This is a genomic window from Hydrogenothermus marinus, from assembly GCF_003688665.1.
GTDB lineage: Bacteria > Aquificota > Aquificia > Aquificales > Hydrogenothermaceae > Hydrogenothermus > Hydrogenothermus marinus.
The window spans coordinates 403,010-460,680 of the sequence record NZ_REFO01000010.1 but is presented as its reverse complement, the minus strand read 5'-3'; the positions used below and the strand labels follow the sequence as shown (position 1 = coordinate 460,680).

The 57,671-nt window shown below is 28.4% G+C and carries 61 protein-coding genes and 5 tRNA genes (2 of these 66 running past the window's edge); 36 read left to right on the top strand and 30 right to left on the bottom strand.

The annotated features are described in order from the left end of the window. The 6 genes in view from CLV39_RS02785 to CLV39_RS02760 are tightly spaced (at most 21 nt apart) and all read left to right on the top strand, a layout consistent with a single transcriptional unit that may run on beyond the window. Positions 1-836, top strand: partial view of a tetratricopeptide repeat protein gene (locus tag CLV39_RS02785; RefSeq protein WP_121922695.1) — the 3' portion only. Its footprint begins 841 nt before the window's first position; only the last 836 of its 1,677 coding nucleotides appear in the window; its start codon lies off the left edge, out of view; it ends in the stop codon at positions 834-836. After that, the gene (locus CLV39_RS02780) at positions 830-1,405 is read left to right on the top strand and encodes a hypothetical protein (RefSeq protein ID WP_121922694.1); all 576 of its coding nucleotides are present in this window, start codon (positions 830-832) and stop codon (positions 1,403-1,405) included. Before CLV39_RS02785 ends, CLV39_RS02780 begins: the two co-directional genes overlap by 7 nt. Before the next feature lie 21 nt (positions 1,406-1,426). Next, positions 1,427-1,792, top strand: a complete 366-nt coding sequence (locus tag CLV39_RS02775; RefSeq protein WP_170145587.1) for a HEPN domain-containing protein — start codon at positions 1,427-1,429, stop codon at positions 1,790-1,792. Next, on the top strand, positions 1,785-2,036 hold the full coding sequence (locus CLV39_RS02770; RefSeq protein WP_121922692.1) for a hypothetical protein: 252 nt from the start codon (positions 1,785-1,787) through the stop codon (positions 2,034-2,036). Before CLV39_RS02775 ends, CLV39_RS02770 begins: the two co-directional genes overlap by 8 nt. Positions 2,037-2,044: 8 nt before the next feature. Continuing rightward, on the top strand, positions 2,045-2,674 hold the full coding sequence (locus tag CLV39_RS02765) for a phosphoribosylanthranilate isomerase (RefSeq protein ID WP_121922691.1): 630 nt from the start codon (positions 2,045-2,047) through the stop codon (positions 2,672-2,674). Next, entirely contained in the window at positions 2,667-3,239 is a 573-nt protein-coding gene (locus CLV39_RS02760; protein ID WP_121922690.1) for a CDP-alcohol phosphatidyltransferase family protein, read from the top strand. The genes CLV39_RS02765 and CLV39_RS02760 overlap by 8 nt, the downstream gene beginning before the upstream one ends. Here CLV39_RS02760 and CLV39_RS02755 read toward each other — a convergent pair. The 4 genes from CLV39_RS02755 to ligA are packed head-to-tail and all read right to left on the bottom strand — an operon-like array spanning position 3,232 to position 9,571. Further along, complete coding sequence (locus CLV39_RS02755; RefSeq protein WP_170145586.1) at positions 3,232-5,304, bottom strand: EAL domain-containing protein; 2,073 nt, start codon at positions 5,302-5,304, stop codon at positions 3,232-3,234. The two genes, CLV39_RS02760 and CLV39_RS02755, sit on opposite strands and share 8 nt — an antisense overlap. A gap of 9 nt (positions 5,305-5,313) precedes the next feature. After that, on the bottom strand, positions 5,314-6,243 hold the full coding sequence (locus tag CLV39_RS02750; RefSeq protein WP_121922688.1) for a cytochrome-c peroxidase: 930 nt from the start codon (positions 6,241-6,243) through the stop codon (positions 5,314-5,316). 16 nt (positions 6,244-6,259) lie between these two features. After that, entirely contained in the window at positions 6,260-7,453 is a 1,194-nt protein-coding gene (locus tag CLV39_RS02745; protein WP_121922687.1) for a Glu/Leu/Phe/Val family dehydrogenase, read from the bottom strand. After that, positions 7,454-9,571: an NAD-dependent DNA ligase LigA gene (gene ligA, locus CLV39_RS02740; RefSeq protein ID WP_121922686.1), complete on the bottom strand. Its 2,118-nt coding sequence runs from the start codon at positions 9,569-9,571 to the stop codon at positions 7,454-7,456. Positions 9,572-9,636: 65 nt separating this feature from the next. On the opposite strand from ligA, the gene CLV39_RS02735 reads away from it, so the two are divergent. Beyond that, positions 9,637-10,047 (top strand): NUDIX domain-containing protein, encoded by a 411-nt coding sequence (locus CLV39_RS02735; protein ID WP_121922685.1) that lies wholly within the window; start codon positions 9,637-9,639, stop codon positions 10,045-10,047. 3 nt (positions 10,048-10,050) lie between these two features. On the opposite strand, the gene CLV39_RS02730 is transcribed toward CLV39_RS02735, so the two are convergent. The 13 genes from CLV39_RS02730 to modA form a co-directional block, all read right to left on the bottom strand. After that, the gene (locus CLV39_RS02730; RefSeq protein WP_121922684.1) at positions 10,051-10,443 is read right to left on the bottom strand and encodes a hypothetical protein; all 393 of its coding nucleotides are present in this window, start codon (positions 10,441-10,443) and stop codon (positions 10,051-10,053) included. Between the two features lie 59 nt (positions 10,444-10,502). Then, entirely contained in the window at positions 10,503-11,912 is a 1,410-nt protein-coding gene (locus tag CLV39_RS02725) for a CsgG/HfaB family protein (RefSeq protein WP_121922683.1), read from the bottom strand. Positions 11,913-11,926: 14 nt separating this feature from the next. Beyond that, on the bottom strand, positions 11,927-12,505 hold the full coding sequence (locus CLV39_RS02720; protein ID WP_121922682.1) for a superoxide dismutase: 579 nt from the start codon (positions 12,503-12,505) through the stop codon (positions 11,927-11,929). 130 nt (positions 12,506-12,635) lie between these two features. Then, complete coding sequence (gene recO / locus CLV39_RS02715; RefSeq protein ID WP_121922681.1) at positions 12,636-13,331, bottom strand: DNA repair protein RecO; 696 nt, start codon at positions 13,329-13,331, stop codon at positions 12,636-12,638. Further along, positions 13,332-15,110 carry a bifunctional 3'-5' exonuclease/DNA polymerase gene (locus CLV39_RS02710; RefSeq protein ID WP_121922680.1) on the bottom strand — a complete coding sequence of 593 codons (1,779 nt, stop codon included), beginning with the start codon at positions 15,108-15,110 and terminating at the stop codon, positions 13,332-13,334. Continuing rightward, positions 15,107-15,691, bottom strand: coding sequence for a nicotinamidase (locus CLV39_RS02705; RefSeq protein ID WP_121922679.1), 585 nt, complete (start codon positions 15,689-15,691; stop codon positions 15,107-15,109). The genes CLV39_RS02710 and CLV39_RS02705 overlap by 4 nt, the downstream gene beginning before the upstream one ends. Positions 15,692-15,703: 12 nt before the next feature. Then, positions 15,704-16,054 (bottom strand): RNA polymerase-binding protein DksA, encoded by a 351-nt coding sequence (dksA, locus tag CLV39_RS02700; protein ID WP_121922678.1) that lies wholly within the window; start codon positions 16,052-16,054, stop codon positions 15,704-15,706. 66 nt (positions 16,055-16,120) lie between these two features. Further along, a complete protein-coding gene (locus CLV39_RS02695; RefSeq protein ID WP_407927230.1) occupies positions 16,121-17,929 on the bottom strand; it encodes a menaquinone biosynthesis decarboxylase in 1,809 nt (602 codons plus the stop codon). Further along, the gene (locus tag CLV39_RS02690; protein ID WP_211325033.1) at positions 17,925-20,150 is read right to left on the bottom strand and encodes a penicillin-binding protein 1A; all 2,226 of its coding nucleotides are present in this window, start codon (positions 20,148-20,150) and stop codon (positions 17,925-17,927) included. Before CLV39_RS02690 ends, CLV39_RS02695 begins: the two co-directional genes overlap by 5 nt. Positions 20,151-20,253: 103 nt before the next feature. Further along, positions 20,254-21,126, bottom strand: coding sequence for an ABC transporter ATP-binding protein (locus CLV39_RS02685; RefSeq protein WP_121922675.1), 873 nt, complete (start codon positions 21,124-21,126; stop codon positions 20,254-20,256). Continuing rightward, positions 21,123-21,791: a molybdate ABC transporter permease subunit gene (modB, locus tag CLV39_RS02680; protein WP_121922674.1), complete on the bottom strand. Its 669-nt coding sequence runs from the start codon at positions 21,789-21,791 to the stop codon at positions 21,123-21,125. The genes CLV39_RS02685 and modB overlap by 4 nt, the downstream gene beginning before the upstream one ends. After that, complete coding sequence (locus CLV39_RS02675; protein WP_121922673.1) at positions 21,791-22,183, bottom strand: TOBE domain-containing protein; 393 nt, start codon at positions 22,181-22,183, stop codon at positions 21,791-21,793. The genes modB and CLV39_RS02675 overlap by 1 nt, the downstream gene beginning before the upstream one ends. Beyond that, positions 22,176-22,904, bottom strand: a complete 729-nt coding sequence (gene modA, locus CLV39_RS02670; protein WP_121922672.1) for a molybdate ABC transporter substrate-binding protein — start codon at positions 22,902-22,904, stop codon at positions 22,176-22,178. The genes CLV39_RS02675 and modA overlap by 8 nt, the downstream gene beginning before the upstream one ends. Before the next feature lie 123 nt (positions 22,905-23,027). Here modA and rfaE1 point away from each other — a divergent pair, with 123 nt between their 5' ends. Beyond that, positions 23,028-23,981: a D-glycero-beta-D-manno-heptose-7-phosphate kinase gene (gene rfaE1 / locus CLV39_RS02665; protein WP_121922671.1), complete on the top strand. Its 954-nt coding sequence runs from the start codon at positions 23,028-23,030 to the stop codon at positions 23,979-23,981. Positions 23,982-24,128: 147 nt separating this feature from the next. Beyond that, entirely contained in the window at positions 24,129-24,368 is a 240-nt protein-coding gene (locus CLV39_RS02660) for an AbrB/MazE/SpoVT family DNA-binding domain-containing protein (RefSeq protein ID WP_121922670.1), read from the top strand. Between the two features lie 178 nt (positions 24,369-24,546). Here CLV39_RS02660 and CLV39_RS02655 read toward each other — a convergent pair whose 3' ends face one another. The 3 genes from CLV39_RS02655 to CLV39_RS02645 are packed head-to-tail and all read right to left on the bottom strand — an operon-like array spanning position 24,547 to position 26,531. Further along, the gene (locus CLV39_RS02655) at positions 24,547-25,317 is read right to left on the bottom strand and encodes an enoyl-ACP reductase FabI (protein WP_121922669.1); all 771 of its coding nucleotides are present in this window, start codon (positions 25,315-25,317) and stop codon (positions 24,547-24,549) included. A 13-nt stretch (positions 25,318-25,330) separates the two neighbouring features. Then, on the bottom strand, positions 25,331-25,870 hold the full coding sequence (locus CLV39_RS02650) for a 1,2-dihydroxy-3-keto-5-methylthiopentene dioxygenase (RefSeq protein WP_121922668.1): 540 nt from the start codon (positions 25,868-25,870) through the stop codon (positions 25,331-25,333). Between the two features lie 13 nt (positions 25,871-25,883). After that, positions 25,884-26,531 (bottom strand): methylthioribulose 1-phosphate dehydratase, encoded by a 648-nt coding sequence (locus CLV39_RS02645; protein WP_121922667.1) that lies wholly within the window; start codon positions 26,529-26,531, stop codon positions 25,884-25,886. 127 nt (positions 26,532-26,658) lie between these two features. On the opposite strand from CLV39_RS02645, the gene CLV39_RS02640 reads away from it, so the two are divergent. From CLV39_RS02640 to CLV39_RS08545, 7 genes are all read left to right on the top strand, one after another. After that, positions 26,659-27,108, top strand: coding sequence for an ATP synthase F0 subunit B (locus CLV39_RS02640; RefSeq protein WP_245960286.1), 450 nt, complete (start codon positions 26,659-26,661; stop codon positions 27,106-27,108). Further along, positions 27,105-27,638 (top strand): F0F1 ATP synthase subunit B family protein, encoded by a 534-nt coding sequence (locus tag CLV39_RS02635; protein WP_121922666.1) that lies wholly within the window; start codon positions 27,105-27,107, stop codon positions 27,636-27,638. Before CLV39_RS02640 ends, CLV39_RS02635 begins: the two co-directional genes overlap by 4 nt. Next, positions 27,639-28,184, top strand: a complete 546-nt coding sequence (atpH, locus tag CLV39_RS02630; RefSeq protein ID WP_121922665.1) for an ATP synthase F1 subunit delta — start codon at positions 27,639-27,641, stop codon at positions 28,182-28,184. A 20-nt stretch (positions 28,185-28,204) separates the two neighbouring features. Further along, complete coding sequence (atpA, locus tag CLV39_RS02625) at positions 28,205-29,716, top strand: F0F1 ATP synthase subunit alpha (RefSeq protein ID WP_121922664.1); 1,512 nt, start codon at positions 28,205-28,207, stop codon at positions 29,714-29,716. A gap of 12 nt (positions 29,717-29,728) precedes the next feature. Then, positions 29,729-30,604, top strand: a complete 876-nt coding sequence (locus CLV39_RS02620) for a F0F1 ATP synthase subunit gamma (RefSeq protein ID WP_121922663.1) — start codon at positions 29,729-29,731, stop codon at positions 30,602-30,604. A gap of 23 nt (positions 30,605-30,627) precedes the next feature. After that, a complete protein-coding gene (atpD, locus tag CLV39_RS02615; RefSeq protein WP_121922662.1) occupies positions 30,628-32,064 on the top strand; it encodes a F0F1 ATP synthase subunit beta in 1,437 nt (478 codons plus the stop codon). Positions 32,065-32,152: 88 nt separating this feature from the next. Beyond that, on the top strand, positions 32,153-32,365 hold the full coding sequence (locus CLV39_RS08545) for a hypothetical protein (RefSeq protein WP_147435392.1): 213 nt from the start codon (positions 32,153-32,155) through the stop codon (positions 32,363-32,365). 119 nt (positions 32,366-32,484) lie between these two features. On the opposite strand, the gene CLV39_RS02605 is transcribed toward CLV39_RS08545, so the two are convergent. Next, a tRNA-Gly gene (locus CLV39_RS02605) sits at positions 32,485-32,560 on the bottom strand. A gap of 125 nt (positions 32,561-32,685) precedes the next feature. Between CLV39_RS02605 and CLV39_RS08835 the strand changes: the two genes are divergently transcribed. From CLV39_RS08835 to thrB, 10 genes are all read left to right on the top strand, one after another. Beyond that, positions 32,686-33,003 (top strand): IS1/IS1595 family N-terminal zinc-binding domain-containing protein, encoded by a 318-nt coding sequence (locus CLV39_RS08835; RefSeq protein WP_121922660.1) that lies wholly within the window; start codon positions 32,686-32,688, stop codon positions 33,001-33,003. A gap of 5 nt (positions 33,004-33,008) precedes the next feature. Beyond that, on the top strand, positions 33,009-33,368 hold the full coding sequence (locus CLV39_RS02595; RefSeq protein WP_121922659.1) for an IS1 family transposase: 360 nt from the start codon (positions 33,009-33,011) through the stop codon (positions 33,366-33,368). A 78-nt stretch (positions 33,369-33,446) separates the two neighbouring features. After that, positions 33,447-33,519, top strand: a tRNA-Thr gene (locus CLV39_RS02590). 5 nt (positions 33,520-33,524) lie between these two features. Then, positions 33,525-33,612 (top strand) — tRNA-Tyr (locus tag CLV39_RS02585). A 3-nt stretch (positions 33,613-33,615) separates the two neighbouring features. Next, positions 33,616-33,691 (top strand) — tRNA-Gly (locus tag CLV39_RS02580). A gap of 175 nt (positions 33,692-33,866) precedes the next feature. Further along, positions 33,867-34,499: a dTMP kinase gene (tmk, locus tag CLV39_RS02575; RefSeq protein WP_121922658.1), complete on the top strand. Its 633-nt coding sequence runs from the start codon at positions 33,867-33,869 to the stop codon at positions 34,497-34,499. 44 nt (positions 34,500-34,543) lie between these two features. After that, positions 34,544-35,116: an elongation factor P gene (efp, locus tag CLV39_RS02570; RefSeq protein WP_121922657.1), complete on the top strand. Its 573-nt coding sequence runs from the start codon at positions 34,544-34,546 to the stop codon at positions 35,114-35,116. Between the two features lie 19 nt (positions 35,117-35,135). Then, positions 35,136-35,591 (top strand): acetyl-CoA carboxylase biotin carboxyl carrier protein, encoded by a 456-nt coding sequence (accB, locus tag CLV39_RS02565; protein ID WP_121922656.1) that lies wholly within the window; start codon positions 35,136-35,138, stop codon positions 35,589-35,591. 12 nt (positions 35,592-35,603) lie between these two features. Then, the gene (gene rfaD, locus CLV39_RS02560; RefSeq protein WP_121922655.1) at positions 35,604-36,554 is read left to right on the top strand and encodes an ADP-glyceromanno-heptose 6-epimerase; all 951 of its coding nucleotides are present in this window, start codon (positions 35,604-35,606) and stop codon (positions 36,552-36,554) included. Then, positions 36,555-37,445, top strand: coding sequence for a homoserine kinase (thrB, locus tag CLV39_RS02555; protein WP_121922654.1), 891 nt, complete (start codon positions 36,555-36,557; stop codon positions 37,443-37,445). Here the strand turns inward: thrB and panC are convergent. Genes panC through CLV39_RS02535 form a run of 4 tightly spaced genes read right to left on the bottom strand, consistent with a single transcriptional unit; the run spans position 37,442 to position 41,419 of the window. After that, positions 37,442-38,275 (bottom strand): pantoate--beta-alanine ligase, encoded by an 834-nt coding sequence (panC, locus tag CLV39_RS02550; RefSeq protein ID WP_121922653.1) that lies wholly within the window; start codon positions 38,273-38,275, stop codon positions 37,442-37,444. The genes thrB and panC overlap by 4 nt on opposite strands. A gap of 8 nt (positions 38,276-38,283) precedes the next feature. Continuing rightward, on the bottom strand, positions 38,284-39,627 hold the full coding sequence (locus tag CLV39_RS02545; protein ID WP_121922652.1) for a glucose-6-phosphate isomerase: 1,344 nt from the start codon (positions 39,625-39,627) through the stop codon (positions 38,284-38,286). 3 nt (positions 39,628-39,630) lie between these two features. Next, positions 39,631-40,305 (bottom strand): endonuclease V, encoded by a 675-nt coding sequence (locus tag CLV39_RS02540; protein WP_121922651.1) that lies wholly within the window; start codon positions 40,303-40,305, stop codon positions 39,631-39,633. After that, entirely contained in the window at positions 40,295-41,419 is a 1,125-nt protein-coding gene (locus tag CLV39_RS02535) for a pyridoxal phosphate-dependent aminotransferase (RefSeq protein WP_121922650.1), read from the bottom strand. Before CLV39_RS02535 ends, CLV39_RS02540 begins: the two co-directional genes overlap by 11 nt. Positions 41,420-41,509: 90 nt before the next feature. Between CLV39_RS02535 and dxs the strand changes: the two genes are divergently transcribed. Beyond that, positions 41,510-43,414 (top strand): 1-deoxy-D-xylulose-5-phosphate synthase, encoded by a 1,905-nt coding sequence (gene dxs, locus CLV39_RS02530; RefSeq protein ID WP_121922649.1) that lies wholly within the window; start codon positions 41,510-41,512, stop codon positions 43,412-43,414. Here the strand turns inward: dxs and CLV39_RS02525 are convergent. Further along, a tRNA-Cys gene (locus tag CLV39_RS02525) sits at positions 43,415-43,486 on the bottom strand. Positions 43,487-43,540: 54 nt separating this feature from the next. On the opposite strand from CLV39_RS02525, the gene radA reads away from it, so the two are divergent. After that, positions 43,541-44,893, top strand: coding sequence for a DNA repair protein RadA (gene radA, locus CLV39_RS02520; RefSeq protein ID WP_121922648.1), 1,353 nt, complete (start codon positions 43,541-43,543; stop codon positions 44,891-44,893). Between the two features lie 4 nt (positions 44,894-44,897). Next, positions 44,898-45,533, top strand: coding sequence for a uracil-DNA glycosylase (locus CLV39_RS02515; protein ID WP_121922647.1), 636 nt, complete (start codon positions 44,898-44,900; stop codon positions 45,531-45,533). Here the strand turns inward: CLV39_RS02515 and CLV39_RS02510 are convergent. From CLV39_RS02510 to metG, 4 genes are read right to left on the bottom strand one after another with little or no spacing between them, the layout of a single operon-like run. Continuing rightward, complete coding sequence (locus tag CLV39_RS02510) at positions 45,530-46,669, bottom strand: tetratricopeptide repeat protein (RefSeq protein ID WP_121922646.1); 1,140 nt, start codon at positions 46,667-46,669, stop codon at positions 45,530-45,532. The two genes, CLV39_RS02515 and CLV39_RS02510, sit on opposite strands and share 4 nt — an antisense overlap. Then, complete coding sequence (locus tag CLV39_RS02505; protein WP_121922645.1) at positions 46,666-47,952, bottom strand: complex I 51 kDa subunit family protein; 1,287 nt, start codon at positions 47,950-47,952, stop codon at positions 46,666-46,668. Before CLV39_RS02505 ends, CLV39_RS02510 begins: the two co-directional genes overlap by 4 nt. Continuing rightward, the gene (locus CLV39_RS02500; RefSeq protein WP_121922644.1) at positions 47,953-48,438 is read right to left on the bottom strand and encodes an NADH-quinone oxidoreductase subunit NuoE family protein; all 486 of its coding nucleotides are present in this window, start codon (positions 48,436-48,438) and stop codon (positions 47,953-47,955) included. It abuts the gene before it with no gap. Positions 48,439-48,451: 13 nt separating this feature from the next. Next, positions 48,452-50,353, bottom strand: coding sequence for a methionine--tRNA ligase (gene metG, locus CLV39_RS02495; RefSeq protein ID WP_121922643.1), 1,902 nt, complete (start codon positions 50,351-50,353; stop codon positions 48,452-48,454). Positions 50,354-50,525: 172 nt separating this feature from the next. On the opposite strand from metG, the gene nuoH reads away from it, so the two are divergent. The 7 genes in view from nuoH to CLV39_RS02460 are tightly spaced (at most 16 nt apart) and all read left to right on the top strand, a layout consistent with a single transcriptional unit that may run on beyond the window. Further along, complete coding sequence (nuoH, locus tag CLV39_RS02490; RefSeq protein WP_121922642.1) at positions 50,526-51,533, top strand: NADH-quinone oxidoreductase subunit NuoH; 1,008 nt, start codon at positions 50,526-50,528, stop codon at positions 51,531-51,533. Positions 51,534-51,535: 2 nt separating this feature from the next. Further along, on the top strand, positions 51,536-52,138 hold the full coding sequence (locus CLV39_RS02485; RefSeq protein WP_121922641.1) for a NuoI/complex I 23 kDa subunit family protein: 603 nt from the start codon (positions 51,536-51,538) through the stop codon (positions 52,136-52,138). Then, positions 52,129-52,650 carry an NADH-quinone oxidoreductase subunit J family protein gene (locus CLV39_RS02480; protein WP_121922640.1) on the top strand — a complete coding sequence of 174 codons (522 nt, stop codon included), beginning with the start codon at positions 52,129-52,131 and terminating at the stop codon, positions 52,648-52,650. The genes CLV39_RS02485 and CLV39_RS02480 overlap by 10 nt, the downstream gene beginning before the upstream one ends. A 1-nt stretch (position 52,651) precedes the next feature. After that, complete coding sequence (gene nuoK, locus CLV39_RS02475; protein ID WP_121922639.1) at positions 52,652-52,957, top strand: NADH-quinone oxidoreductase subunit NuoK; 306 nt, start codon at positions 52,652-52,654, stop codon at positions 52,955-52,957. 12 nt (positions 52,958-52,969) lie between these two features. Next, a complete protein-coding gene (gene nuoL, locus CLV39_RS02470; RefSeq protein WP_121922638.1) occupies positions 52,970-54,931 on the top strand; it encodes an NADH-quinone oxidoreductase subunit L in 1,962 nt (653 codons plus the stop codon). A 16-nt stretch (positions 54,932-54,947) separates the two neighbouring features. After that, positions 54,948-56,456, top strand: a complete 1,509-nt coding sequence (locus tag CLV39_RS02465) for a complex I subunit 4 family protein (RefSeq protein WP_121922637.1) — start codon at positions 54,948-54,950, stop codon at positions 56,454-56,456. A 3-nt stretch (positions 56,457-56,459) separates the two neighbouring features. Continuing rightward, on the top strand, positions 56,460-57,671 hold the 5' portion of the coding sequence (locus CLV39_RS02460; RefSeq protein ID WP_121922636.1) for an NADH-quinone oxidoreductase subunit N. It continues 282 nt past the right edge of the window; only the first 1,212 of its 1,494 coding nucleotides appear in the window; the start codon lies at positions 56,460-56,462; the stop codon falls past the right edge of the window.

The following is a 57,671-nucleotide window of genomic DNA, read 5'->3' as shown; positions in this document are numbered from 1 at the left end:
TTAATCAGATAATCCAAAAAATAGAAAATATTGCAAAAAAATATCCAGATGATTTAAATATCCAATTTATACTTGGAATGGCTTATGAATCTTTAAAAGAGTATAAAAAAGCAGAAGAGATTTATAAAAAAATACTAAAAAAAGAACCTAAAAATGAAGAGGTTCTAAATAGACTTGTCTCTTTATATGTTCAAAATAAAGAATACGACAAAGCTATAGATATTTTAAATGAAGCATATTCTTATAATCCAGATAATTACCATATTTTGGTTTTAATGGCAGAAGTAGAAGATGAAAGAGGAAATACAAAAGAAGCTATAAAGCTTATAAAAGAAGCATTAGAGATAAATTCGCAAGATCCAAAATTATATTTTTATCTTGCAATATATTATGACAAATTAAATAAATGGAAAGATGCAGAAAAAGCATTAAAAAAAGCTTTAGATATAAGACCAAACTATTCTGATGCTTTAAATTACTTAGGATATTCATACATAGTAAGAAATATAGATATAGACAAAGGTATTGAACTTGTGAAAAAAGCTTTAAAATTTGCACCTGAGAATCCTGCATACCTTGATAGTTTAGCTTGGGGATATTATAAAAAAGGAAAATATCAGGAAGCTTTAAAATATATGTTAAAAGCTTATCAGCAGATAAAAGATGATCCAGTTGTTTTATATCATTATGGGGCTATTCTTGAAGCTATAGGAGAAAAGAAAAAAGCAAAAGAGATGTATGAAAAGGCTTTAAATCTGTTGTCGAAAATGAAAGAGGAGCCAGAAAAAGGTATAACTATGGAAATTAAAAAAAGGCTTAAGAGTTTAAAATGGTAAGAATATTAGCTATTTTTTTAGTTTTTATATTTTCCTGTAGTGTAAAAAAAGAAAGCTGTAAACTGCAAATTGAAAATTTAAAACAAGAGCAACAAAAACTACCAAAAAGCTTTAAAACAAAAGGGTTAGTTTACTTAAAAGGTTTACCTGCTATTTTTAAAGGATATTTTAATAAAAATGAAAAAATCTCTATTTTCACTCCTTTTGGGCAAAAATTAGCTTCTTTTGAAAAAAATGAAGATCTGGTATGTATAGAATTTAATGGTTTAAAACAATGCGGGAAAAACTTATTATCTATTTTAGATATAGACATACCTATAAATCTAAAAAATATTATTCTTGGGAAAGTAGATATTGAAAATGCAGATAAAGTTTATTGTAGTGAAGAAGGAGTTATTGTGGAAAAAGATAATATCAAATATATTTTTGAGAAGAATAGATTGAAAAAAGTTATTTACCAAAATTATAAACTTATATATTCATATTATGAAGATAAAAAAGTAATAAATGTATATGATGGTGATAGGAAAATAAGCTCTATATCCATAAAAAGTATAGATAAAATTTAGATGCTGTTTATTGGAGCCAAATTGGACTGGAAGAATAAATGGTTAAATAAAGCTAAAGAGCATTATAAAGCAGGCTTAAAACTATACAATGAAGGCTTTTACAGAGATAGTTTATCAAGGCTTTATTACAGTGCTTATTCTTTAATGGTAGCAGAATGTGGTAAAGCCCCAACTGGAAGATGGACTCATAAGGGAATATTGAAACCATTTTTTAAAAGTATTTATCTAAAAGAAAAGACTTTAAGTAAAACAAATTCTGAGAGGCTAAAAGAATTTTACGAAAGAAGAAGAATTGCTGACTATGAATTAGATACTATAGAAAAAGAAGAAGTTAAGACATATATTGAACTTATAGAAAATATTTTTGAGGTAGTAAAAAATGATTAAACAAAAGATTCTTGTTGATCTTATCCAAGAAATACAAAATAATTTAAATAAGGCTAATTTACCTTGTAATGTAAAAGTAGATATTGGAAAAGCTATAGAAGGAGCAGATATAGGGTTAAAGGTTTATGTAGATTGTAAAAGAAATTGGAAATTACATGATCATATTAATAGTATTATTCAGGAAGTTTTAGAAAAGGAAGATTTAATAGCATTCATAGATTGGCATTATAAAAATAATGAATGAAATTTAAAATGTTTATAAAAGTTTGTGGAATAACAGATAAAAAGCAAGCAAAACAGATAGAAGATTATGGAGCTACACATATAGGAGTTATCCATTTTGAGAAAAGTCCAAGACATATAAATATTAATAAGATTAAAGATATAAAAGAAAATTTACAAAAATCTAAGCTTGTAGCAGTTGTAGTTAACCCTACGGAAGATTTAGTAAAAAAACTTTTAGATATTACTGATATTATCCAGTTTCATGGAGATGAAAGTTTAGAATTTATAAAAAAGTTTCCAAAAGAAAGAGTAATTAAAGCATTTAGAATAAAAGATGAAAATTCAATAGAAAAAATTAAACCCTTTGTTAATGAAAATTACTTAATCTTAATAGATGCATATTCAGAAAAAGAGTATGGAGGAACTGGGAAACAGATAAATCAAAAACTTGTATTAAAAGTAAAAAATCTTACAGATAGGTTTATTTTATCAGGTGGACTTGATGAAAAGAATGTTTATGAATTAATAAAGAAATATAAACCTTTTGGAGTTGATGCTTCTTCAAAACTTGAACTAAAACCTGGAATAAAAGATTTAAATAAGGTAAAAAATTATATAATAAATGCTAAAAAAGCCTTTGGAGAGATAAGTGAGTGAGTTTATAAAACAGATGAAACCACATTTTGAAAAAGCTACAGAGCCTATAATACTTTTTTTTGATAAATTAAATCTATCCCCAAATGTTTTAACTATTTCAGGACTGATTTTTACTGCTATAGGAAGTTATTTTATGCTTCAAAAGCAGTTTATTTTGGCAGGATTTATTATTGGAATTGGCGCTTTATTTGATGCTTTAGATGGACATTTAGCAAGGACTTCTGGAAAAACATCAAAATTTGGAGCCTTTTTTGATTCAGTAATAGATAGAATCTCTGATGCACTTCCTTTAATTGCTATAGCTATAATTTTTAAAGAAGATACTATTTTTTTAGCTATTACTATTTTTACAATTATATTTTCTTTTTTAGTTAGTTATACAAGAGCAAGAGCAGAAGGACTTGGAATTGAGTGTAAAGTTGGAATTTTTGAAAGACCTGAAAGATTAATAATTTTAATAATCTCTTTAATTTTAAATCAGGTTGAGATAGGAATTTTAATATTATTAATAGGTTCTTTTATTACTTTCTTGCAAAGATTCTTTTATGTTTATAAATTCAAGTAATATCAGGTTTAGGCTTACCAAGATAAAAACCTTGCCCTTCATCTATTCCAAGTTCTTTTACTATTTTTAATACTTCTTCAGAATGAATAAACTCTGCTACAGTTTTTATATTTGCCTTTTTTGCAAAATCAACTATTGTAGAAACAACTAAATAGCTGATTCTATCTTTATCAATATTTTTTATTAAACTTCCATCTATTTTAATTGTATCTATATTCATTTTTAGTATTCTATCAAAGTTTGAATAACCACTACCAAAATCATCTATTACTACTGAGCATCCTAATTTCTTTACTTCATCTATAAAGTTTTTATATAATTCATAATCACTAATATCTTCAGTTTCTAAAATCTCAAATGTTAAATATTTTGCTAATTCTTTGTTTTCCATTAACATTTCCATTACTGCATTTCTACAAATATCACTTTCAACATCATAATAAGATAAATTAATGCTAATATTATTTTTAGTTTCCTTTATTTTCTCTAATACTTGTTTTAATATTATTTTCGTTATTTCTGCATTAAGTTTTGCTGCTTCTGCTATAGGTAAAAATTTTCCAGGATAAATAATTGAACCATCTTCTTTTATAATTCTCGCTAAGGCTTCATACTTTACTATTTCCCCAGTTTTTAAATCAAAAATAGGTTGATAAAATGCAACTAATCTGTTTTCTTTTATAGCTAATTTTAATTCCCTTAACTGTTTTATATTTTTTTCAATCTCTTTTGTTTTATCAATTTCAGGAGAAAATATATAAAATCTTTTTGTTTTGTCTTCTTTAGCTTTTTTTAAAGCCATTTCTGCAGTTTCTAATAACTTTTCTTTATAACTGCTAACACCCATTGATGCAAAAATATCAATATCTATGCCATCTATTGATAATCTTATATTGTTTGTCCCTTTTAAAATTCTTTCTGATATATATATAATATCTTGCGATTTTCTTTCGAATAGTATTCCAAAATTATCTGAGTCAAATCTATAACATATACAGTTATTTCTTAAAACCTTTGAAGCTACAGACCTTATTATTTGCGAATATTTTATTAAAACTTTATTACCAAAACTATTTCCGTAAAATTCGTTTATATCCTTAAATCTATCTATATTTATTAAAATAAAAACAGGTTCTTTAAATTTATTTTTATCTTGTAGAAATTTAAATCTATTTCCAAGTTTTGTTAAAGTATCTGTTATTAACGCAATTTGTAGTTCTTTCTTTTTCTTTTCAGTATAGAATAAAAAATATATAATCACTAAAATACTGAAGATATACAATAAAGTAAATAGCCTATCGTAGAACTTTATACTATTAAGCTCAGTTTTTGTGCTTTTTTGAAATTTAAGAATTACATTTTTAAGTTTATTTTCAAGAGTGTTATCTGAGAGTTTTTCAACTAATTTTACAGTTTTGGGAAAGTAGTTTATAAAAATTTCTAAATGTTTTTCAAAAGTAGTAAGAAGTTCTTTCTCTTTACCTTTTCTTTTCTTTTCTATTTCTTTTAATTTCCTTAGGTATTTTTTTAAATCTGGAATAAAACTATAATCTTTAGCATTTTTTGATATAAAAACTTCTGTTTCAATCTTATTTAAAAAGATTATTAAATTTATATCTTTTTTAGAATCAAAAACAGAAAAAGAACGAAGAACAAGTGTTGGAATATATGTTGCACTATTTTTTATAGTTGCATTGTATGTTAAAAATCTATATAAATTTTCCTTATAAATATTGAATGATTTTGCAAAACTTAAAAACTCTTTATAGGCTTCTTTATGAATCTTAGAATTAAAATGTTTATCATTTTTTAATTTTTGGATAAGATTTTCTATATTTTTTATTTCTTTTACAAAATTATCGTTATCTATATATAAATAATAATTAGCCTTGAAAATCTCATTTTTCAGTTTAATTAAATCTTTATTAAGCTCTAAAAAACTAAAATATAGTGTATTGTTCTTCTGGATATGAAGATTATAAAAATATTCTTTATATAAAATTAAACCTAAACCTATTAAAGCAAAAATTATAACAAGTAATATCTCTATATTTATCCTTTTCAAAAACACTCCTTATTTTCTTAAAATCTCAGGTTTTTCTCCTGTTAATGTTTTTAAAAATGCTACTAAGGCTTTTATTTCTTCTTCGGTCAATGTAAAACCAAGATTATGATATGCCATTTTTATTAGTGCTTCTTCCAAAGTTTTAGCACTTCCATCATGAAAATAAGGTGCTGTTAAAGCTATATTTCTTAAAGATGGAACTTTAAATACCATTTTATCTTCTTCTTTATATGTAATGGCATATCTATCCGGTGTTTTTTCTTTTCTAACATAAGGATATATAACACCCATTTTTTGAAAGCTGTTTCCACCAATATTTATACCATTATGGCAGGTAATGCATCCTAAGGTTTTAAAAAGTTTATATCCTTTTAATTCCAAAGGAGATAGTTTTACTTCTCCTCTTAAATATCTATCAAATTTTGAGTTTGGTGTAATTAATGCTTTTTCAAATTCTACAATTGCATCTAAAGCATCTTCATATGTTGGTTTTCTTCCATATACTTTTTTAAACATTTTTCTATAAAATTCATTACTTCTTAAATATTTCTCAATCTTTTCTTTATTCATATTCATTTCAATTGGATTGTGAATAGGTCCATTAGCTTGCTCTTTTAAATCTTTTGCTCTTCCATTCCAAAACTGTCTGAAATTAAAATAGCTATTAAAAACTGTTGGTGCATTTGCATACCCTTTTCTTCCTTTTACTCCAGTAGAAACAGGTCTTGGATCTGCTCCTCCATGATTTGGGTCATGACAGCTTGCACATGATATAGTTTTATCAGAAGAAAGATTTTTATCAAAAAATAGCATTTTACCAAGCTCTGCTTTTTCTTTATTGTAATCAATCTTTTGGGGGATAGGTTTTATAGGCTCTTTTGCATAGATAAAATGAAATGCTGTTAAGACAATTATTAAAGCCTTTATAAAACTTTTCATTTTAATTACCTCTATGTTAGTAAATTTCATAAAATCTATCTAAGAATTTATTTAAAGCTAATTTATAAGCTGCTTTTCTAAAATCTAAATTTTCTTTCATAGAAATCAAGCTTACTTTATTAAATATTTCATCTATTTTTGATTTTAATTTAGTATCTAAATATTCTTCTGAAAATTCCTGATAAGTTTTCCCTTTAATCCATTCAAAATAACTTATAAAAACCCCACCACCATTAACTATTATATCTGGAAGTATTTTAATACCTTTGTTAAGTAATATATCTTCTACATCTACGGATATAGGAAAATTGGCTCCTTCTACAAGAATTTTAGCTTTAATATTATTTACATTTTCCTTATTTATTACATTTTCAAAGGATGCTATTATCAAAACATCAAAATCTTCTTCTAAAAACTCACTTGAAGAAACTTTCTTATTAGCTGGATAATAAATAACAGAACCTTTTTCTTTTTTTATATTAATTAGTTTTTCTATATCTAAATTGTCAGATATTATTCCACCTTTAGAATCGGAAATTCCTGATATTTTATATCCAAGTTCATTAAGCTTATATGCTGTAAACTTACCTACTTTTCCAAAGCCATGTATTCCAATTTTTGGATTTTTTATATTATTTATTTTTAAGAATTTATCTAAAAAATAGGCTACTGAATATCCTGTTGATTTTTTTCTATATGATAAACCTCCAAGATATTCTGATTTTCCTGTTGTAATTGCAAATGATATTTCATTATTTATATTTTTGTATTCTTCAAAAATTAAAGCCATAGTTTTACTATCTGTTCCTACATCTGGAGCTAATACATCTTTATTTTCTCCTATGTAATTCTTAAGATTTAAAATATAATCTCTTATTACCTGTCTTAAGTCTTCTTTGGAAACTTTTTTTGGATTTAATGCTATACCACCTTTTGCTCCACCAAATGGTAAATCATAGATTCTATTTTTTACACTCATTAAAAAGGATAAAGTTTTCATTTCTTCAATACTTACTTTCTCATTAAGCCTAAATCCTCCTTTATAAATGCCAAAATCATTGTTATGTTGAATCCGATATCCATTAAAAATTTTAAGTTTTCCATTTAGTCTTTTTTTAATAGAAAAGGAAATTATACGATTGTAGCTAAATATATAATCTATAAATTCTTTTGGGTAGTTAAAATTATTTTCTATATACTCTTTTATCATTTATTTTTCTATTCCAACTAATTTTAGAAACTCATCTTCAGTTAACATTTTAATTCCAAGTTTTTTAGCTTTTTCATATTTTGAACCAGGATTTTCTCCTACTACAAGATATGTTGTTTTTCTACTTACACTATTTGATACTTTTCCTCCAAGTGATTCTACTAACTCTTTTGCTTCTTCTCTTGTAAAATGTTTTAAAGTTCCTGTAAATACAATAGTAATTCCTTTTAGTTTATCTGATTTCTTTTCTTCTTTTTTACAAGTATTTACTCCTAACTGCTTAAGTTCATATATTGTTTTTATATTCTCTTCATTATGGAAAAATGAATAAATACTATGTGCTACTACATAACCTATATCTGGTAATTTCTCTAAATCTTCTACTTTCCAGTCTTTCAGATCTTCTACACATTTGATATTTTCTGCTAATGTTTTTGCTGTAGATTGTCCCACATATCTAATACTTAATCCATATATTAATCTATGGATAGGTCTTTGTTTTGATTCTTCTATTGCTTTTTTTAGATTTTCTACTGATTTTTCTCCAAATCCTTGTAAGTTCTTGATTTTATCATAAGGTAGTCTATATATATCTGGAATTTTCTTTAGAATACCAAGTTTATAAAATTTTTTTACCGTTGCTTCTCCAAGCCCTCTAATATCCATTGCTTCCTTAGATGCAAAATGGGCTATTCTTGCTACAACTTGAGCTGGACAGTTTATATTTATACATCTATAAACTGCTTCTCCTGGTGGTTTTATAAGTGGCAAGCCACAAGATGGACAATTTTTGGGAAATTCTATTGGTTTTTCATTTCCTGTTCTTGCTTCTTTTATTACTTTTACTACATAAGGTATTACTTCTCCTGCTCTTTCAATTAAAACTAAATCTCCTATTCTTATATCTTTCATTTTTATAAAATCTTCATTTATTAGAGAAACAGAAGAAACTATTACTCCTCCTATTTCTACTGGTTCAAGTTTTGCAACTGGTGTAATAGCTCCAGTTCTTCCAACTTGGAAAACTACTTTTATTATTCTTGTAGTTGCTTGGTCTGCTTTAAATTTATATGCTATTGCCCATCTTGGATGATGTGAAGTAAATCCTAATTTATCATATAAAGATATATCATTAACTTTTATTACCATTCCATCTATCTCATAAGGATAATCTTTTCTTTTTTGCTCCCATTCATTACAGTATTTAATTACATCTTCAATGTTATTAAAAACTTTTATTTCTTCTTCTGGAATAGGTGTTCTAAATCCAAGGCTATATAATATTTTTATAGCTTCATAATGGGTTTTTATTTTTGTTCCAAGTAAGTTATTTCCATTTTCATCTTCTGTATAAGTTATCTGATATACAAAAGCTTCTAAATTTCTTTTTGCTACTTCTTGAGGATTTTTTAGTCTTAAAGAGCCTGCTGCGGCATTTCTTGGATTTGCAAGAAGTGGTAATCCTTCTTGTAGCCTTTCTTCATTCATTTTTTTGAATAAGGATTTTCTAATTAAAACTTCTCCTCTAATTTCTATTATTTTAATTCCATATTTCTTGAAATCTGCTGATAAAGGTATTGTTTTTATTGTTCTTAAATTTTGTGTAATATCATCTCCAACTACTCCATCTCCTCTTGTAGAACCTCTAACAAAAAAGTTATCTCTATATACTAATGCTATTCCTGCTCCATCAAATTTAGGTTCTACTGCATATTCTACTTCTTTTAAACCTGTAAGCTCTTTTACTCTTCTATCAAAATCCCTTAAATCTGCTGCATTATAAGAGTTATCTAAAGAAAGCATAGGAGTTAAATGTTTTACTTTTGGAAAACCTTCTATAAGTTCTGAAGGTATTCTTTGGGTTGGAGAATCAGGTGTTATTATTTGTGGAAATTTTTTTTCTAATTCTTTTAGTTTATGAAATAATTGATCATATTCATAATCAGAAATAACAGGATTTGAAAGTACATAATACCTCCAATCGTGGTATCTTATAACATCTCTTAATTTTACTGCTACTTCTTCTGCTTCTTTTATATCTTTAATTTTTGATATATCAAGTTTTAGCAGTTGTCTAGTAAGTTCTATTAATTTAGCTTCTTCTTGTTTAGAATACATTGTTTACTCCCTTTTTTTATTTGTTATTATTAAATATACTAAAAATTTAAAGAAAAGGTAATAAAATGGCAATAAAAACTCCTTATGTAGCTGTTGATGGTATAGTTCAATTATTTGATGAAAAAGATAATTTTCAAGGTATTGTTCTTATTGAAAGAAAAAATCCACCTTTAGGACTTGCTATTCCGGGAGGATTTGTTGATATTGGAGAAACTGTTGAAGATGCAGTAAAAAGAGAAATGAAAGAAGAAATAAGCCTTGATGTTGAGATAGTAAGAATTTTAGGTGTGTATTCTGATCCAAAAAGAGATCCAAGATTTCATACTGTTTCTGTAGTTTTTATATGTAAAGCTTATGGAATGCCGAAAGCAAGTTCTGATGCTAAAGAAGTAAAAATCTTTAAATTAGAAGAAATTCCTTTTGATAAATTAGTTTTTGATCATGAAAAAATATTAAAGGATTTTATTAATAGATAATACTTACCAAGGATGAATAAGTTCATCTATTGTTAGAACTCTTAAATGAACTTTCTTATTTTTTTGCATTGGAGATTTTAATTTTTCAAAAATTATAGATTTCACATTCCTTATGAATATACTCTCATTGCCTTGTAAACCATCAATATAAATAATTCTTATTCCATTTATTTTTCCATAATTGTCAATAAATATATCTATGCTTTTAATCTTATCAATTTGAAATTTCCCCATATTTGCAATAATAATTTTTCCATTCATACCAAAAGGAATATCTATATTTTTACTTGTTATTATTATCTTGGTTGTACTGACATAAGATTCCTTAATAATTTGAGCATTTGAAAAGGTTATAAATAAAAGAGTAGTTATTAAATAAAAAAAATACTTATTCATTTTCAAAGTCTCCTATATTAAATAAATGAAGGGACTGTTTAAACAGCCCCTTGATATTTTTAATAAGAAGTAACTCTTATATTAGTTATAAGAAAATAGTTTCCTTCATTAATGTTTCCTCTTTGAACTATTACAAAACCATCATTGTTCTGACTCATTCTTATAGGATCAATCTCTTCTGTAGCAAGTCTATTTCCATCAACAAATAGGCGAAGAAAATTTTCTTTTTTTTGTATAGCAACATGATGAATTGTTTTACGAGAAAGCCTTTTAGTTAATTCTTTTCCCAAAAGATGAACACCTATTGTAGATACATAATCATTAGTAAAACTAATCTCTCCACCTCTACCATCGCTTCCTAGTGAGATAGAAAGTAATCCACTTGGTTTTTCTGTTACATAAATATCAAATTCTATAGCGAAGTCTTCTCCAAGATTTACTTTTTTAACAGCTTTTGAACTACCTACTATATTTACTAACCATTTTCTTCCACCAAATTCTACACACTCAAAATCACCCTCTACTACTTTTAAAGTTGTAGGTTTTTCAGTGCAGTTAGAAAAGTCTTCTGAAAATAAAACTTTACTACCTGGTTCAAATTCAACTTGTGCTCTTTTTATTCCTCCTGCTAATACTGGAGTAGTAGGTTTATTAGTTGGTTTAGTTGCAACTCCAGAATTTACTGGTGGTTGTGTAGAATTTATTTCTTTACCTTCTGGTGTATATCTATAATATTCCTCAGGAGTTCTTTTTGCTATAAAATCTACAGATTTATCTATAAGAACTCTTACAGCTTTTTCCATAGGTGTATTTTTGTATACAGAAAGGCCACCACCTAATATTAATCCACCTGTAAATCCAGCCCCTAATCCACCAACATTAAAGGAAGATGCTTTACCTTCTACAGTAGTTGCAGCAACTATTCTTCTTGTTCTAACATCAACAAGTCTTAAATCCATAGCTATATAAGCCTCTTTTTTCCCAAATTTAACTCCACCTATAAGAGGAACTCCTAAAGGGATACCTATTCCCCCAGCACCTATACCACCAGCATTAGGTTCAAATGCCGTTATTGAACCTAAAACTATAATATCTGCTGCTTCCCATCCACCTGGTTGGATAGCACTTTCTTGTCTAATATAGCCACTTTGAGAAAGATTTATTTCTTTCTCCAATTCCTGAAGTTCTTCACTTCCTCCAAGAACTATAAATCTGTTTGAATTTGCTAAAGCGCTAATAAGCATATCTCTAAGACCACTTCCAATTTGACCATTACATTTAGCAGCTTTACATTTTATTGAAGCAACAGCTATTCTTGCCTTTGGACCCTTGTAAGCTGCTGTTTTTGTTATACTTTGCTCTGTTCCTTTTACTGAGCTTACTGAAGTACCAGCACAAGATACTAAGAAAATACCTACGAAAAAAAGAATTGAAGGAACGATAAACAAATTAATGTTTCTTATAAACATCTTATCCCTCCTTTTTAAATCAGTCTATTTTCTACAACTTCCCAGTTTATATTTTTAAAGAAGGCTTCTATATAGTCAGCTCTATTTAATCCATAATCTGTCAAGAATGCATGCTCAAAAACATCCATTACAAGTATAGGTTTACATCCTGCAGGATGTGCTACATCATGCTCATTTATCCAGAAATTAATGAGATCACCACTAATATTATCCTGATATAAAATAACCCAGCTAATGCCTCTCATTTTACCTATAGCTTTAAACTCATTTTCCCAGTTTTCATAATTTCCAAAGTTTTCTTCAAAAAGCTTTGCTAATTTCCCTTCTTTATTTAGATTTCCATCACCTCCAAGATTTTCAAAATAGTATTCATGAAGTCTCATTCCATTAAATTCCCAGCCAAGTCTTCTTTTTACTTCTGCAAATTCAGGTGTTCCAAGTTTGCCTTCTTCTCTCATACTTTTTAGAATCTCAAGAAGTTTATTTGTATTAGCCACATAACCATTATACAAAGTAAAGTGTTGTTCTAAAAGCTCCTTACTAAAACCATCCATACCTATTAAATTTGTAAAATCTTTTGCTTTATAATCCATGACTATTCCTCCTAATGAAAGTCATTATCTAAGATAAATTTAAGTATAAAATTATATTTTGTCTATATAATTTTTATTGCTGGATATTATAGTTTTTTGTAATAAAAAATTTGTATATATATCCTAAAGTTTATAAGCTTGTTTCGCTTTCTAAATATTTAGTAAGTTTATTGATTAGAGATTCTGGATTTTTTATATTAATTTTGTCTATTTCTTTTAGATCTTTTTTTAAAAGTTTGTTTATATCTAAAATCTGATTATAAGTTAAATCTGTTTTTTTATCTTTACTGCATTTTTTACATATACTTCCTCTTTTTTTGAAAGAAAATTTTGCAAAATTTGAGCTATTAATATCTATTTCGCATTTTATACATTTTGAAATCATTGGAAAAATTCCATAAAGATAGATATATTTAATTACAAATGATAGTTTATAGTTTTCTAAGTTATTAGTTTTTGATAGAAAATAAAGGGTTTTTTTTAAAAAAGTGAACATATTTTTATCAGGAAATAATGTATATTTATCAAATGTTTCTAAAATCCAGATAGCAGTTTTTAGTTTGTCTAAATCTTTTGTATAGTTATATGCAAGATTATAACTTTTATCTATCTCTTTTATATAAAGCTTTTCTTTATATCTAATCAAAACTCCTTTAAACCAGTTAAATGGCTGTAAGACTGGTAAAAAGGGATGCTTTATAATTTGAGCTCCTTTTACATAAATATTTTCTTTTCCAAGGGTTTTTGTATATACAGTAATAGATAAATCTTTATCTCCGACCTCTGATTTCCTTAAAACTATTGCTTCATCTTTTATAAAAATCATCTATTTTTCAGACCAGTTAGTAACTATTTCAATCTCATATTTTATAGGTACATTTTTTAGTAATATTTCTCCTGCTTTTTTCATACTTTCTTCTAAAATAGCTTTAGCTTCTTCTTTTATATCTTCTTTTGCTTCTACAATAATTTCATCATGGACAAGATTTACAATATATGCATCTAAATCTTTTTTCAATTTTCCAAAAAAGTTTACTGCCATTTTTAGCATATCACTTCCTGTTGCTTGAATAGGATAATTTACTGCATCTGTAAATTTCATAACTTTCATTCTTCTTCCAAGTAAAGATACAACTTCTATTTCTCTATGATTTTTTAGTTTTTCTTTAGTTTCTTCATGCCATTTTTTAAAGCCTTTGTAATGCTCAAAAAATTTTTCATGGAAAATTTGTGCTTCTTTTAAAGATATTTCTACTCCATAGCTACTACTTGCATATTCCATTAATGAGCGAGGTGATATTCCATAAATAAGTCCGAAATTTATAGCTTTTGCCATCTGTCTTTCTTCTTTTGTTATGTCTTCATAATCTTTTCCTGTAATTAATGATGCAGTAAATCTATGAAGGTCTAAACCTTGTTTGAAAGCATTTATCATTACTTGGTCTTTTGTATATTCTGCGGCAATTCTAAGTTCTATCTGTGAATAATCTGCAACTATCATAGAGTAATTTTTTGCAGGTCTGAACAATTTTCTTAAAACTGGTGGTATATTTTGTAAATTTGGTTTAGATGATGACATCCTACCTGTAGGTGCTCCTATCTGTCTATATAAGCTTCTTATTCTTCCTGTGTTTTCATCTTCTAAATCTGGGGTTATATATTCATTTAGCTCTTTTACTTTATCAAGAAGTTTCTTTTTTGTTCTTATTTCTATAAGTTTTTGTACTTCTGGTTTATTTTCATACTTTCTTAAATATTTATCTTGAGATGAGATAGAGCCTTTTTCTGTTTTGGGAAGTTTTAATTTGAGCTTGTTTGTAAGCCAGTTTGCTACTTTTTGAGGTGAAAAAGGATCTATTCCATACTTTCTAAAAAAATCAATATATAAGCTTTGATACTCTGAAGATAGTTGTTTTAACATTTTGTCTAGTAAATTTTTATCTATTGGCATTCCCTTTAGTTCTATTAAAGCAAGATTTGGAATAAAGGTAAATTCTACTGCCGCAACCGGATTTTCTACTCCAAAAATCTCTTTTGTTTCCCCTGTTGCTTTATGAGGTGTTTTCATCTGATTTAATTTTTCTTTTAAACTTGGAAAAATCTGTCTTAAAGCTTCAATATCATTTGCCGCATATTTTATCTGTTCTTCTAAAAGGTCTGTTAAATGCCATGGTGATTTTTGTTGAGATTTATCTAAGTCAAGGTCTGCTTCTCTTTTTGAAACTGCAAGAAGTGAATGCTTTGTATCTTTTCCTTCTGATATTATTTGAGATGCTATCATAGTATCAAAAACTATTTTGGGAAATATATCAAAATTTGTTTTTAAAAATTTAATATCAAATTTTAGGTTATGTCCTATTAGTCCTTTTTCTTCTAAAATTGGCTTTAAGATATTTATATTTTCTTTTCCTATTTTAAATATATCTATTACAAAAATATCTTTTTCTGTTCCAATCTGAATTAATCTAACTTTATCTGAAAAAAAATCTATATTTTTAAAATTCTTTACTGCTACTTCTGTATCTAAGTAAAGATATTTTTCTGCTTTTAAAATTGGTATTATATTTTCAAGCTGTTTTTTCTCTGTAATATATGAAAATTTCATTTTATATCTTCAAACTTTATTAAGGTTGCTCCTTTGTCAAGCATTAAGTTTAAAGCTTTTTCGCTGTCTCCTTCATTAACATCTACTCCTTTTATTCCATCTTCAAGTACAAAAACTTGATAGCCTAAATTTAATCCGCCTAAGACTGTATTTTTTACACAATAATCTGTTGCAACTCCACCAACAAATAATCTTTTTATTCCTCTTTCTTTTAATAAATCATTTAAAATAGTTCCTTGAAATCCTGAGTATGCATCAAAATCTCTTGAATCACCTTTTGAGATTATAAATTTGTTATCTGAAGGAATGTATAAATCTTTATGGAATTTAGCTCCTTCTGTATCTTGAACACAGTGAGGTGGCCATATTCCCCCAAAACCTTTAAAAGATATATGATTTTCTGGATGCCAATCCCTTGTAAAAAATACAGGATTTGATTTTTCTTCAAACATTTTTATATATTCATTAAGTCTTGGAATTATTTTATCTGCATCTTTTACAGGAAGTACTCCATCTGGCATAAAATCATTTTGCATATCAACTATAATTAAAGCATCAAGGTCTGTTATTTTTACTTTCATTTTTAACCTCCCTTATTCATTTTCTTCTTCTATCTCCTTACATTTAATACATAAATTAGCTACAGGTCTTGCTTTTAATCTTTCAAAAGGTATTTCTGCTCCACACACTTCGCAAATTCCATAAGTTCCTGCTTCTATTTTTCTAAGTGAATACTCTATTTTTTTCAAAACTTTTCTATCTCTATCAAGGTTTCTTAATGTTAAAAATCTTCCTGCTTCTGTATCTGCTCTATCTATCTCATCTCCTCCTTCATAAGATAAAGGCTCACCTACTGCTTCTTTACTTTCTTTTAGTATCTGTTTTTTCCATTCTAAAAGGGAATTTTTAATCTCTTCTATCTGCTCTGGTGTTAAATGTTCCAATTTTTTTCTCCTTTTCTTATTTTTGTTAAATAAATTTAAAATATAAAAATTTTCAAGTCAAAAATTTTAAATTTGGTATTTTTTAAGAAAATTTTCGTCTATATCAATTATGCCTTTTTCTTTTAAACTATTTAAAACTTCTTTATTACATTTAATCTCTTCTGGCCATTTTCTATAATATCCATCAATATCATTTTTAGAAGTAGCATTTACTCCCCATATTTCTTCTATCCAAACATCATATAATGCATCTATATCTCCTGTTATTCTCCAAACAAGCATATATGGATTGTTTAAATCATTTTCTTTTTTATCATCAAGAAAAATCACTATTTTTAAATGTTTTTTTAGCTGTTTTAATTTATTAAAAATTTCTTTTACAGGTTTTGTTTTTTGTATTTTTACTAATAAAATTGGATTTGAAGTATCTGTAAAATACTGTTTTATCTCTTTTATATCTTTATCCAGTTTTTGAAGTTTTTCCAAAAGGGCTTTATCATCTAAAATTTCAATCTCTTTTTTTATTTCTTTACCTGTTGCATCTATTCCAAGTTTTCCACCAACGAGAGATTCATAACTTGCATGGTCAAGCTGGTCAACTATTCCTTCTGTAATTAAAAAGGATTTATTACTTAATCTATTTAGTATGTATCTTGCTAAATTTTCATAATCAGTTAAATCAGGTGCATTTTCATCAACAAAAATAGCATGCTTTAAAAAGCTCATCTGCCCAACTCCCCATAAAGCATGCATTATCTGTTTTGAATGACCTTTATATCTTGGGGATATTTTTGCAATAAGTAAGTTATGGAAACATCCATTTTCTGGCATATGATAATCTATTAAATCAGGGGTTGTTGTTTTTAAAAGTGGTAAAAATATTCTTTCTGTAGCCCATCCCATATATTTATCTTCAACAGGTGGCTTTCCTACTACTGTAGCTTGATATATAGGATTTTTTTTCATTGTAATTGCTTTAACTTCCATTACTGGAAATTTTTCAACAGGGGTATAATAACCAGTATGGTCTCCAAAAGGTCCTTCAGGGGCAAAATTATTCGGATCAACTTCTCCTTCTATTACTATATCAACATCTTCAGGAATATAAATATCATTTGTAATAGATTTTACAAGCTTTGGATTTTTATTTCTTATAAATCCATATAATAAAAGCTCAAAAATTCCATAAGGAAGTGGTGCTTGCCCACACCAAAAATATAATGGATCTCCTCCTATTGCTATAGAAACAGGCATTTTTTTACCTGCTTTTTTATACTCTTGAAAAAAATGATTTCCATCTTTATGAATCTGCCAATGGATAATAAGTTTATCTTTATTTAGTTTTTGGATTCTGTATAAACCAAGATTTTTTATTTTACCATCTATACTTTGAGTATAAATATGTCCTGCAGTTATAAATTTTCCTGCATCTTTTTCCCATGTTTTTAGTATAGGAATAATATCAAGATTTATATTTTCTGTGTATTTTATCTGCTGACATCTTCCTTCTTTTTTTAATTTTTTGGGAAATATATTTTTTAGTTTAAAAACAGTTTTTAAAGAATTTATTTTTTCTTTAAAACTTTCTGGTGGTTTTATATGTAATAATTCTTCTATCTCTTTTGCAATCTTATCTGGATGTTTTCCAAAAATAAATTCGGTAATTTCATAATTTGCAAAAGTATTCATTAATACAGGGATATCATATTTTATTCCTTCTTTTTTATCTACTGGATTTTTAAATAAAAGGATTTTTGAATCTTCTTTTTTAGTTTCTATATAAGCAACATGTGGAATTTCAAGATTAACATCTAAAGGCTTATCTATTATTTTAAGCCAGCTTCTTTTTTTTGCTTCTTCTAAAAACTGATTAATTTCCATTTTCTACCTGCTTTATTTTAAATTCGGGAATATCTTCATTTAAAAATGTTAAAAATTTATCTGGAATATAAAATCTAAAATTACCTTCACAATCATATTCCGGTTCAGTACCAATTATAAATAACTCTTTTTTATAATCACAAATTCCATCAGAAAGGCTAAAAGTTTTTTCATTTATAGGATAATAGGCAGTATCATCAGGAAATTTAAAATCTTCTACTTTATCAATATTTGCGTGAGCTGTAGCCATAAAATCTATCCAGATAGGAAGGGCAGTTCTTGCTCCTGTAGCTTTCCAGCCAATCTTTTTCTTTATATCATAACCAACCCATACTGCAGTAGTAATATATGGTGAAAATCCAATAAACCAACCATCTGAATATTCATCTGTTGTTCCTGTTTTCCCTGCTAAAGGAAGTCCTAAAACATTTGCCTGTTTTCCTGTTCCTTCTTTGATAACACCTTCTAACATATCTATTAATACTGCGTCTATATCTTCTGGTACAACTTGTTGACAGTTAGGTTTATTTTCATAAATAACTTCGCCTTTACTATTTTCTATCTTTTTTATTAAAAATGGCTCACATTTCTTACCATAATTTGCAAATGTGGCATAAACAGTTGCCATTTCAAGAGGGGATATATCTGCAGTTCCAAGAACAAGAGATTTAACATTTGGAAGCTCTGTTTTTATCCCAAGTTTATAAGCTAAATTTATTACTTCTTCAGAATTTAATTTATCATAAAGATATACAGAAGCTACATTTAAACTATGAACAAGGGCATATCTTAAAGAAACATCTCCATAAAACTTTTTATAAAAATTTTCCGGTATCCATTCTTCATATCTATCAGGATCCCAAAAAGATATAGGCTCATCTTTTAAAACAGAAACCTGGGTATAACCATTCATTAATGCATCTAAATAAACAATAGGTTTAAATGAAGAACCAGTTTGCCTTTTTGCATATAAAGCTCTATTAAATTGTGATTTTTTTATATCATATCCACCTACTAAAGCTCTTATCTCTCCTGTTTTTTGATCAATTGCAACTAATGCACCTTCTAAATAAGGAACAAACTCAAACTGATTTCCTCCTTTATATCTTACATAAACAGGCATTCCTTTATGAAAATATTTTGTTTTTTTATAATTAAAATATCCTTCAAAGTTTGGTAAAAGAATCTTAACTTTGTTTTTCTTAATATCAGAAACTAAACCTATATATATATTCCCTTCTTTTAATCTTTTTATTTTTTTTTGCTTTTTATACTGATTTAATAAAGTTTCTATTTCCTGTTTAGTAAGAGTTCTAATTCCAAATTTATCTTGAAGTAATTCTATGTTATTTTTCATTATTTCAGAAGCATTCATCTGTAAATCTTTATCTATAGTTGTATATACTTTATATCCACCTTTAGTTAAAGCTTCATATCCATATCTATCTACTAACCATTTTTTAACAGCTTCCACTGAATAATCATATATTTTTTCAGGTTTATCATAATTAAGATTTATAGGCTCTGATTTACATTTTTCTGCAGTATCTTCATCTATATAACCTTCTTTTAACATATTATTTATTACTACATCTCTTCTATATGTTGCTTCTTCTATATTTTTAAAAGGATCATACTTACTTGGTGCTTTTGGAAGTCCTGCTAAAACTGCCGCTTCACATATATTTAACTGCCATACATGTTTACCAAAGTAAGTTTCAGATGCCGCTTCAATCCCATAAGCCCCATGCCCTAAATATATCTCATTTAGATAAAGCTCTAAAATTTTATCTTTTGGATAAATCATATTTAGTTTTATAGCTAAAATAATTTCTCTTATTTTCCTATTTATTGTTCTTTTTGGTGTTAAAAATAGATTTTTTATAAGCTGTTGAGATATTGTACTTCCACCTTCTACTATATGCCCTGCTTTAATATCATTTATAAGTGCTCTTAATATAGCTTCAAAATCTATTCCTATATTTGTATAAAAACTTTTATCTTCTGTAGCTATAAATGCTTTTTTGACAAAGTCAGGTATTTTTTCTATTGGAACATAAATTCTTTTTTGAAGGTAGATTTCAGAAAGTAATTTACCTTTATAATCATATATTCTTGTAGCTTGTGAAGGTTGAAAATTTTCTAATTTCTTTATATCAGGTAAAGTAAAAGTTAAGTATAGAAAATATAAAAATATAGAAATAACTAAAAGCAATATTAAGCTTAAAAAAATTGTTCTAAATTTTATTTTTTTCATAGTTTAAATAGGAAATTTTGAGATTTATACCTTTATTTTAGCAAATTAATTAACCTTTAGTCTAAACTTTTATTATAATTGGTGAAAATGCTTTTACAGATAAAAGTACTAAATCACCAACTTTTAATCCTTTAATCTCTTCTTCAGTAGCTACTACCTTTAAAATATCATTTCCAACAAGTATTGTTATTACATAGACTATATCTTCTTTTTTTATATCTAAAATTTCTCCATAAATTTTTACTTTTCCAGATATTTTTTCTTCTAAAAAAACATCTTCAGGTGTTCCTTCTTTAATTATTTTCCCATTTTCTATTACAATAACCTTTTCAGACATTTTAAAAACTTCTGCTCTGTCATGACTTACCATTATAGTAGTTAGATTAAATCTTTTATGGATTTTTAAAATCTCTTTTTGTAGCATCTGTCTCATTTGATAGTCTAATGCAGATAAAGGCTCATCTAAAAGTAATATTTTAGGCTTTCTTGCTATAGCTCTTGCAAGAGCTACTCTTTGTTTTTGACCTCCTGACAATGTATTAATATTTCTTTTTCTTAAATTTTTTATATCTAAAATTTCAAGAAGTTCTTCAAGAAGATTTTTATCTTCTTTTTCCATTGCAAACTTTATATTTTCTTCAACATTCATATTAGGAAATAAAGCATAATCTTGAAATAAAAAGCCAATCTTTCTTTTTTGAGGTGGCAGATTTATACCTTTTTTAGTATCAAGCCATACTTCATCTACTACGTGTATAAATCCTTCATCTGCTTTTTCAAGACCTGCAATTGTTCTTAAAATAGTAGTTTTTCCACTTCCTGATTTTCCAAAAATTGTTATAAACTGATTATTTTTTATCTGTAAATCTATATCTAAATAAAAAGGTTTAATATCTGTAGAAATAAGCTTTTTTTTAATCTTTATTTTAATCATAGGGTTTTTATCCTTCTATTTAATGAATAAACTATGGCAAGAACTAAAAAGGATATTAAAAGCAGTATTAAGGCATATTTATGGGCTTCTTCATAGTTTAAACTTTCTACTTCTTCATAAATTGCTATAGATGCAACCTTTGTTTTTCCCGGAATAGAACCACCTACCATAAGAACAACTCCAAATTCTCCAATAGTATGGGCAAATGATAAAACTATTCCTGTTAAAAGTGAAGGTTTTATATTTGGAAGTATTACTTTTATTAAAGTTTGAAAAGTAGACTTTCCAAGAGTATAAGATGCTTCAATAATTGCTTTAGGAAGACTTTCCATCCCTGATTGAATAGGATGTACCATAAAAGGAAAGCTGTAAATAATAGATGCTACAACAAGTCCTTCAAAAGTAAAAACAAGTTTTAAATCAAAAAAGTTTTGTAAAAATTTTCCAATAGTTCCTGTAGGATCGAAAATTATTAAAAAATAAAATCCTAAAACAGTAGGAGGAAGAACAAGAGGAAGACTTACAATAGCTTCTAAAACTGATTTAAATTTAAAATTTTTATAAGCAAGGAAATATGCAACAGGGATGGCTAAAAAAAATAAAATAAAAGTAGTAATAAATGCAAGTTTAAAAGTAAGAAATAATGTTTGATAAAAATCTTCCATTAAACCTCCATAAGAGCTACTTCATTTGCTTTTATAAATGCTATTACTTTATCATCTTTTTTTAAATTCATTCTTTCTACCGAGGAAGTTGTAATTATTGATATTATTTTTTCACCTTCAAAATCAAGAATAACCTTAGTAAGAAGTTTTCCTTTTTCTATATTTGTAATTTTACATTCAAATCGATTAGAAAGGCTTATTTCTCCTGATAAATTTTTTCCAAGTGGTACTTCTGTTTCTTTGAATATTATAAATATTTCTTGGCCTTTTTTTATATCCTTTAAACCTTCTAAAAATACTGTTTTAAAAATTTCTCCTTTAATATCTATCTCTACAATATTTATTGAGCCTGTAGTTTTAATATCTTTAACTATTCCTTTTAATTTATTCATTTATCTGATAGCCATATTTTTTTAAAATTTCTTTTGATTCTTTTGTAAATAAAAACTGATAAAAAAGTTTTCCGTTTTTTCTTAACAAAACTACTCCTTGTGCTATAGGCTTATATTTAGTTCTATCTATTTCTATCCAATTTCCTTTATTTTTAAATTTTGGTGCTAAAACTATAGATTTTGCTGTAAATCCTGCATCTGCAAGGCCTTTATAAATATATAAACTTGCTTGTGAAACACTTTCACCATAAATAAGCTTATTTTTTACTTTTTGATAAATTTTGTAATTTTTTAGTATCTCTATACTTGCTTTTCCATAAGGAGCAAGTTTTGGATTTGGAACTGCTATTCTTTTTATATTATCTTTTGTTAAAACTTTAACTGATTTTAAAGGAATATTTTTCATTGTCCATAGTACTACAATGCCATAAGCATAAATTTTTGGCTTTTCTAAAGCAAAACCTTTTTTATATAAAAACTGAGGATATTTCATATCTGCTGAGATAAAAATATCAAAAGGAGCACCTCTAATAATCTGATTTGCCAATTTACCAGAAGAAGATACAATCTCTGAAACTTTGATATTATATTTTTTCTCAAAAATAGAAGCTATTTCTTTAATAGCATATTCTGCATTTGCAGAAACTGCTATAGTTATAGTTTTTCCATAAGAATTATAAAAAAATAAAAGTATTAAAACTAAACTTGAAAATTTTTTCACTTTAAAACCTCATTATTATTAAAATTCCAACAAAATTTTCAATTAATCAAACTTGACTCATCGTATTACTTAAAAATTTTAATATATTATAGTATTTATTAAATCCCAGGAGTAGAGGTTTTTATGATAACAAAAGAAAGAGCAAAACAGATTATATCAAATTTTAAAGATAAAAAGATTTTAATAATTGGAGATTTAATCTTAGATAAATATCTTTGGGGAGAAGTTGAAAGAATATCTCCAGAAGCACCTGTACCAGTAGTAGATGTAAAAAAAGAGACTGTAAATCTTGGTGGTGCTTGTAATGTAGCTTGGAATATATCTACTCTTGGAGCAAAAGCATCTATTGTTGGAGTTGTTGGAAAAGATGAAAATGGAAAAATTCTAAAAAATATGCTTGTAGAAAAAAATATAGAGCCAATTTTAATAGAAGATGAAACAAGGCCTACAACAGAAAAAACAAGAATTATAGCAGTAAGTCAACAACTTATTAGAATAGATAAAGAGAGTAAAGAAAAGCTTTCAAAAAATGTAAAAGAAGATGTTATTAAAAAAGTTAAAAATATTATTGAAGATTTTGATGCAGTAATAATTTCTGATTATGGAAAAGGTGTAGTATCAAGAGAATTAATAGAAATATCTATAAAAGCAAAAAAACCTGTATTTGTTGATCCAAAACCTTCTAATTTTCATCTATATGAAGGAATTACAATAATGACTCCTAATAAAAAAGAGGCTTATGAATGTATAAAAGAAAGTAGAGAAACACCAATAGAAGAAGTTGGAAAGAAAATAAAAGAAAAATTAAGAACAGAAAATCTTCTTATAACTCTTGGTAGTGAAGGTATGATGCTTTTTGAAGGAGATAAAATAACTCATATTCCAGCAAAAGCAAAAAAAGTTTTTGATGTTACAGGAGCAGGAGATACAGTAATTTCTGTTTTGACAGTTTCTAAGGTTTCAGGTGCTACATGGGAAGAAGCGGCATCTTTATCAAATTATGCAGGTGGCTGGGTAGTTGGAGAAATAGGAACAGTTGCAATAGATAGCAAAACATTATTATCTTTAGTACCATAACATCTCTAATTGAGACAAAATTGAGACTAATCACATCAGCAAACCCACATAAAACCTTGCATTCCTCCCAATTTTTAAGGGTATTGATAAACTACCTGAATTGTATTACATATATAGCTATGTAATACTTTTGCTTTGAGATAAGTAATGTATATTACGAAAATGACTAAAAAAGGACAAATTACAATTCCTGCTGAATATAGAAAGAAAATTAATTCAAAATATTATTCTATAGAAATAAAAGATAATCAGATTATTATAAAACCTGTTAGTTCTTTAGTAGGAAGTTTAAAAAAATATACTAAGAAAAATGAAAATATAGAAAAGATAATGGAAAAAGAAAAAGAGATTTTCAAGGAAGCTATTATTGAAAAGCATAATAGTTGATGCAAATGAGATTTATGAAACAAAAAATTAGATTTTATAGATTGCGTTTTATGTGCTATGTCTAAGGATTATAAAATAAAAACTTTTGATAAAAAGCTAAATAATTGTATAAAAAAATAAAAAAAAGATAAATGCTACCGAAAGGTAGCAAAATCTAAGTTAAGATAGGTAATATAATTTACATTCCTATTACATTATAACCAGCATCTACATGGAGTATTTCACCTGTAATTCCTGATGCAAAGTCTGAACATAAAAATAAAGCAGCATTTCCAACTTCTTCTATACTGACTGATTTTTTTAAAGGAGCTCTTTCTTCAGACATCTTTTGAATTGCAGAAAATTGATCAATACCACTTGCTGCTACTGTCTTAATAGGACCTGCAGAAATTGCATTCACTCTAACTTTTTTTATCTCTCCTAAATCTCTTGCAAGATATCTTACAGATGCTTCAAGTGCTGCTTTTGCAACTCCCATAACATTATAGTTATATATTACTTTTTCTGCTCCATAATAAGATAAGGTTAATAAACTTCCACCTTCATTTAATATTGGTAAAAACTGTCTTGCAAGAGCTGTAAAAGAATAAACACTTATATCCATAGCTTGTAAAAAAGACTGTCTATCTACTCTATAATAATAATCTTTAAGATATTCCTTATTTGCGTAAGCTATAGAATGAATAATAATATCAACAACTTCCCATTTTTCTTTAACAACATTAAAAAATTCCTCAATCTCCTCATCTGAGGAAACATCAAGTTTATGAAAAATAGTTGCTCCAAGTTCTTCAGATATAGGTTTTAATTTTTTCTCAAACTTTTCATTTAAATAATTAATTCCTATTTCTGCTCCTTCTTGTTTAAAAACTTTTGCAATTCCATAAGCTATACTTCTTTTATTTGCAATACCAAGTACTAAAGCTTTTTTACCTTCTAATAAACCCATTTTTTTCCTCCATTTAATCTTTCATTGTTGCTTTGCAGTTTTCATCATATATAGCTTCCCAGCCTGCAGGTGTCTTAAACACTCTTATACATTTTATTTTTCTATTTTCATCAAGTTCAAACCAATGTCTTGTACCAGCTGGTACTACTATTAAATCTCCTGCCTCAATCCATACTTCCACAATTTCTCCATCCAGCTTTAAAGGAAATACTCCACTACCATGTACTACAAATCTAACTTCATCATCTACATGATGATGTTCTTTTTTAAATTTTTCTAATAAGTTTTCAAGATTAGGTGTTTTTTCAGATAATACTACTATATCTTCTGTAATATATCCTTTTTCTTTTTTCAATCTTTCAAGTTCTTCTTTATAAGCGTCTATTATTGCTTTTTGTTCTTCTTCTGTTAATTCATAATTTTCAATTAAATTTTGTGGAAGTCTATCAACTCCCCATCTTTCATATAAAACTCCATACTTGTCTAAAAATGATTTTATTTCATTTATATCCTCAACAACTTTTCCTGAGTTTCTAAATACAAGCCTTGGCATTTTCAACACCTCCTTAAAAAATATTTTTACTACCTTTAAAAAGTATTAAATCTTTCATATATTCAAACATAAATTCAAAAGCTTCTATATGTCTTTTTGCTTCAAACTCATTCCTTCCCCAAGCATAAATACCGTGATTTCTTATTAAAATAGCTGGCACCTCTGGATTTAAAGCTTTTCCAGCTTCTTCTGCAAGTTTATTTAAATCAAAAAAGTTTTCAATAATTGGAATTTCTATATAAGCATTTTCTTTCCATATATCAAGGGCTTTTATCATTTCTAAGTTTTTAATAGGTACAAAACCATCTTCAAAATAAATTTCAGATATAAAATTATTATTGACAGTATGAATATGGATAACCATTCCCGCATCTGTTCTTTGATAAACTTGAGAATGTATTTTTGTTTCGGCCGAAGGTTTTAACTTTGTTTTTTCTATTGGATTTGCATCTTTATCAACAAATATAACATCTTCATGGGTCACAGTTCCTTTGTCTTTTCCACTACTTGTAATTGCAAAATATAGAGGGTTATCATGAAGTTTATAGGAAAGATTCCCACTTGTTGCAGGGAACCAACCTTTATTATAAAGTTTTACTTTTATATCATTTAATACATTTACAGCTTTTTGTTTTTCTTCTTGATAAAGTCTATATGGCATTTTTTACCTCAACTTGATATCTTAAATTATAAATTTTATCATCTTTAAATATATTTTATTAGATTTTGAAAAATTGCTATTTTCTATGTTAATATAATTTAGATTAAATATTTAATGGAGGAAAACTGTGGAGCATATTCATGTTGGTGTGATACCAGATATTACTTTGTTTATACAATTGTTTTTATTCTTAATATTTATGTTTGTAATGAAAAAAATATTTTTTGATCCTTATCTTGAATTATATCAAGAAAGAGAAAACACAGTTTCATCTTTATTAGCAGAAGCTGAAAAAAATAATAAAGAAGTAGAAAAAATTCTTCAAGAAGTGGAAAAATTACTAAATGAATCTAAGGAAGAAGCTAAAAAAATAATGGAAATTTCTAAAAAAGAAGCAAATGAACTTGCATCTAGTATTTTAAAATCTGCAACAGAAGAAGCTGAGAAACTTATAGAAAAAGAAAAACAAAAAATTGAAAAAATTGTAGAAGAAGAAAAAGAAAAAATTGATAAAGTAATAGAAGAAATTTCAAAAGAAATAGTAGAAAAAATTATTCCTAAGGAGAAAGCAGCATGAGAAAAGCATTAATGTTTTCTTTATTTATAATTGGAACTTCTATAGCATCTGAGGGTGGTGCTGACTCAGCATTTATCTGGAAATTAATAAATACTATCATTCTATTTACATTAGTATTTATAATAGCTAAAAAATATATTGTTAAATACTTTTCTAATAGAAAAAAATCTATAGAAACAATGATTGAAGAAGCCAAAAAAGCAAAATTAGAAAGTGAAAAAGCATTACAAGAAGCTAAACAAAGATTAGAAGAAGCAAATATAAAGTATAAAGAAAATATAAAACTTGCAGAGGAAACTGCAAAACAAGAAAAAGAAGCAATAATAAATGAAGCAAAAGAAATTGCAGAAAGAATAAAACAACAAGCCCAAGAAAGTGTTGAGATAGAAGTGAAAAAAGCAAAAGCAAAACTTAAAAAATATGCAGCAGAAAAAGCCCTTGAAGTCTCTCAACAACTTGTAAAACAGTCTATTAATCCTGAAGTTAATAAACAAATAGTAAAAAGAACGATAAAACAACTGGAGGCATAAATGAAGATAGATAAAAAGCTATTAAAAAGGGTTGTGAAAGTTCTTTTAAATAAACTTCCAAAAGAAGAAGCTATTTTATTAAAAGCAGCTGATGATTTAGAGCTTTTCCAATTTTTATACAAAAAAAATAAAGATTTTAGGAATTTTTTATTAGAGCCTAAATTAGATGTAAACAAAAAATTAGAATTTTTAGACAAATTTGGCAAAGAAAATAATATAAATGAAACTGTTTTAGAGGCTGTTAAATATATTACAAAAGTAAATAGAGCAAATCTTTTAAAAGTTTTATCAAAAGAATTTAGATTTGAAATAGAAAAATTCTTTGGGACTGTAAAAGGGGAAATAATTACTGCTTATGAGATAGAAGAAGATGAAATAAAAGAAGTAAAAGATATTTTAGAGAAAAAAATTGGTAAAAAAGTAGAGTTTGAAATTAAGAAAGATCCATCAATTATTGGTGGAATAGTAGTTAAAGCAGGAAGTTATATATTAGATGCTTCAATAAAATCATTTTTAAATAAACTTGCTTATAACTTAACAAGATAAGATTAAAAGGAGGTTAATAGATGACAATAAGAAGTGAAGAAATAGTAGAAAGCTTAAAAAAACAACTTGAAGAGTTTGAAGCTACTGCAAACTTAGAAGAAGTTGGAACAGTTGTTCAGGTTGGAGATGGTGTCGCTAAGGTTTTTGGTCTTGAAAAAGCAGTAATGGGTGAAATGCTTGATTTTGAAAATGGTTTAACTGGAGTTGTGTTTAACCTTGAAGAAGATAGTGTTGGAGCTGTTTTACTTGGAGATGAAAGTTTAATAAAAGAAGGTTCTACTGTAAAAAGAACTGGAAAAATATTAGAAGTTCCTGTAGGAAAGGGACTTGTAGGAAGAGTTGTTGATGGTATAGGAAGACCTATAGATGGAAAAGGAGAACTTGAAGATATAGCATATTATTCACCTGTTGAGAAAATTGCACCAGGTGTTGTAAAAAGAAAATCTGTTCATGAACCTCTTCAAACTGGTATTAAAGCAATAGATGCAATGATACCTATAGGAAGAGGACAAAGGGAATTAATTATTGGTGATAGATCTACAGGTAAAACAACAATTGCCATAGATACAATTCTTAACCAAAAAGGTGAAAATGTTTACTGTGTATATGTTGCAATAGGACAAAAAAGAGGGGTTGTAAGACAAGTTGTTGAAACTCTTCAAAAACATGGAGCAATGGAATATACAACTGTAGTAGCTGCTACAGCTTCAGATCCTGCAACTATGCAATACATAGCTCCATTCGTTGGTTGTACAATTGCTGAATACTTTAGAGATAATGGAATGCATGCACTTGTAATATATGATGATTTAACAAAGCATGCATATGCATATAGACAGTTATCACTTCTTTTAAGAAGACCTCCAGGAAGGGAAGCTTATCCTGGTGATGTTTTCTATCTTCATTCAAGACTTCTTGAAAGAGCAGCTAAACTTAATGACGATCTTGGAGCAGGCTCATTAACAGCACTTCCAATTATTGAAACTCAAGCAGGTGATGTTGCTGCTTATGTACCTACAAACGTTATATCTATTACTGATGGTCAGATATTCCTTGAAACAGATTTATTTAACAAAGGTATAAGACCTGCTATTAATGTTGGTCTTTCTGTATCAAGGGTTGGTGGTGCAGCTCAGATAAAAGCAATGAAACAAGTGGCTGGTACTTTAAGACTTGAACTTGCTCAGTTTAGAGAGCTTGAAGCCTTTGTTCAGTTTGCATCTGAACTTGACAAAGCTACTCAAAGACAGATTGCAAGAGGTCAAAGAATGGTTGAACTCCTAAAACAGCCACCAAATAAACCGGTACCAGTAGAAAAACAAGTAGCTATTATTTATGCAGGAGTTAATGGTTATCTTGATGATGTTCCTGTTGAAGCTATTCAAAAGTTTGAGCAAGAGTTTTATGTATTCTTAGATAATGAACATCCTGAGATATTAGAACTTATAAGAACTGAAAAACAATTAAATGATGAAATAAAAGCAAAACTTGATGAAGCTATAAAAGAATTCAAACAAAAAGTTGCTTTTTAAGAGAGGTAAAAAATGGCAAAACTCTCAACAAGGGATATAAAAAGGAAAATACAAGGTATTAAAAATACGCAAAGAATAACAAAAGCTATGAAAGCTGTATCTGCAGCTAAACTTAGAAAAGCTCAGATACAGCTCCAAGCTACAAGACCTTATTCTGAGAAACTTTATGAGCTTATAAATGATCTTGGAATGCATGTGGATCCTGAAGCACATCCTCTTTTAAGAATAAGAGAAGAAAAAAAAGTAGATTATGTAGTAGTAACAGCAGATAGAGGTCTTGCAGGAGCTTTTAACTCAAATGTTATAAAAAAAGTAGTTAAAGATGTTCAACATTTAGAAGAAGAAGGTAAAAATGTTAGTTTAATACTTTTTGGAAGAAAAGCAGTTCAATTTTTCAAAAATAAAGGATATAACATTATTGCTGAATATGAAGATATATATAGAGATAATGTAAACTTAACATTTACTTCAAAAGTTGGAAGTATTCTTTCAGAAAGATATATAAAAGAAGAAACTGATGCTATATATATAATTAACAATGAATTAATTACAACTGCTACTTATGAAACAAAAGTAAGAAAGTTATTCCCTATAGAACCTAAAATAGATTTAGAAAAAATAGATAAAATGGTTCAATATAATATTGAGCCAACTAAAGAAGCAGTATTAGAAAATCTTTTAATTCAGTATATAGACTTTCAACTTTATAGAGCAATGGTTGAATCTTTAACTGCAGAACATGCAGCAAGAATGCTTGCAATGGATAATGCAACAAGAAATGCAGGTGAAGCTATAAGAAGATGGACTATTATCTTTAATAAAGCAAGACAAGAATCTATTACAACTGAATTAATTGATATTGTTAACGCTGCAGAAGCTTTAAAGTAAAGTAAAAAAGGAGGAAATAAATAATGGCTGAAAACAACAAAGGTAAAATTATACAGGTAATAGGACCTGTAGTAGATGTTGAATTTGAATCAGGAGATTTACCAGAAATAAAAAATTCTTTAAAAACAATTAGAAAAGCAATTGATGATACAGGAAAAGAATATGAAGAAGAACTTTATCTTGAAGTTGCTCAACATTTAGGAGAAAGAAGAGTAAGAACAGTTGCATATGGTCCAACTGATGGTCTTGTTAGAGGACAAGAAGTTGAAAATTTAGGTTCTCCTGTTAAAATACCTGTAGGTAAACCAGTTCTTGGAAGAATTTTCAACGTTGTTGGTAAACCTATTGATGAAGCAGGACCAGTAGAAGCTGAAGAACACTGGCCAATATTTAGACCTGCACCTTCTTTTGAAGATCAAGCAACAAAAGTTGAGATATTTGAGACAGGTATTAAAGTTATAGACTTACTTGTTCCATTTATAAAAGGTGGTAAAGTTGGATTATTTGGTGGTGCAGGTGTTGGAAAAACAGTTTTAATGCAAGAATTAATCCATAATATAGCAAAATTCCATTCTGGATATTCTGTAGTTGTTGGTGTTGGAGAAAGAACAAGAGAAGGTAATGATCTTTGGATGGAAATGAAAGAATCTGGAGTTCTTCCTTATACTGCTATGGTATATGGACAAATGAATGAGCCTCCAGGAGTTAGATTTAGAGTTGCTCATACAGGTTTAACAATAGCAGAATATTTTAGAGATGTTGAAAATCAAGATGTTCTTATATTTATAGATAATATCTTTAGATTTGTTCAAGCTGGTGCAGAGGTTTCTACACTCCTTGGAAGACTTCCTTCTGCAGTTGGTTATCAACCAACTCTTGGAACTGACGTTGGTGAAGTTCAAGAAAGAATTGCATCAACTAAAAATGGTTCTATTACATCTATTCAAGCAGTTTATGTACCTGCTGACGATATTACAGACCCAGCTCCAGCATCTATATTTGCACACTTAGATGCTACAATTGTTCTTCAAAGAAGACTTGCAGAACTTGGTATCTATCCTGCTATAGATCCTCTTGAATCAACATCTAAGGCTCTTGCACCTGAGTATGTTGGAGAAGAACATTACACAGTTGCAAGAGAAGTTCAAAGAATATTACAAAGATATAAAGAACTTCAAGAGATTATTGCAATTCTTGGTATGGAAGAACTCTCTGAAGAAGATAAAACTATTGTTTACAGAGCTAGAAAATTACAAAGATTCCTTGCTCAAAAATTCCACGTTGCAGAACAGTTTACAGGACAACCTGGTGATTACGTAAAAAGAGAAGATACAATTAGATCATTTAAAGAAGTTGTTGAAGGAAAATGGGATCATCTTCCTGAACAAGCTTTCTATATGGTTGCTGACATTGAAGATGCTAAAAGAAAAGCAGAAGAAATGGCTAAAAAAGAAGCTTAATATAATTTTTTTGGGGGTTTTACCCCCTTTATTTTTCTCTTGTTCTCAAAATCCAAAAGAAAAAATTTGTAAAGAGCTTTATGGAACTATGAAAGACTGTTATTATGCAAACACTTTTTCAAAAGAAGTCCCTTGTAATCCTCTATCTTATCTTGCTTATAAAGCGGCTATAAAAGAAGGAAAAAATGAAGATTTAGCTCGTAAATTCCAATATTCATGCTATTATGGATGTAATAAATACAAAAATAATTTAAAACTTCCCTCTTATCAAGAATTTAAAACAGCAATGTGTAATTTTTAATATTGTATTAATATAGAGAATACACAGTCAAATCAAACTTTAAAAATCACTAAAATAAAAATACAATAAAATTTTTCATTAAATTTGTTTATTTAATTAGAAAGTTAAAGAATAATAAATGGAGCGAGTGACGGGACTCGAACCCGCGACCCCTTCCTTGGCAAGGAAGTGCTCTACCAACTGAGCTACACTCGCAAATAGGTACCTTTGAAAATGAGGATAAATATTATAATAATATAACAAATTTTTGTCAAATACTTTTAAAAGGGGGTATTCAGTTTTAGAGTTGATGTATAATACAAATAAAAAAGGTTAAGAAAATGAGATGTGTTTACTGTAATTCAGAAAAAATAGTAAAAAATGGAAAATCAAATCAAGGAAAACAAAGATATTTATGTAAAAGTTGTAAAAGAATATTTGTAGAAAATCTAGAAAGAAGGCATTATCCAAAAAAATTAAAAGACATGGCTATTAAACTATATATAGATAGAGTATCTATAGCAGCAATATCTAGGTCTTTAGAAGTACCTTATGAAACCGTTAGAAGTTGGATAAGAGCAGCAGGAGAACTTGCAATCAAGAAGCTTGAAGCAAGAAAAAATATATTAATTAAAAAAAATTTAACAAAGCAGGATTAGATGAAATGTGGACATATATAGGAAATAAAAATAATGATTTTTGGATATGGACTGTAGTTTTTGACAAAGACTATAAATATTTTGAAATAGGGAAAAGAGATGAAGAGACATTTTGGAAATTATTAAATCAAATTCCTACAGCTAAAGAATATCATACAGATGGATATAGGGTTTATGAAAATTTGAGGAATAGAAAGAAAGGCAAATATAACTGTACTAATTGGAATGAAGGATTAAATTCGTTTTTAAGAAGTAAATTAGCTATGCTACAAAGAAAGACAAAAGCTTATGCAAAATCTATTAGAGCTTTATATAGGGCATTAGCCTTAGTTTTTATTAGATGGAATTTATTATCTACTCTTTAACTAAATACCTAATTTAAAAACTCTTGACAAATAGATATATAAGATATAGAATATTTATCCTGATTTTGTAATAGATATGCTGGCGTAGCTCAGTCGGCAGAGCAGGTGATTTGTAATCACCAGGTCGTGGGTTCGAGTCCCACCGCCAGCTTTTATGGAGGAGTCGCCTAGTCTGGCCAATGGCGGGAGACTGTAAATCTCCTGGCGTATGCCTGCGCAGGTTCGAATCCTGCCTCCTCCACCATGTGCGGGAGTAGCTCAGTTGGTAGAGCATCTGCCTTCCAAGCAGATGGTCGCGGGTTCGAGTCCCGTCTCCCGCTCCATATTACATCATCTCATTTCTATTTTTACATACCTTATTTATTAAATATTCCTTAATTTGTTAAAAACTATTAACTCAAGCTAAAAATATAAAAAAACTAAAGAAAAATAGGAAAAAAGCTATTATATAATTTAAAAACTAGCAAAACATCTATTTAAAATCCAGTTGAGGTAAAAATGAAAGGATTATTTATAACTTTTGAAGGGGTTGAAGGTGCTGGAAAATCTACTCAGGCAAAAATGCTTTATGAATATTTTAATAATAAAAAAATAAAAGCTATTTTAACAAAAGAACCTGGTGGAACAAAAACAGGATTAAAAATTAGAGAAATTCTTTTATCTCATACAGATGAAAAGTTTACAGGTATATCAGAGCTTTTTCTTTATGAGGCAGATAGAAATTTACATATTGAAAATGTAATAAAACCAAATCTTGAGAAAGGAATTAATGTAATATGTGATAGATTTATAGATTCAACTCTTGCTTATCAAGGTTATGCAAGAGGGCTAAATATAGAGCTTATAAAACAGTTAAATAATATTGCAACTAATGGTTTAAAACCAAACATTACATTTTTAATAGATATTCCTGTAGAGGAAGGATTAAAAAGAATAAAAAATGAAAGAAATATAGATAGAATTGAAAAAGAGGATATATATTTTCATAAAAGATTAAGAGAAGGTTTTTTAAAAATAGCAGAAGAAGAAAAAGAAAGAATATTTGTAATTGATGGTACAAAAGATAAAAAAGAAATTTTTAAAAATATTTTGAATATTTTGGAGAAAAAATTTACTAACTATTTAATATGATAAAATTATTTAAGTTTTTTTATTAAATCTGAATGGAGGCATAGATGGGCGTTAAAATTGGAATTAACCAGATTAAAAGAGATATGTTTATTGTTGTTGATGGTCAACCTTATAAAGTGCTTGGATATGAACATGTAAAACCCGGGAAAGGACAAGCATTTGTTAGAGTAAAAGCTAAAAATATGAGAACAGGAAATGTAAATGAAATTACTTATAAATCTTCAGATTCTATAGAGCTTGCAGATTTTGAACAAAAACAGATGGCATACTCTTACTTTGATGGTAGTTCTTACTGGTTTATAGATGCTACTACAGGAGATATGATACCTGTTGATGCTAATATTATTGGAGATGATGCTAAATTCTTAAAAGAAGGTATGGAAGTTTGGATTTACCTTGATAAAAACCAACCAATTGGCATAGAACTTCCTAAAGCAGCAGTTTATGAAGTTGTGCATACTGAGCCTGGATTTAAAGGAGATACTGCTACAAACACATTAAAACCTGCAACCTTAGATACAGGAGCAGAAATACAAGTCCCATTATTTATTAATATTGGTGATAAAGTTAAAGTAGATTTAAGAGATAAAAGATATATAGAAAGGGTAAATGAATAATTAAGAGGGGTTTTTTATTATGGATAACCTTATAAAAATTTTAGATGAGATTATTAAAAAAATTGAAGGAAAAAATATAGAAGAAGTTTCTATTGAAACAGAAGAAGGCAAAATTAAAGTCAAACAATATATTGGACCTAAGGAAATAGTTTCAGAAAATTATCCAAAAGTAGAAGTTAAAGAAGTTATCACTTCAGAAACTCCAAAAGTAGAAGTTCAAAAAGAAGAAAAAAAGTATCATGTAATAAAATCTCCCCTGGTTGGGACATTTTATAGATCTCCATCTCCTGGAGCACCACCTTTTGTAGAAGAAGGGGATATAGTTTCTAAAGGACAAGTTCTTTGTATAATAGAAGCTTTAAAAGTAATGAATGAGATAGAAAGTGATATAAATGGAAAAATAGTTAAAATCTTAGTAGAAAATGGACAACCAGTAGATTATGGACAAGAGCTATTTTACATAGAACCAAAATAGAGAGGTTAAAAATTGGATAAAGTAAATAATATTTTAATTACAGGTGGAGCAGGATTTATAGGTTCAAATCTGGCTTTAAAACTTCAACAGATGTACCCAGAAAGCAAAATCTTAATTTTAGATGATTTTTCAAGTGCAAATTTTAAAAATTTAAAAGGATTTAAAGGTGAAGTTTTAGCTTGTGATGTTTCAACAGATGAACTTTTTTATAAAGTGGAAGAAACAAAAATAGACCTTATTTTTCATTTAGCATCTATTACTGATACAACAGTTACAGATCAAGAATTAATGATGAGAAAAAATGTAGATGGATTTAAAAATATACTTGAACTTGCCTACGATACTGAAGCAGTAGTTGTTTATGCATCTTCTGCATCGGTTTATGGAAATGTAAAAGAACATATTCCTTTAAAAGAAGATAGAGAAAAATCTCCTGAAAATATTTATGCATTTTCAAAATATATTATGGATAATATAGCTAAGGATTTTTCTGAGCGAACAGGAATAAAAGCAGTAGGAGTTAGATATTTTAATGTTTATGGCCCAAGAGAAGCACATAAAGGTAAGTTTGCAAGCATGATATATCAGCTTTATCTTCAGATGAAACAAGGAAAAAGACCTAGAATTTTTAAATGGGGAGAACAAAAAAGAGATTTTGTTTATATAAAAGATGTTGTAGAAGCTACAATTTTAGCATCAAAAGCACCAGGTACTACTGTCTATAATGTAGGAAGTGGACAAGCAAGATCGTTTAATGAAGTTATTGCCCTTTTAAATAAAAACTTAGGTACAGATTTTGAGCCTGAATATTTTGATTGCCCTTATGATTTTTACCAAGAATATACACAAGCAGATATGACAAAAATAAAAGAAGAACTTGGATTTGTACCAAAATATGATTTAGAAAAAGGCATAAAAGAGTATGTAGATATTTTAGAAAATAGAATAGAGGAAACTTTTTAAATGTTAAAAATAAAAGTACCTGCAACTTCTGCCAATCTTGGAGCAGGATTTGACACCTTAGGAGTTGCTTTAAATCTTTATAATGAGTTTATTGTTGAAGAAAGTGATACTGTTCAGATAGAAACTTATCCAAAAATTCCTGAGTTTGAAAATCCAGATAAAAATCTTTTTGTTAAAGTTTTAAAAAAAACATGTGAATATATTGGGAATGATTTTCATGGAGTTAAACTAACTCAAAAAATAAATGTACCTGTTTCAAGAGGCCTTGGAAGTAGTGCTACTGCAATAGTTGGAGCAATTGTTGCAGCTTTTACTGCAAATAAAAAAGTATTAACTGATGAAGAATTTTTTAATATTGCTTATCAGTTTGAGCCTCATCCTGATAATTTACTTCCTGCATTAAAAGGTGGATTTATTACTGCTTGTGTAGAAGATAAAAAAACTTATTACTCTAAAATACCTTTTCCAGAAGAACTAAAATTTGTTGTTGTAATTCCTGATTTTGAGCTTTCTACAGAAAAAGCAAGAAAGGTTTTACCTGAGAAGGTTTCCTTAGAAGATGCAGTTTTTAATGTTCAAAGGGTTTCACTTTTAATATCTTCTCTTGTTAATAAGGATTTTGATTTATTAAAAGTAGCTATGAATGATAGACTTCATGAGCCTTATAGAAAAAAATTAATTCCAAATTTTGATAAAGTAGTAGAAAATGCTTTAAATAGTGGAGCCGTAGGAGTTTCATTAAGTGGTGCAGGAAGTTGTATGATAGCTTTGGCAAAAGAAAATTTTGAAGATATTGGTAAATCTATGGTAGAGGCTTTTAATGAAGTAGATATAAAAGCAGAGTATAAAATCCTTGAAATAGATAAAGAAGGAGTACAAGTAGAGTTTTAAAGCTCTATATTATCTATTAATCTTGTGCTACCTACAAAAGCGGCTACTAATATAATATCTCCTTTTTCTACTTTTTCTTTTGGTTCTAAGTTTTTTGGATTAACTATTTCTATATACTGAATTTCATCTACATTGTTTTCCATTATTTTTTTCATTTCTTTAATTAAATTTTTAGGGTTTGTTTCCCCTTTTTCAAATAAATCTTTTGCTTTAAATAAAGCTTTACTTATTGATAAAGCTCTTTCTCTTTCTTCTTGTGATAAATATTTATTTCTTGAAGACATTGCAAGGCCATCTTTTTCTCTAATTAATGGACAGCCTATTATATCTACATCCATATTTAAATCTTCTACCATCTTTTTTATTACTATATATTGTTGATAATCTTTTTTACCAAAATATGCTTTATCTGGCTTTACAATATTAAAAAGTTTATTTACAACAGTTAAAACTCCTTTAAAATGTCCTGGTCTAAACTTTCCACAAAGTTTATCTGTAAGAGTTTCCATTACTACATAAGTTGAATATCCTTCTGGATACATATCTTCAGCTTTTGGATGGAAAACATAATCAACTGCTACTTCTTTACATATTTTTAAATCTCTTTCTAAATCTCGTGGATATTTATCTAAATCTTCATTTGGTCCAAATTGCGTTGGATTTACAAATATACTTACAATAGTAATATCATTATCCTTTTTTGAACATTCCATTAAAGATATATGCCCTTTATGTAAATATCCCATTGTTGGCACAAAGCCTATAGTTTTACCTTCTTTTTTTAAATTTTTAGAGATTTGTTTCATCTGATTTATATCTGTAATTAGCATTTTTACCTCTATATCTCTAATTTATATTTATCCTTATTAAGCTCGTTAAACTCTTCTAATTTTTCTTCAAATCCTTCTCTTCCCATTAGAGCATACATAAATCTTTTCCCTTCTTCAACTGCTGGCTGATCAAATGGATTGATTTTATATAAATATCCTGAAAATCCTGTTGCCATTTCATATAAGTAAATAAGCATTCCTATATTGTAAGGATTTATATTATCTAAGGTTATTGTTAAATTAGGAACTTTGCTTTTTGTTAATGCGGCTCTTGTTCCTAAAAGTTCTTTTGTCAAAATCTCATGCAAAGTATGATTTTTTAAATATCCTATATCTTCAGGAATGTTATCTGATATTTTTAGATCTCTTGTAGGATTTTCAACATATATAAAAGTTATTATTTTATCTTTTGGTCCTTCTCTATAAAGCTGTATTTGAGAATGTTGATCTATAGTTCCTATTGCTTTTACAGGTGTTTGTCCAAGTCCATCTTTTCCAAGACTTTCTGCCCAAAGCTGTCTCCACCAATCAACAAAAGATGAAAGTCTTTCAGAATAAGGCATCATTACTGCTATATTTTTTCCTCTTCTCATATTTGCAAGATAATGTATCATTGCTAATAAGTAAGCCGGATTATGCTCAACATACTCTTCTACAGAGCATATTAAATCCATTTTTCTAGCACCTTCTAAAAGCTCATCTATATCTATTCCAAGAGCTGATGCTGGAAATAATCCTACAGGTGTTAATACTGAGAATCTTCCACCTACTTTTGAAGGAATTTCAAAGGTTTTTATATCATTTTCTTTTGCAAATTTTCTTAAAAATCCTTTTTCTGTATCTGTTGTAATTACAATATGTTCTTTCCATTTATCTCCAAGTTTATCTTTAAGTAAGTCTAAAACTATAGAAAAATTAGCTATAGTTTCAACAGTAGAACCTGATTTTGATATAACATTAAAAATTGTTTTTTCTGGTTCTATTAATTCTAAAACTGATGCAACTTTTTCAGGATCTACATTATCAAGTATATAAAATTTAGGAAAATCAAACTGGTTATGATTAATCCATTTTAAGCTTTCAAAAAGCATTTGAGTTCCAAGACTTGATCCACCTATTCCAACTAAAACAAAATAATCAAAATTCTCTCTAACATATTTTCCATACTCTTTAATATCTTCAGTATCTTGATAAGGAAGTTTTGCAAAATAAAACTTATTTTCTTTTTCTTTTTTAATTCTTGCATGGGTTTCTGTAATGAAATGTCTAAAAGAAAGAAGTTCTTCTCTTAATATTCCATCTCTTTCTCCAATAATATCTGCCATAACATTTGTGTAATCAATTTTTATCAATATTTAACCCTCCTTTAAAATTTTCCTTCTATATTCTTGTAAATGATTATGTGCAAGTCTTATTGGCTCTGGTAGTTTATATCTACCTATACATTTTAAAGCTAATTGTAGTGAGCTGTCTACTGATATTTTATTTCCTGGGGATACAAATATTGGATTTGTGTTTTTTTTAACTCTTAAAATATATCCTCTTTTTCCCTTATTTACAAAAATAGGTTTATATGAAAAAGGTTTATTTTCTGGCATTTCAAAATTTCCAACAAGTTTTGATTTTCCAATTCCAACAGATATTTCTCCTGTAATTACTCCAAAATGAGATGCAATTCCCATTTTTCTTGGATGTAAAATTCCCATTCCATCTACTAAGAATGCATCAGGTTTTGTTTTTAATTTTTTATAAGCCTCTAAAATAGATGGAAGTTCTCTATAAGCTAAAAAGGTTGGTATATATGGAAAATCTATCTCTTTTTCTGCAAAAACTATTTCCACTTCTTTAAAATTATTCTCTATATCTAAAACAACTATTGATGAGATAGCAACAGTAGGATTAGTCCATATATCTGTATATGTTGTATCAATTCCTGCTACTAATCTAATATTTTCTATAGGTTTTGTATCTTCAAGAATAAGCTTTTTAGAAAGTTCTAACTGCTGTCTTTCTAAATCTTCAATGTTCATTTTTTAAAAACTCTTTTAATCTTTTAATACCTTCTTCCATATGTTTTATATCTTTTGTATAAGCAAATCTTATATATTTTTCTGTATTATTTTTACCAAAATCTATTCCTGGTGTTATTGCTACATGAGTTTTTTCAAGAATTTTCTTTACAAATTCATAAGAGTTATCTGAGTATTTTTCAATATTTGCCCATATATAAAAAGCTCCTTCTGGTTTTGCATCTATATCAAATATATCTTTTAACTGCTCATATAAAAAATCTCTTCTTTTTCTATACTCTTTTGTTATTTTATCTAAATATTCATAATCAAAAGCTCCAAGAGCTGAAAACTGGCTTATAGTAGGTGGAGATATAAAAAGATTTTGCATTACTATCTCTGCTTTTCTTATAAGATTTTCAGGAAGTATCATCCATCCAAGTCTAAATCCTGGCATACAAAAATATTTAGAAAATCCATTTATCACAATAGCATTATCTGAAAATTCTAATGCAGTATGTTCTTTTTCATCATAAACAAGTCCATGGTATATCTCATCTGAGATAAAATAAATATCTCTTTCTTCACAATAATTAATTAAATCTTCTAAAACCTCTTTTTTATAAATATTTCCTGTTGGGTTATTCGGAGATGATATCTGAATAGCTTTTATATCTTTATACTCTCTTAAATGATTAGAGGTAAGTTGATAATTTGTAGATTTATCAACAGAAATTAAAACAGGCTCAACATCTAAAATATAGGAAAAGTTTTTATAACAAGGATAAGAAGGATCAGGAAATGCTAATTTTTCACCTTGGTTTAGCAATATTGAGTAAACTGTTAAAAATGCTCCAGATGTTCCAACTGTTAAAACAATTCTTGATGGAGAGATATTAACTTTATATTTATTATAATAATGTTCTGCTATTTTTTCTCTTAACTCTAAAAGTCCTACACTTTCAGTATAAAAATTTAATTTGTCTTTTACTGCTTTTTCTGCTAACTGCCAAACTTTTGGAGAAGGTTGCAAATCTGGCTCTCCAATTTCAAAATGTATAGTATCTTTATATTTTTGTGCTTCTCTAACAATATCCATTACTATAAATGGAGAAACTTTTGCTAACCTATCCATTGACTTTCCTCATATATGATTGATGAAATTTATTAAATTTGAAATAAGTTTATAATACAATAATCAAAATTTCCATTTTAGGAGAAAAAGATGCCATTAAAAAATTTTAAAGTTTTAAATAATATAAATGATTATAAAGATTTACATAAATTATCAAAAGAAGAGATAAATACTCTTGCTTCTGAATTAAGGGAATATATTATAGAAGTTACTTCTAAAAATGGTGGACATATTGGACCTTCTCTTGGAGTTGTAGAACTTACAATTGCTCTTTTAATGGCATTTGATCCTGAAATTGATAGAATTGTTTGGGATATTGGACATCAAGCTTATGCTTATAAAATATTAACAGGTAGAAAAGATGAATTCCCTACTTTAAGACAGTATAAAGGAATATCAGGATTTTTAAAAAGATCAGAAAGTAAATATGATCATTTTGGAGCAGGCCATAGCTCAACATCTATTTCTGCGGCTTTAGGTATGAGAGTTGGTAAAGATTTATTAAAGAAAGAAGGATATACAGTTGCAGTAATTGGTGATGGTGCTATGACAGCAGGAGAAGCCTTTGAGGCATTAAATAATGCAGGATGGCTTGATCCAAGCAAGTTTATAGTGATACTTAATGATAATCAGATGTCTATATCTCCAAATGTTGGAGCTCTTTATACATATTTTAATAAGATTATTACAAATCAGGTATTCCAAAAACCAAGACAGGCTTTAAAAGAGATATTAGATAAAATTTTCGGAAAACAAGGAACAAAATTAGCAAGGAAATTAGAAGAGTATATAAAAGGGCTTTTTGCCCCTGGTGTAATATTTGAAGAACTTGGATTTACTTATGTTGGAACAATTGATGGACATAATCTTTTTGATCTTGAAAAAACTTTAGAAAATGTAAAACAGATGAGGGGACCTATTTTAATTCATGTAATTACTCAAAAAGGGAAAGGATATAAACCTGCTGAAGAAAATCCTACTCCATTTCATGGAATGTCTCCTTTTGATAAAATAACAGGAGAGCCAAAAAAATCATCTGTTAATCCTTCTTGGAGTAAAGTTTTTGGGAAAGCTTTATGTGAGCTTGCAGAAAAAGATGAAACTATAGTTGCTATAACCCCTGCAATGAGAGAAGGTTCAGGACTTTTAGAATTTTCTCAAAGATTTCCAGATAGATTTTTTGATGTTGGAATAGCAGAGCAACATGCAGCTACCTTTGCAGGAGGACTCGCAGTAGAAGGTTTGAAACCAGTAGCATCTTTTTACTCTACTTTTTTACAAAGAGCATATGATCAAGTAATACATGATATAGCTTTACAAAAACTACCTGTTGTTTTTGCAATAGATAGGGCAGGATTAGTAGGTGCTGATGGCCCAACCCATCATGGAGTTTTTGATATTTCTTTCTTAAGAGCTATTCCAGAAATAATAATTTCAGCTCCAAAAGATGCTCAAGAATTAAGAGATTTATTATATACTGCCTTAAACTCAGGTAAACCTTTTGCAATTAGATATCCAAGAGGAGAAGCAGTTGGAGATATAAAAGAAGGATTTAAAGAAATTCCTATTGGTAGCTGGGAAGTTTTAGAAGAAGGTAAAGATATAGCATTTTTGGCAGTTGGAAGATATGTTCAAAAAGCTTTAGAAGTAAGAAGAATATTAAAAACAAAAGGTATAGATATTACAGTTGTAAATGCAAGATTTATAAGGCCTATAGATAAAGAATTATTAAAGCATATTTTAAATACCCATCAGTTTATTATTACGGGAGAAGATGGAAGTTTAAATGGTGGATTTGGCTCTGCAATAGCAGAATTTATAATGGATAATGATTATGAAAATAGATTAATAAGGTTTGGTATTCCTGATAAATTTATAGAGCATGGAAGTGTTAATTTACTTGAAAAAGATTTAGGACTTTTACCAGAGCAGATAGCTGAGAATATTTATAAAAAGATTTTTAACAAAGATTTTGTTTTTATGAAAAAAGCTTGAAGGCGGAGGCCGGAATCGAACCGGCGTATAAGGGATTTGCAGTCCCCTGCCTTACCACTTGGCTACTCCGCCATTAGAGGTTTAAAATTATATCATTTTTTTATATATTTTCAATAGGAGAAACCTTTGGCAAAAGTAAAAACAGTTTATGTTTGCTCCAAATGTGGAGCTAAATCTTTCAAATGGGCTGGAAAATGTAGTAATTGTGGAGCTTTTGGAAGTTTTGTTGAAGAAAAAATAACAAATAAAAAATCTGGTAATTATTCTATTAAATCTGAAATTTCTGTAAAGCCTTTAAGTAGCATAAATGAAACATTAAACATAGATAGAATCTCAACATATATTCCAACTCTTGATGAAGCCCTTGGTGGTGGAATAGTGCCAGGTCAAGTAATACTTTTATCAGGAGAACCAGGGATAGGTAAATCTACTCTTTTACTTCAAATTGCTTACAATCTTGCAAAAAATAATAAAAAAGTGCTTTATGTATCAGGTGAAGAATCAGCACAACAAATATTTATAAGAGGAAAAAGAATAGATGCAATCCATGAAAATGTATTAATTCTTGCAGATACAAATTTAGAAAATATCCTAAATGCTATTGAAAAAGAAAATCCAGATTTTATAATATTAGATTCTGTTCAAACTGTTTACTCTCAAGAGCTTGAATCAACTGCAGGTTCTGTTTCTCAAGTAAAAGAAGTAAGTGGAAAACTTACAGAAATAGCAAAACAAAAAAATATTCCAACTGTCTTAGTAGGACAGATAACAAAAGAAGGAAGTATAGCAGGACCAAAAGTTTTAGAACATTTAGTTGATACAGTAGCATATTTTGAAGGAGAAAGAGGCCATGCATATAGAGTTTTAAAGCTTATAAAAAATAGATTTGGTGCCGCTGGAGAACTTGCAGTTTTTAGTATGACTTCTAAAGGCTTAAAAGAGATAAAAGACCCTTCTTCATTTTTCTTATCAGAAAAGCCAGAAGGAAAATCAGGAAGTATTATATTCCCATTTACAGAAGGTTCAAAGCCAGTTTTAATAGAAATTCAAGCATTGGTATCAAAAACAGTTTATGCAGTACCACAAAGAAGATCTCAAGGAATAGATATAAACAGAGTTTCTATTATCACTGCAATACTTGAAAAAGAGTTAAATCTATTTTTAAAAGATAAAGATATTTTTATAAATGTAGTTGGTGGAATGCATATAAAAGAACCTGCAGTAGATTTACCTGTTGCAATTGCTATAATATCTTCAGCTTTAGAAAAGCCAATTGATAAAAATTTCGCTGCTTTTGGAGAACTTGGCCTTACAGGAGAAATAAGATCTGTTTATTATACAGATTTAAGATTAAAAGAATGTAAAAAGTTTGGAATTAGCAATATAATGATCCCATATAATTCAGATATAAAAGAAAAAGGTATAAAATTAGTTAAAAATATAAAAGAAGCATTTTCAATTTTGTTTAAAGGAAAATAAGAAAATGGATAAAAACTATTTTAGAATATTAAAAGAGTTAGGAATAGATGAAATTTTCGTAGAAAAGGATAACATGCAACAGGATAAAATTAAGCTTTTAAAAGAGATTAATGAAGAAATTCAAAAATGTACTAAATGTGATTTATATAAATCAAGAACTCAAGCAGTATTAGGAGAAGGTAATATAAATGCAAAACTCATGTTTGTTGGTGAAGCTCCAGGAGCAGATGAAGATAGACTTGGAAGACCTTTTGTTGGAAGGGCTGGAAAGCTACTAACATCTATTATTGAAGAACTTGGACATAAAAGAGAAGAATTTTATATTTCAAATATAAATAAATGTAGACCTCCAAATAATAGAACTCCTACCCCTTGGGAACAAGAGGCATGTTTTCCATATTTAGAAAAACAAATACAGATAATAAACCCAAAAGTTTTGTGCCTTCTTGGAGCAGCAGCAGCAAGGGCTTTCCTTGAAAGAAATGTAGCAATTACAAAAGAAAGAGGACAAATAATAAACTGGAAAGATAAATATTTGATCTTAACTTTCCATCCTGCTTATGTTCTAAGAAATCCTTCTGCGAAAGATACTTTAAAAGAAGATATTAAAAAAGCTATTGAACTTGCTTATTCTGATTAAATATTAATTTTATCAACTAAAATATCTTTAACTTTTGTTTTTTTTCTAAACTCTTTTAAATGTTCCTTTGCTTGTTCTTTATCTAAGTAAAGGCCACAATATACTCCATAAAAATGTTTATATGGATATATAAAACATTGATTTAAATTATGTTTTTCTATAAATTTTTTTGCAGTTTCTTGTTTTTTATAAAGAACTATTCTTATCGAATAAAAATCTTCTTTTGGAACTAATTTTTTAGCTTTAAGTTTTAAAATTTTTACAGTAGCTAATTTTGAATAATCATTTTCTTCTTTTAAAAGATTTTTATAATATTTGTAAGCTTTCTGGTATTCTTTCTTGTTTTCATAAATTAATCCTAAATAAAAACTTGCAAAAGCTTTATCATACTTAATTAATGGTTTTAGATATTCTTCTGCTTTCTCAAACTTTTTACTTTTTATGTAATAATCTGCTAAGAACTTTAAAATATCAGGTGTTTTGTTTTCTATTTTTTCAAACTCTTTAATAGCTAAATCTTTCTTGTTTAGTTTTAAGTATGATAACCCTCTATAGTAATAGATATTATCTAAAATTTTTTTATCATTTTTGAATTTAGATAAATCTTGAGTATAATCTAAAAAAGCTTGATATTTACCAAGTTTATAATAAGCAAAAGCTTTTATATGGTTTATCTCTTTATCATATGGAAGGTGTGTAATTTCTTCCCATTTTTTATTTTCAAATAAAATATCTACTGCTGAAATTAAATATTTAGAATCTTTAGTCTCATTATAAAGTTTAAGTAAAACATCTACCTTATCATCTGGATTTTTAAAAGATGAGTAAGCAAGTTTATAAATATTTATTTTTGCATCTTTTGAGATATTCTCAGTTTCTAAGTTTGGTAGTAATGTTTTTAATCCTTCTAAATTTCCTGATTTTATATAACTATATGCAAGAATTTCTAAAACTTTTTCTCTATATTTATCATCTTTTGGTGCTTTTTGTAAATACTCTTTCGCTTTTTGTATAGTTATTGTATAAACTTTATCATTAAAACTTCCTTGTATTATTGCAAGAAGCTTTTGAAGTTCTGGATTTTTTCCTGCAAATGAAAAACTAAAAATAAAAAGCAGTATTATTAATACTCTCAAAAGCATACCCCTCCAGGACATTTTCCATTAATATGTGCCTCAAACTCATCTCTAAATTTTCTTATTGCATCCATTATAGCATTTGGTGCAGAATAACCAAGTCCACAAATAGAGCCAATAGGTATATTTTTACCAAGATGTATTAAAAGGTCTAAATCTTTTTCTGTAGCAGTTCCTTCTTGGAATTTTTTTAGAATATTAAACTGCTCATATGTTCCAACTCTACAAGGTGTACATTTTCCACAACTTTCATGATGGAAAAAGTTTGCTATTACAATAAGAGAATCTATTATACAGTCTTCTTCGTTTAAAACTATAGTTGTTCCTGTTCCTCCAAATCCTTTTGGTGAGTAATCCATAGGTGTATCAAACTCATCTGGATGATAAACTCCTAAAGCTCCTGAAAATACTGCCTTAGGTTTTCCAATAGGCCCTCCTGCTATATCTATAAGCTCATTTAAAGTAATATCCATAGTTGATTCATAGACACCAGGTTTTTTTACCTTTCCACTTACTGGAAAAAGTTTTGGGCCATAATAACCTGCTGGTCCTATATGCATAAAATACTGCTCATAAGTTACTATTATTGGAATGTTAGATAATGTTTCTACATTATTTACAACTGTTGGCCTTCCAAAAAGTCCCACCTGTGGTGGATAAGGTGGTTTTAGTCTTGGGTGTCCTCTTCTTCCTTCTAAACTTTCAATTAAAGCAGTTTCTTCACCGCAGATATAAGCTCCTGCTCCTCTATAAACATATAAATCAAATGAAAAATCAGTTCCAAGTATATTTTTACCTAAGTATCCTCTTTCATAAGCTTCATTAATTGCATTTTCTAATATCATATATCCTGCAGGATATTCTCCTCTAATATAAATAAAACCTTTTTCTGCTCCTATTGCATAAGCAGAAATAATCATTCCTTCTATTAAAAGATGTGGATCTCTTTCTATTATTATTCTGTCTTTGAAAGTTCCTGGTTCTGATTCGTCTGCATTACAGATTAGGTATCTAGGTTTTGGATTTTGAATTACAAATCTCCATTTTCTTCCAGTTGGAAAACCTGCTCCACCCCTACCTCTAAGGGTACTTTCTTCTACAAGGACAATTATATCTTCTGGTGTAAATTTATTTAAAGCTTTTCTTAAAGCAGAATATCCTCCTGTAGTTTCATACTCTTCTATATCTACAGTTCTATTTTCTTTAGCTCTTCTAAGTAGAAGATTTATATTACTATCTGCATATATTTCTGGAAGATGAGGTATTTTATCTCTTATACTCATTTACTCATACCTATCAAGAATTTCTTTTAAGTCTTGTTCTGTTTTTATTTTACTTCCATCATATAAATCATTATTTATTAAAAAAGCTGGTGCTATTGCACAGCTACCAATACATTCAACAAGTTCTATATACCATTTTCCATCAGGGCTATGTTCTCCTGCTTTTGCTCCTGTAAGTTTTTCAAGTATTTTTAAAAATTTTTTACTTCCTGCTAAATGACATGGTAAATTTCTACAAAGTCTAATATGATGTCTTGCATTCTTTTTATGACGAAACATATCATAAAAACTAACTATCCCTTCTATATCTGCTTCTGGCACTTGTAGATATTCAGAAAGCTCTCTAACTGCTTCATGGGGAATATCTCTATAAACTTCTAAAATAACATGAAGAGAAGGAATAATAGCCTGTTCTTTTACAAGATATTTATTTTTAAAATAATCTATCTTATTTTTAATCTCTTGTGTTAGATATTTATATTCCAATTTCTAACCTTATTTAAGAAACTTTACTTCCCACTTTTACATCTTTATCAACAGTTAAAACTGATAAAGTTTCATCATCTTTTGCAGCTAATATCATACCTTTAGATTCTATTCCAAATATTTTTCTTGGTTTTAGATTTGCAAATATTATTATTTTCTTTCCTACCATCTCTTCAGGTGTATAGTACTGAGCTATACCAGAAACAATTGTCCTTTTTTCTGTTCCAATATCTACAGTAAGTTTTAATAACTTATCTGCTTTTGGTACTTTTTCTGCTTCTAAAACTTGTCCAACAACAAATTCTAATTTTGCAAAATCATCTATTGTAACTATTCCTTCATTCTCATTTACTTTTTCTTCTTTTTTCTCAGACACTTTTTCTTCCTCCTTAAGTTCTATTCTTGGGAATAATGGCTGTATTTTCTTTTTAATCTTTGTTCCAGTTGGAAAACTAAATGGCTGTGGTTTTCCATAAAACTCATTTAGTCCTAAATATTCAAGGGCAATTTTCATCTTTGTAGGCATAAATGGTGTTAAAAGCCATATAATAGCATAAAGTCCATCTGCTAAAGTGTAAAGGGTTGTATCTAAATATGGATTATTTCCTTTTTTTAATGCCCAAGGCTCTGTTTTAACTATATATTTATTTAAAAAGTCTATAAACTGCCATACTTTTTCTAATGCTTTGTAATATTCTAAGTTTGATAAATGCTGATCAAACTGACTTACAGTTTCAGTATAAATCTTTTCATACTCTTTTTCTAAATCTGTTAGATTTTCTCCTTTTTCAACTATACCTTTTTTAAATTTATTTATCATTGATAAGGTTCTTGATATAAGATTTCCAAGGTCATTTGCAAGGTCTGAATTTATTCTTCCTACAACTGCTTTTTTAGAAAAATCACCATCAAGCCCAAAAGGTACCTCTCTTAAAAGAAAATATCTTATCTCATCAACTCCATACTCTTTTGCAACTTCGAAAGGATCTACTACATTTCCAAGACTTTTTGACATTTTTTGCCCTTCAACAGTCCACCAACCATGGGCAAAAACTTTTCTTGGTACTTCAAGTCTTGCGCTCATTAAAAATGCTGGCCAGTAAACTGCATGAAATCTTAAAATATCTTTTCCAACTATATGGACATCTGCAGGCCAAAAAGTTTTAAACATCTCACTTTCAGTGTCTGGATAACCAACTGCTGTTAAATAATTTGTTAAAGCATCAAACCAAACATAGATAGTATGAGTTTCATCAAAAGGTACAGGAATTCCCCATTTTACCCTATCTCTTTTCCTTGAAACTGAAAGATCTTTTAATCCTTGTTTTACAAAGGAAATTACTTCATTTCTTCTATAGTCTGGTTGTATAAAATCTGGATTTTTTTCATAAAGCTCTAAAAGTTTATCTGTATATTTAGAAAGTCTAAAAAAGTAGCTTTCTTCAACAATTTTTTCACATTTTTTCTGATGTATAGGACATTTATAATCTAAATCTTTTATTTCTGTTTCTGTTTTAAACTCTTCACACCCTACACAATACCAACCTTCATATTTTCCTAAATATATATCTCCATTTTCATAACATTTTTGAAATATATGTTGAACTGCTTTTATATGATCTTCATCTGTTGTTCTTATGAATCTATCATAAGATATATTTAAAACTTCCCAAAGTTGTTTAAACTTTTGATGAGTTTTATCTGCAAGCTCCTTAGGTGTTATTCCTTTTTCTTCTGCAGTTTTTTGTATTTTTAAACCATGTTCATCTGTACCTGTTAAGAAAAATGTTTTTTTACCTCTTTGTCTGTTATATCTTGCTAAAACATCTGCTGCTATAGTTGTGTATGCATGGCCAAGATGCGGTACATCATTAACATAATATATAGGTGTGGTTACATAAAACTTATCTGCCATAAATTACCTCATTGGTAAAAGTTAATTAATAGTATTTTACTATAACTAAGGAATAAATCGGAAAATAGATATTCTGCAGTAAAAATAAATTATAAAATCAAACACTGTTTAATTTTTTTTATTCTTATGGTAATATTTTTTACCAAATCTGGCAGAAAGAGGTAATATAAAGTTGAAAGAGCTCATTATTACAAGTATAGCCTTAGGTATAAAATCTTTAGTATTTATAATTGGTATGTTTCTCCTTGCAGCATATTTAACATGGGTAGAAAGAAAATTTGCTGGCCATGTACAACAAAGACCAGGACCTTTACATGTTGGATGGCATGGGCTTCTTCAACCTATAGCAGATGCTTTAAAGGTTTTAACTAAAGAAGATATAGTGCCTGAAGGTGTAGATAAATTTTTATTCTATCTTGCATCTTTAATGGCTTTTGTTCCTGCAATACTTATATTAGCTGTTGTTCCTTTTGGAGAACCTATAAATATATTTGGATATGAAATTAAGCCATATATTACTGATTTAAATGTAGGTTTAATTCTTGCATTAGCATTTGGTAGTATCTCTGTATATGGCGTTATCTTCGCTGGATGGGCATCAAACTCAAAATATCCTATGATTGGTGGATTAAGAAAAGCAGCTGTTTTAATTGGTTATGAAGTTGCTCTTGGTTTTGCAATGGTTGGCCCTATAATGCAAGCTGGTACTTTCTCATTAAAAGGAATTGTAGAAGCTCAACAAGGACTATGGTTTATAATTCCTAATATTCTTGGTTTTATTGTTATACTTTTTGCTATCCTTGCAGAAACTGGAAGAACTCCTTTTGATGTTCAAGAAGCAGAAGCAGAGCTTGTTTCTGGATATAATACAGAATATTCTGCAATGAAATTTGGTTTATTCCCACTTGCTGAATGGTATATAGCTACATTTGTTTTAAGTGCAATAGCTGTAATATTATTCTTTGGTGGTTGGAATGGCCCTCATATATTTGGTCCAATTTCACCATTTATATGGTTCTTCTTAAAACTTGCTATGATGTTTATGTTCTTTTTATGGGTACATTGGACTCTTCCAAGATATAGAGTTGATCAGATAACTGAAATTGCATGGAAAGTAATGCTTCCTCTTTCTTTAATAAATATATTTATTGTCGCAATCTGGATAATAATATTTGGATAACAATGGTAAAAATTAAATATATAGAAAGACCAAAGCTTTCTAAGATGGAAAAGCTATTTTTTATTGACTTTATAAAAGGAATGAAAATAACTATAAAAAACTTTTTTAGAAGAACTATTACAACACAATATCCTTTTGAAAAACTTACACCTCCAAAAAGATTTAGAGGCACTCATGCTCATAGAGTAAAAGATGGTAAAGAGCCACCTTCATTTAAAGTACTTGAAAAATTTATGGAAATACATGAAGGTGAAAGTAGATGTGTAGCTTGTTATATGTGTCAACAAGCATGCCCAATACCATCTTTATTTAATATTGAAGCTGAGCAACTTCCAAATGGGAAAAAAAGAGTTACAAAATTTGATATGAATCTGTTAAACTGTCTTTATTGTGGATTATGTGTAGATGCTTGTCCTGTTGATTGTATAATCATGACAGATAGTTATGAAACTGCAACTTATCAAAGGAAAGATTGTGTAATTCATATTGATGATATGTCAGAAAGAGGAAGAGATTTTGATGAAAGAAGATATGATGAACCTGATAGAATCTGGATAGATGATGATGTTAGAAAAAAATTGTGGGGGCATATTAAATGGAGTTAAATCTTAATAGTATAGCTTTTTGGAGTTTTTCTTCTTTAGCAGTATTATCTGCTCTTGGAGCTATATTTTTTAGAAATTTAGTTTATACAGTTTTATCTCTTATTTCTGTATTAATAATGATTTCAGGATTGTTTTTTACTCTTGGAGCAGAACTTGTTGGAGCTCTTCAACTTTTAATTTATGCAGTAGCTATAGTTGTTTTTTATGTTTTAGTAATATCTACTGTTCCTCAATTTAAAGGTAAAGCTATAGATCCTAAATATATGCTTTTATCAATTCCTATAGGATTTTTAATCTTCCTTGAACTTGCTTATGTATCTGTATATGGAGCATGGAAATCAAATACTGGAATATTTTCTCCTGAGATTGTAGAAAAAATTGGTAATGCAAAAGCAGTATCAACAATGCTTTTTACTAAATATTTATTCCCGTTTGAAGTAGCTTCTTTAATTCTTTTAGTTGCAATGATTGGAGCTATAGTAATAGGTAAAAAACAGGAGCAGGAGGATTAATATGTCTATCCCTTATGAATATTATATAGCTTTAAGCGGTCTTTTAATGGTTATTGGATTAGTAGGTATAATAATTAGAAGAAATATAATTGCTGTTTTAATTTCTACAGAATTGATGTTAAACGCAGTTAATATTGCATTTGTTGCTTTTGATATGAAACTCCATGATGTTGCAGGTCAGGTTTTTGTATTCTTTATACTTACTATTGCAGCAGCTGAAGCAGCTATAGGATTAGGATTAATTATGGCTATTTATAGACTTAGAAAAGATGTAAATATTGATACTTTAACTGAGTTAAAACTGTAAAGAGGGGTATAAATGGAAAACTTAAATTATTTATGGATAGTACCTTTTGCACCTTTAATTGCTGCTATTATTACAGGGCTTTTTGGATATAAGTTTTTAAGAGAACCTCTTTCAGGGATCATTGCAGTTATTGGCGTTGCCATATCTGCAGTAGCTGCAGTATCTGGATTTATCCATGTAATGAATACAGGAGGCCATTATGATTTAAAACTATTTACTTGGATGCCTCTTGGTAATTACGAAATTTCTGTTAGTATTTTATGGGATCCATTATCTGCATTAATGTCTTGTGTTGTAACTGTTATTTCTACATTTATATTTATATTTGCAACTGGTTATATGAAAGGAGATGAATCTTATCCAAGATTTTTCACTTATCTTTCTATGTTTGTATTTATGATGCTTATGCTTACCCTTTCTGATAACCTTGTCCAACTTTTCTTTGGTTGGGAAGGTGTAGGTTTAATGTCTTATCTCCTAATTGGATATTTCCATTTTAAAAAATCTGCAGCAAATGCTGCTTTTGAATCTTTTATAGTTAACAGAGTTGGAGATTGGTCATTTTTACTTGGAATTCTTCTTGCTTTTGTAACTTTTGGAACTTTAGATTATTTAGATATATTTGCAAAAATTCCAGAAGCTAAAGAATTCACAATAACATTAATTGCTTTATTACTTTTTGGTGGTGCAGTTGGTAAATCTGCTCAGATCCCACTTCATATATGGCTTCCAAATGCTATGGAAGGTCCAACTCCTGTTTCAGCTTTAATACATGCAGCTACAATGGTTGCTGCTGGTGTTTATATGGTAGCAAGATTAATGCCTTTATTTGCTTCATCTCCTATAGCTTTAGATGTTGTTCTTTATATAGGTACTGCTTCTGCATTTGTAGCAGCAACTATGGGACTTGTCCAAAATGATATAAAAAGAATAATTGCATATTCTACAATGTCTCAGCTTGGATATATGTTTGCTGCAGAAGGACTTGGATTATTTAGTGATGGAATGTTCCATCTTGCATCTCATGCAACTTTTAAAGCTCTATTATTCTTAGCTGCTGGTTCTGTGCTTGTTGCTATACATCATATCCTTGATGTATGGAAAATGGGGCAGCTTAGAAAATATATGCCTATTACTGCAGCTACATTTTTAATTGGTGCTTTAGCCCTTGCAGGGATTCCTCCATTTTCTGGATTTTTCTCAAAAGATCCTATAATAGAAGGTGCTTACCATATTAACTGGGTTGTGTGGGCATTACTTTGGTCTGGAGCTGGACTTACTGCATTTTATATCTTTAGACTTTATTTCTTAGCTTTTGAAGATGGAGATAGATTAGATCCTCATATAAAATCTCATGTTCATGAATCTCCGTGGAATATGACAATACCTTTAATGGTTCTTGCTACTGGAGCTGTAGTTCTTGGATTTTTTAGAGAATTCTTCCTTAATTTCTTAAGACCTTCTTTAGATATTAAAGCAATGCCAGAAGATTTTGTTCCTGAAAAAACTAAGATATTGATGGAAGAAGGATTAAGTAGGGCACATCATGTACATATTCCATCTGATGCTATAGAATTTTTAGTAGAGTCTCTAACATCTCCTCTTGGAATATTAGCTTTATTAACTGCTTTAGGTGGTATATTCTTTGCTTATCTTGTTTATCAGAAAAATGTTATTAGTTATAAATGGCTTGGGGAAACTTTCAAACCTTTATATAAACTTTTTTATAATAGATGGTATTTTGATAATGTTTATTATGCAATATTTGTTTACGGATATTACAAATTTTCAGTATTCTTATGGAAACTTGGTGATAGATTTATTATTGATGGAATAGTTGATGGTTCTGCAAAAGCTTCTTTAGCTACTGGTGGAGTTTTAAGATTAACTCAAACAGGAAGAATAAGTGCTTATGTTTTACAGATGTCCTTAGGTATACTGGTATTTTTAAGCTTATTCTTAATAGTAAAGTAATGGATGGAGGAATAGAATGACATTTGAATTTGAAGCAGCTAATATACCTTGGATAACAATCTCAATTCTAATACCGTTAATAGCAGCTGGTGTACTGTTTTTCCTTGATAAAAGATTTGCAAAACCAATAAGTATTATAGTATCAGCAATTGTTTTTGTTATATCTACATATATGCTTTTTGCTTATGATTATTCATCATATAAAATTCAATTTTATGAAAAATATAGTTGGATTCCTCAATTTGGTATTTCCTATGAAGTTGGTGTTGATGCTCTTAGTTTAACTATGTTTTGGCTTACGGCTCTTGCATTTTTACTTTCTTTTATATGGAGCGTTAATATAAAAAAGAGAGTTAAAGAATATTTTATAGCTTTTCTTGTACTTGAAGCTGCTTGTATAGGTGTTTTTGTATCTTGGGATATGGTTTGGTTTTATATATTCTGGGAAGCAATGCTTATTCCAATGTTTTTAATAATTGGTGTTTGGGGATATGCTGAAAGAATTTATGCAGCTACTAAGTTCTTCATATATACATTCTTTGGTTCTCTTTTCCTATTAATTGGTGTTATTGGAATGTATGTTTACCAATATTTTCATTATGGAAAACTTTCAACAAGTTATTTTGATTTAGTTAATACAAATCTTCCTTTTGGATTAGAAATAGTATTCTTTTTACTTCTTGCTCTTGGTTTTGCTATTAAGGTACCTATGTGGCCTTTCCATACATGGCTTCCTGCAGCTCACGTTCAGGCTCCAACTGCAGGTTCTGTAATTCTTGCTGCTGTACTACTTAAAATGGGTACTTATGGATTTGTTAGATTTTCACTTCCATGGTTTCCAGAGGCTTCAAAATATTTCATTCCAGTAATGTTTACCTTAGGGGTTATTGCTATTATATATACTGCTGCTATGGCTCTTGCTCAGCAACATATTAAAAGAATTATTGCATACTCTTCTGTATCTCATATGGGATTTGTAACTCTTGGTACTTTTGCTCTAAATGTAGAAGGAATGAATGGAGCTATTATCACAATGATTTCTCATGGATTAACTTCAGCTGCTTTATTCTTTGCAGCAGGATGGATTTACGAAAGGTCCCACTCATATATGCTAAAAGATTTAGGTGGTATGGCAAAATACGTTCCTGTATTTGCTACTTTATTTATGATTTCTGCAATGGCTTCTGTAGGTCTTCCAGGACTTTCAGGATTTGTTGGTGAGTTTTTAGCTTTACTTGGTACATTTAAAACAAATGTATGGTTTGCAGCATTGGCAGGTATAGCTCTTGTAGTAGGTGCTGGATATACTCTCAGACTTTACCATAAAACAATGTTTATGGAAGAACTTGTAGATAAAAATATAATCCATAAATGGAAAAATACTCATGATATGACTACTTCTGAATTTTTAGCATTTATACCACTTGTAATATTAATGTTTGTAATTGGTATTTATCCTAAATGGTGGATAGATTTAATTAACACAACTTCTATTTCTATTCTTTCAAAGTTCATAGGAGGCTAAGGGATGTCAATAATACAGCAAATAGTATCTGCAATAGGAATTCCTAATTTTTCAGTTTTATGGCCAGAAATTATAGTTTTAATAACTGCTTTTATTGTATTTTTTGAAGAATTACTTACAAAAAATAGAACATTAATTACTGCAACAACAGTTGTAGGATTATTAGTTGCTTTTGTTTCTATATTTTTTATAAAGCAAGGTGATATTACTTTATATGGCCTTTATATAGTAGATAGTTATGCTCTTTATTTTAAAGTTTTCCTTATTGCATCTACATTAATAATAATTGGTACTTATAGAACTTACTTTGAAAATAAAGAGATATACTTTGGTGAATTTTATTATCTTACTCTTTTTGCACTTCTTGGTATGATGATAATGGTTTCATCTATTAACTTATTTACTTTCTATGTAGGTCTTGAACTTACATCTATTACAACTTATATCCTTGTTGGAATGTTTATTACAAAAAGAAAAGAGCTTAAAGATTATGATTATAAATCTAAGGAAGCAGCATTTAAATATTTAATTATTGGTGGTGCAGGAACTGCAATTATAAGCTATGCAATAGCATTTTTATATGGGGCTTCAGGTACTTTTGATTTTATTGAGATTTCAAAAATGACTTTTTCTGAAGAGCCAAGCTTAGGTCTTATAATAGGGCTTGTTTTATTAATAATAGGTCTTGCATTAAAAGCAGCAGCTGTACCTTTCCATTTTTGGACTCCTGATGCTTATGAAGGTGCTCCAACACCTATTACTAACTTTATGGCAGTTGTTGTTAAGGTTGCAACTTTTGCTTTGATTTTAAGGGTATTAATACAAGCATTTCCTTATGTTTCAGAAGATTGGAGCTATTTATGGGCAATACTTGCTGCTTTATCTATGATAGTTGGAAACTTTATAGCTTTAAGACAAAAAAATGTTAAAAGAATGCTTGCATATTCTTCTATAGCTCATACTGGATATATCACTGCTGCTCTTGCAGCACCAACAGGTATGGGATTTGCAGCATTTTTATTTTATATTGTTATTTATATATTTATGGCTATAGGTGCTTTTGCAGCATTATCAGCATTAGAAAAAAGTGAAGGCTGGACTAATCATATAGATGATTTTAAAGGACTTGCTAAAAATAATCCATTTGTTGCATTAACTATTTTAGTTTTTATGTTCTCAATGCTTGGAATTCCGCCAACTGTTGGATTTATGGGT

Excerpts from the sequence above, each read along its gene's own strand:
- CLV39_RS02540 (WP_121922651.1), bottom strand. The coding sequence starts at position 40,305 with ATGAACATTGAAGATTTAGAAAGACAGCAGTTAGAACTTTCTAAAAAG.
- CLV39_RS02620 (WP_121922663.1), top strand. The coding sequence starts at position 29,729 with ATGGCAAAACTCTCAACAAGGGATATAAAAAGGAAAATACAAGGTATT.
- CLV39_RS02505 (WP_121922645.1), bottom strand. The coding sequence starts at position 47,952 with ATGAGTATAAGAGATAAAATACCTCATCTTCCAGAAATATATGCAGAT.
- efp (WP_121922657.1), top strand. The coding sequence starts at position 34,544 with ATGGGCGTTAAAATTGGAATTAACCAGATTAAAAGAGATATGTTTATT.
- dxs (WP_121922649.1), top strand. The coding sequence starts at position 41,510 with ATGCCATTAAAAAATTTTAAAGTTTTAAATAATATAAATGATTATAAA.
- CLV39_RS02745 (WP_121922687.1), bottom strand. The coding sequence starts at position 7,453 with ATGATAAAAGAGTATATAGAAAATAATTTTAACTACCCAAAAGAATTT.
- CLV39_RS08835 (WP_121922660.1), top strand. The coding sequence starts at position 32,686 with ATGAGATGTGTTTACTGTAATTCAGAAAAAATAGTAAAAAATGGAAAA.
- CLV39_RS02535 (WP_121922650.1), bottom strand. The coding sequence starts at position 41,419 with ATGGATAGGTTAGCAAAAGTTTCTCCATTTATAGTAATGGATATTGTT.
- CLV39_RS02705 (WP_121922679.1), bottom strand. The coding sequence starts at position 15,691 with ATGAAAGTAAAAATAACAGACCTTGATGCTTTAATTATAGTTGATATG.
- CLV39_RS08545 (WP_147435392.1), top strand. The coding sequence starts at position 32,153 with ATGAAAGACTGTTATTATGCAAACACTTTTTCAAAAGAAGTCCCTTGT.
- CLV39_RS02645 (WP_121922667.1), bottom strand. The coding sequence starts at position 26,531 with ATGCCATATAGACTTTATCAAGAAGAAAAACAAAAAGCTGTAAATGTA.
- CLV39_RS02515 (WP_121922647.1), top strand. The coding sequence starts at position 44,898 with ATGGATAAAAACTATTTTAGAATATTAAAAGAGTTAGGAATAGATGAA.
- atpD (WP_121922662.1), top strand. The coding sequence starts at position 30,628 with ATGGCTGAAAACAACAAAGGTAAAATTATACAGGTAATAGGACCTGTA.
- CLV39_RS02655 (WP_121922669.1), bottom strand. The coding sequence starts at position 25,317 with ATGGGTTTATTAGAAGGTAAAAAAGCTTTAGTACTTGGTATTGCAAAT.
- CLV39_RS02660 (WP_121922670.1), top strand. The coding sequence starts at position 24,129 with ATGTATATTACGAAAATGACTAAAAAAGGACAAATTACAATTCCTGCT.
- CLV39_RS02485 (WP_121922641.1), top strand. The coding sequence starts at position 51,536 with ATGGTAAAAATTAAATATATAGAAAGACCAAAGCTTTCTAAGATGGAA.
- accB (WP_121922656.1), top strand. The coding sequence starts at position 35,136 with ATGGATAACCTTATAAAAATTTTAGATGAGATTATTAAAAAAATTGAA.
- atpH (WP_121922665.1), top strand. The coding sequence starts at position 27,639 with ATGAAGATAGATAAAAAGCTATTAAAAAGGGTTGTGAAAGTTCTTTTA.
- CLV39_RS02710 (WP_121922680.1), bottom strand. The coding sequence starts at position 15,110 with ATGAAATTTTCATATATTACAGAGAAAAAACAGCTTGAAAATATAATA.
- nuoL (WP_121922638.1), top strand. The coding sequence starts at position 52,970 with ATGGAAAACTTAAATTATTTATGGATAGTACCTTTTGCACCTTTAATT.
- thrB (WP_121922654.1), top strand. The coding sequence starts at position 36,555 with ATGTTAAAAATAAAAGTACCTGCAACTTCTGCCAATCTTGGAGCAGGA.
- tmk (WP_121922658.1), top strand. The coding sequence starts at position 33,867 with ATGAAAGGATTATTTATAACTTTTGAAGGGGTTGAAGGTGCTGGAAAA.
- CLV39_RS02480 (WP_121922640.1), top strand. The coding sequence starts at position 52,129 with ATGGAGTTAAATCTTAATAGTATAGCTTTTTGGAGTTTTTCTTCTTTA.
- modB (WP_121922674.1), bottom strand. The coding sequence starts at position 21,791 with ATGGAAGATTTTTATCAAACATTATTTCTTACTTTTAAACTTGCATTT.
- CLV39_RS02650 (WP_121922668.1), bottom strand. The coding sequence starts at position 25,870 with ATGCCAAGGCTTGTATTTAGAAACTCAGGAAAAGTTGTTGAGGATATA.
- CLV39_RS02725 (WP_121922683.1), bottom strand. The coding sequence starts at position 11,912 with ATGTTTATAAGAAACATTAATTTGTTTATCGTTCCTTCAATTCTTTTT.
- atpA (WP_121922664.1), top strand. The coding sequence starts at position 28,205 with ATGACAATAAGAAGTGAAGAAATAGTAGAAAGCTTAAAAAAACAACTT.
- CLV39_RS02635 (WP_121922666.1), top strand. The coding sequence starts at position 27,105 with ATGAGAAAAGCATTAATGTTTTCTTTATTTATAATTGGAACTTCTATA.
- metG (WP_121922643.1), bottom strand. The coding sequence starts at position 50,353 with ATGGCAGATAAGTTTTATGTAACCACACCTATATATTATGTTAATGAT.
- CLV39_RS02750 (WP_121922688.1), bottom strand. The coding sequence starts at position 6,243 with ATGAAAAGTTTTATAAAGGCTTTAATAATTGTCTTAACAGCATTTCAT.
- ligA (WP_121922686.1), bottom strand. The coding sequence starts at position 9,571 with ATGTATTCTAAACAAGAAGAAGCTAAATTAATAGAACTTACTAGACAA.
- CLV39_RS02780 (WP_121922694.1), top strand. The coding sequence starts at position 830 with ATGGTAAGAATATTAGCTATTTTTTTAGTTTTTATATTTTCCTGTAGT.
- CLV39_RS02465 (WP_121922637.1), top strand. The coding sequence starts at position 54,948 with ATGACATTTGAATTTGAAGCAGCTAATATACCTTGGATAACAATCTCA.
- CLV39_RS02730 (WP_121922684.1), bottom strand. The coding sequence starts at position 10,443 with ATGAATAAGTATTTTTTTTATTTAATAACTACTCTTTTATTTATAACC.
- CLV39_RS02675 (WP_121922673.1), bottom strand. The coding sequence starts at position 22,183 with ATGAATAAATTAAAAGGAATAGTTAAAGATATTAAAACTACAGGCTCA.
- panC (WP_121922653.1), bottom strand. The coding sequence starts at position 38,275 with ATGCTAATTACAGATATAAATCAGATGAAACAAATCTCTAAAAATTTA.
- rfaE1 (WP_121922671.1), top strand. The coding sequence starts at position 23,028 with ATGATAACAAAAGAAAGAGCAAAACAGATTATATCAAATTTTAAAGAT.
- CLV39_RS02720 (WP_121922682.1), bottom strand. The coding sequence starts at position 12,505 with ATGGATTATAAAGCAAAAGATTTTACAAATTTAATAGGTATGGATGGT.
- CLV39_RS02595 (WP_121922659.1), top strand. The coding sequence starts at position 33,009 with ATGTGGACATATATAGGAAATAAAAATAATGATTTTTGGATATGGACT.
- CLV39_RS02770 (WP_121922692.1), top strand. The coding sequence starts at position 1,785 with ATGATTAAACAAAAGATTCTTGTTGATCTTATCCAAGAAATACAAAAT.
- CLV39_RS02765 (WP_121922691.1), top strand. The coding sequence starts at position 2,045 with ATGTTTATAAAAGTTTGTGGAATAACAGATAAAAAGCAAGCAAAACAG.
- nuoK (WP_121922639.1), top strand. The coding sequence starts at position 52,652 with ATGTCTATCCCTTATGAATATTATATAGCTTTAAGCGGTCTTTTAATG.
- CLV39_RS02735 (WP_121922685.1), top strand. The coding sequence starts at position 9,637 with ATGGCAATAAAAACTCCTTATGTAGCTGTTGATGGTATAGTTCAATTA.
- recO (WP_121922681.1), bottom strand. The coding sequence starts at position 13,331 with ATGATTTTTATAAAAGATGAAGCAATAGTTTTAAGGAAATCAGAGGTC.
- CLV39_RS02685 (WP_121922675.1), bottom strand. The coding sequence starts at position 21,126 with ATGATTAAAATAAAGATTAAAAAAAAGCTTATTTCTACAGATATTAAA.